Annotated in this window: 59 protein-coding genes and 2 pseudogenes (2 of these 61 only partly in view); 50 read left to right on the top strand and 11 right to left on the bottom strand. The window is 39.6% G+C overall.

The genetic code is table 11. The features are described from left to right. On the bottom strand, positions 1-129 hold the start of the coding sequence (secA2, locus tag ACTWQL_RS03670) for an accessory Sec system translocase SecA2 (RefSeq protein WP_443141058.1). Its footprint begins 2,307 nt before the window's first position; 129 of the gene's 2,436 nt are visible here — the first part of the coding sequence; its start codon is at positions 127-129; its stop codon lies off the left edge, out of view. Positions 130-298: 169 nt separating this feature from the next. Between secA2 and ACTWQL_RS03665 the strand changes: the two genes are divergently transcribed. From ACTWQL_RS03665 to ACTWQL_RS03625, 9 genes are all read left to right on the top strand, one after another. Beyond that, positions 299-1,357 (top strand): glycosyltransferase family 4 protein, encoded by a 1,059-nt coding sequence (locus tag ACTWQL_RS03665; RefSeq protein ID WP_443141057.1) that lies wholly within the window; start codon positions 299-301, stop codon positions 1,355-1,357. A 103-nt stretch (positions 1,358-1,460) separates the two neighbouring features. Then, positions 1,461-2,576 carry a DegT/DnrJ/EryC1/StrS family aminotransferase gene (locus tag ACTWQL_RS03660; RefSeq protein ID WP_443141056.1) on the top strand — a complete coding sequence of 372 codons (1,116 nt, stop codon included), beginning with the start codon at positions 1,461-1,463 and terminating at the stop codon, positions 2,574-2,576. Positions 2,577-2,645: 69 nt separating this feature from the next. Beyond that, positions 2,646-3,395 carry a hypothetical protein gene (locus ACTWQL_RS03655; protein WP_443141055.1) on the top strand — a complete coding sequence of 250 codons (750 nt, stop codon included), beginning with the start codon at positions 2,646-2,648 and terminating at the stop codon, positions 3,393-3,395. Then, complete coding sequence (locus ACTWQL_RS03650; RefSeq protein ID WP_443141054.1) at positions 3,388-4,398, top strand: Gfo/Idh/MocA family protein; 1,011 nt, start codon at positions 3,388-3,390, stop codon at positions 4,396-4,398. The genes ACTWQL_RS03655 and ACTWQL_RS03650 overlap by 8 nt, the downstream gene beginning before the upstream one ends. An 18-nt stretch (positions 4,399-4,416) precedes the next feature. Next, complete coding sequence (locus ACTWQL_RS03645; RefSeq protein ID WP_443141053.1) at positions 4,417-5,730, top strand: nucleotide sugar dehydrogenase; 1,314 nt, start codon at positions 4,417-4,419, stop codon at positions 5,728-5,730. A gap of 21 nt (positions 5,731-5,751) precedes the next feature. Further along, on the top strand, positions 5,752-6,483 hold the full coding sequence (locus tag ACTWQL_RS03640; protein ID WP_443141052.1) for an acyltransferase: 732 nt from the start codon (positions 5,752-5,754) through the stop codon (positions 6,481-6,483). Between the two features lies 1 nt (position 6,484). Then, on the top strand, positions 6,485-7,900 hold the full coding sequence (locus ACTWQL_RS03635; protein ID WP_443141051.1) for a lipopolysaccharide biosynthesis protein: 1,416 nt from the start codon (positions 6,485-6,487) through the stop codon (positions 7,898-7,900). A gap of 12 nt (positions 7,901-7,912) precedes the next feature. Then, on the top strand, positions 7,913-8,965 hold the full coding sequence (gene wecB / locus ACTWQL_RS03630; RefSeq protein ID WP_443141050.1) for a non-hydrolyzing UDP-N-acetylglucosamine 2-epimerase: 1,053 nt from the start codon (positions 7,913-7,915) through the stop codon (positions 8,963-8,965). A gap of 38 nt (positions 8,966-9,003) precedes the next feature. Further along, positions 9,004-10,383 (top strand): O-antigen polymerase, encoded by a 1,380-nt coding sequence (locus tag ACTWQL_RS03625; protein WP_443141049.1) that lies wholly within the window; start codon positions 9,004-9,006, stop codon positions 10,381-10,383. A gap of 28 nt (positions 10,384-10,411) precedes the next feature. On the opposite strand, the gene ACTWQL_RS03620 is transcribed toward ACTWQL_RS03625, so the two are convergent. The 6 genes from ACTWQL_RS03620 to tagD form a co-directional block, all read right to left on the bottom strand. Beyond that, a complete protein-coding gene (locus ACTWQL_RS03620; protein ID WP_443141048.1) occupies positions 10,412-11,914 on the bottom strand; it encodes a SpoIID/LytB domain-containing protein in 1,503 nt (500 codons plus the stop codon). 4 nt (positions 11,915-11,918) lie between these two features. Then, positions 11,919-12,593, bottom strand: a complete 675-nt coding sequence (locus ACTWQL_RS03615; protein WP_443141047.1) for an SH3 domain-containing protein — start codon at positions 12,591-12,593, stop codon at positions 11,919-11,921. A gap of 45 nt (positions 12,594-12,638) precedes the next feature. After that, entirely contained in the window at positions 12,639-15,089 is a 2,451-nt protein-coding gene (locus ACTWQL_RS03610; protein WP_443141046.1) for an N-acetylmuramoyl-L-alanine amidase, read from the bottom strand. A gap of 233 nt (positions 15,090-15,322) precedes the next feature. Further along, on the bottom strand, positions 15,323-16,345 hold the full coding sequence (locus ACTWQL_RS03605; protein ID WP_443141045.1) for an LCP family protein: 1,023 nt from the start codon (positions 16,343-16,345) through the stop codon (positions 15,323-15,325). Between the two features lie 172 nt (positions 16,346-16,517). After that, positions 16,518-17,669, bottom strand: a complete 1,152-nt coding sequence (locus ACTWQL_RS03600) for a CDP-glycerol glycerophosphotransferase family protein (RefSeq protein WP_443141044.1) — start codon at positions 17,667-17,669, stop codon at positions 16,518-16,520. Continuing rightward, positions 17,662-18,060 carry a glycerol-3-phosphate cytidylyltransferase gene (tagD, locus tag ACTWQL_RS03595; protein WP_443141043.1) on the bottom strand — a complete coding sequence of 133 codons (399 nt, stop codon included), beginning with the start codon at positions 18,058-18,060 and terminating at the stop codon, positions 17,662-17,664. Before tagD ends, ACTWQL_RS03600 begins: the two co-directional genes overlap by 8 nt. A 371-nt stretch (positions 18,061-18,431) precedes the next feature. On the opposite strand from tagD, the gene ACTWQL_RS03590 reads away from it, so the two are divergent. The 13 genes from ACTWQL_RS03590 (at position 18,432) to ACTWQL_RS03530 (ending at position 34,656) form a co-directional block, all read left to right on the top strand. After that, a complete protein-coding gene (locus ACTWQL_RS03590) occupies positions 18,432-20,555 on the top strand; it encodes a CDP-glycerol glycerophosphotransferase family protein (RefSeq protein WP_443141042.1) in 2,124 nt (707 codons plus the stop codon). Between the two features lie 390 nt (positions 20,556-20,945). Continuing rightward, complete coding sequence (locus ACTWQL_RS03585; RefSeq protein ID WP_443141041.1) at positions 20,946-21,770, top strand: ABC transporter permease; 825 nt, start codon at positions 20,946-20,948, stop codon at positions 21,768-21,770. 15 nt (positions 21,771-21,785) lie between these two features. Then, positions 21,786-22,592, top strand: a complete 807-nt coding sequence (gene tagH / locus ACTWQL_RS03580; RefSeq protein ID WP_443141464.1) for a teichoic acids export ABC transporter ATP-binding subunit TagH — start codon at positions 21,786-21,788, stop codon at positions 22,590-22,592. Between the two features lie 304 nt (positions 22,593-22,896). Next, complete coding sequence (locus ACTWQL_RS03575) at positions 22,897-23,946, top strand: acyltransferase family protein (protein ID WP_443141040.1); 1,050 nt, start codon at positions 22,897-22,899, stop codon at positions 23,944-23,946. A gap of 219 nt (positions 23,947-24,165) precedes the next feature. Continuing rightward, a complete protein-coding gene (gene wecB, locus ACTWQL_RS03570; RefSeq protein WP_443141039.1) occupies positions 24,166-25,314 on the top strand; it encodes a non-hydrolyzing UDP-N-acetylglucosamine 2-epimerase in 1,149 nt (382 codons plus the stop codon). A 158-nt stretch (positions 25,315-25,472) separates the two neighbouring features. Continuing rightward, positions 25,473-26,243, top strand: a complete 771-nt coding sequence (locus tag ACTWQL_RS03565) for a WecB/TagA/CpsF family glycosyltransferase (protein WP_443141038.1) — start codon at positions 25,473-25,475, stop codon at positions 26,241-26,243. A gap of 301 nt (positions 26,244-26,544) precedes the next feature. Then, a complete protein-coding gene (locus tag ACTWQL_RS03560) occupies positions 26,545-27,816 on the top strand; it encodes a glycosyltransferase (RefSeq protein ID WP_443141037.1) in 1,272 nt (423 codons plus the stop codon). Next, positions 27,806-29,140: a flippase gene (locus ACTWQL_RS03555; protein ID WP_443141036.1), complete on the top strand. Its 1,335-nt coding sequence runs from the start codon at positions 27,806-27,808 to the stop codon at positions 29,138-29,140. The genes ACTWQL_RS03560 and ACTWQL_RS03555 overlap by 11 nt, the downstream gene beginning before the upstream one ends. Before the next feature lie 15 nt (positions 29,141-29,155). Then, on the top strand, positions 29,156-30,064 hold the full coding sequence (locus ACTWQL_RS03550; RefSeq protein WP_443141035.1) for an NAD-dependent epimerase/dehydratase family protein: 909 nt from the start codon (positions 29,156-29,158) through the stop codon (positions 30,062-30,064). A gap of 51 nt (positions 30,065-30,115) precedes the next feature. Further along, the gene (locus ACTWQL_RS03545; protein WP_443141034.1) at positions 30,116-31,363 is read left to right on the top strand and encodes a glycosyltransferase family 4 protein; all 1,248 of its coding nucleotides are present in this window, start codon (positions 30,116-30,118) and stop codon (positions 31,361-31,363) included. Beyond that, positions 31,341-32,489, top strand: a complete 1,149-nt coding sequence (locus ACTWQL_RS03540) for a glycosyltransferase family 4 protein (RefSeq protein WP_443141033.1) — start codon at positions 31,341-31,343, stop codon at positions 32,487-32,489. The genes ACTWQL_RS03545 and ACTWQL_RS03540 overlap by 23 nt, the downstream gene beginning before the upstream one ends. 66 nt (positions 32,490-32,555) lie before the next feature. Continuing rightward, positions 32,556-34,052 carry an O-antigen ligase family protein gene (locus ACTWQL_RS03535; RefSeq protein ID WP_443141032.1) on the top strand — a complete coding sequence of 499 codons (1,497 nt, stop codon included), beginning with the start codon at positions 32,556-32,558 and terminating at the stop codon, positions 34,050-34,052. Beyond that, positions 34,036-34,656 (top strand): hypothetical protein, encoded by a 621-nt coding sequence (locus tag ACTWQL_RS03530; protein ID WP_443141031.1) that lies wholly within the window; start codon positions 34,036-34,038, stop codon positions 34,654-34,656. The genes ACTWQL_RS03535 and ACTWQL_RS03530 overlap by 17 nt, the downstream gene beginning before the upstream one ends. 43 nt (positions 34,657-34,699) lie before the next feature. On the opposite strand, the gene ACTWQL_RS03525 is transcribed toward ACTWQL_RS03530, so the two are convergent. Further along, complete coding sequence (locus tag ACTWQL_RS03525) at positions 34,700-35,335, bottom strand: YigZ family protein (protein WP_443141030.1); 636 nt, start codon at positions 35,333-35,335, stop codon at positions 34,700-34,702. A 239-nt stretch (positions 35,336-35,574) separates the two neighbouring features. Between ACTWQL_RS03525 and ACTWQL_RS03520 the strand changes: the two genes are divergently transcribed. The 18 genes and pseudogenes from ACTWQL_RS03520 (at position 35,575) to ACTWQL_RS03435 (ending at position 48,105) form a co-directional block, all read left to right on the top strand. After that, entirely contained in the window at positions 35,575-36,732 is a 1,158-nt protein-coding gene (locus tag ACTWQL_RS03520; protein WP_443141029.1) for a sensor histidine kinase, read from the top strand. Next, the gene (locus tag ACTWQL_RS03515; protein WP_443141028.1) at positions 36,729-37,436 is read left to right on the top strand and encodes a response regulator; all 708 of its coding nucleotides are present in this window, start codon (positions 36,729-36,731) and stop codon (positions 37,434-37,436) included. The genes ACTWQL_RS03520 and ACTWQL_RS03515 overlap by 4 nt, the downstream gene beginning before the upstream one ends. 378 nt (positions 37,437-37,814) lie before the next feature. Beyond that, the gene (locus tag ACTWQL_RS03510) at positions 37,815-37,961 is read left to right on the top strand and encodes a hypothetical protein (protein WP_443141027.1); all 147 of its coding nucleotides are present in this window, start codon (positions 37,815-37,817) and stop codon (positions 37,959-37,961) included. A gap of 180 nt (positions 37,962-38,141) precedes the next feature. Next, positions 38,142-38,993, top strand: a complete 852-nt coding sequence (locus tag ACTWQL_RS03505) for a DegV family protein (protein WP_443141026.1) — start codon at positions 38,142-38,144, stop codon at positions 38,991-38,993. A gap of 34 nt (positions 38,994-39,027) precedes the next feature. Further along, complete coding sequence (locus tag ACTWQL_RS03500; protein WP_443141025.1) at positions 39,028-39,405, top strand: hypothetical protein; 378 nt, start codon at positions 39,028-39,030, stop codon at positions 39,403-39,405. A 95-nt stretch (positions 39,406-39,500) separates the two neighbouring features. Beyond that, complete coding sequence (locus ACTWQL_RS03495; RefSeq protein ID WP_443141024.1) at positions 39,501-40,526, top strand: DEAD/DEAH box helicase; 1,026 nt, start codon at positions 39,501-39,503, stop codon at positions 40,524-40,526. Positions 40,527-40,714: 188 nt separating this feature from the next. After that, complete coding sequence (locus tag ACTWQL_RS03490; RefSeq protein WP_443141023.1) at positions 40,715-41,221, top strand: ComF family protein; 507 nt, start codon at positions 40,715-40,717, stop codon at positions 41,219-41,221. Between the two features lie 89 nt (positions 41,222-41,310). After that, the gene (locus tag ACTWQL_RS03485) at positions 41,311-41,706 is read left to right on the top strand and encodes a TIGR03826 family flagellar region protein (RefSeq protein ID WP_443141022.1); all 396 of its coding nucleotides are present in this window, start codon (positions 41,311-41,313) and stop codon (positions 41,704-41,706) included. Between the two features lie 30 nt (positions 41,707-41,736). Continuing rightward, positions 41,737-42,000, top strand: a complete 264-nt coding sequence (flgM, locus tag ACTWQL_RS03480) for a flagellar biosynthesis anti-sigma factor FlgM (protein ID WP_443141021.1) — start codon at positions 41,737-41,739, stop codon at positions 41,998-42,000. Positions 42,001-42,012: 12 nt separating this feature from the next. Beyond that, positions 42,013-42,516 carry a flagellar protein FlgN gene (locus ACTWQL_RS03475; protein ID WP_443141020.1) on the top strand — a complete coding sequence of 168 codons (504 nt, stop codon included), beginning with the start codon at positions 42,013-42,015 and terminating at the stop codon, positions 42,514-42,516. Between the two features lie 16 nt (positions 42,517-42,532). Further along, on the top strand, positions 42,533-44,053 hold the full coding sequence (gene flgK, locus ACTWQL_RS03470) for a flagellar hook-associated protein FlgK (RefSeq protein WP_443141019.1): 1,521 nt from the start codon (positions 42,533-42,535) through the stop codon (positions 44,051-44,053). Between the two features lie 8 nt (positions 44,054-44,061). Continuing rightward, the gene (gene flgL, locus ACTWQL_RS03465) at positions 44,062-44,940 is read left to right on the top strand and encodes a flagellar hook-associated protein FlgL (RefSeq protein WP_443141018.1); all 879 of its coding nucleotides are present in this window, start codon (positions 44,062-44,064) and stop codon (positions 44,938-44,940) included. A gap of 44 nt (positions 44,941-44,984) precedes the next feature. Then, positions 44,985-45,536, top strand: coding sequence for a DUF6470 family protein (locus tag ACTWQL_RS03460; RefSeq protein WP_443141017.1), 552 nt, complete (start codon positions 44,985-44,987; stop codon positions 45,534-45,536). 24 nt (positions 45,537-45,560) lie between these two features. Continuing rightward, the gene (gene fliW / locus ACTWQL_RS03455; RefSeq protein ID WP_443141016.1) at positions 45,561-46,016 is read left to right on the top strand and encodes a flagellar assembly protein FliW; all 456 of its coding nucleotides are present in this window, start codon (positions 45,561-45,563) and stop codon (positions 46,014-46,016) included. After that, positions 46,017-46,247 carry a carbon storage regulator CsrA gene (csrA, locus tag ACTWQL_RS03450; RefSeq protein WP_443141015.1) on the top strand — a complete coding sequence of 77 codons (231 nt, stop codon included), beginning with the start codon at positions 46,017-46,019 and terminating at the stop codon, positions 46,245-46,247. It begins immediately after the preceding gene. A gap of 208 nt (positions 46,248-46,455) precedes the next feature. After that, positions 46,456-46,662, top strand: a pseudogene (locus tag ACTWQL_RS03445) (flagellin N-terminal helical domain-containing protein); the annotation flags it as partial. Positions 46,663-46,927: 265 nt separating this feature from the next. Continuing rightward, a pseudogene (locus ACTWQL_RS03440) lies at positions 46,928-47,635 on the top strand (flagellin N-terminal helical domain-containing protein); the annotation flags it as partial. A 233-nt stretch (positions 47,636-47,868) separates the two neighbouring features. After that, positions 47,869-48,105, top strand: a complete 237-nt coding sequence (locus ACTWQL_RS03435; protein WP_443141014.1) for a flagellin — start codon at positions 47,869-47,871, stop codon at positions 48,103-48,105. A gap of 385 nt (positions 48,106-48,490) precedes the next feature. Here the strand turns inward: ACTWQL_RS03435 and ACTWQL_RS03430 are convergent, their stop codons facing one another. Both ACTWQL_RS03430 and ACTWQL_RS03425 read right to left on the bottom strand, forming a co-directional pair. Beyond that, positions 48,491-49,036, bottom strand: coding sequence for a hypothetical protein (locus ACTWQL_RS03430; RefSeq protein ID WP_443141013.1), 546 nt, complete (start codon positions 49,034-49,036; stop codon positions 48,491-48,493). Next, positions 49,027-49,542: a hypothetical protein gene (locus tag ACTWQL_RS03425; RefSeq protein ID WP_443141012.1), complete on the bottom strand. Its 516-nt coding sequence runs from the start codon at positions 49,540-49,542 to the stop codon at positions 49,027-49,029. The genes ACTWQL_RS03430 and ACTWQL_RS03425 overlap by 10 nt, the downstream gene beginning before the upstream one ends. 119 nt (positions 49,543-49,661) lie before the next feature. Between ACTWQL_RS03425 and flaG the strand changes: the two genes are divergently transcribed. The 5 genes from flaG to ACTWQL_RS03400 all read left to right on the top strand — a co-directional run bounded on the left by flaG (position 49,662) and on the right by ACTWQL_RS03400 (position 52,751). After that, positions 49,662-50,012, top strand: coding sequence for a flagellar protein FlaG (gene flaG, locus ACTWQL_RS03420; RefSeq protein WP_443141011.1), 351 nt, complete (start codon positions 49,662-49,664; stop codon positions 50,010-50,012). A gap of 18 nt (positions 50,013-50,030) precedes the next feature. After that, the gene (locus tag ACTWQL_RS03415) at positions 50,031-51,575 is read left to right on the top strand and encodes a flagellar hook-associated protein 2 (protein ID WP_443141463.1); all 1,545 of its coding nucleotides are present in this window, start codon (positions 50,031-50,033) and stop codon (positions 51,573-51,575) included. 35 nt (positions 51,576-51,610) lie between these two features. Further along, complete coding sequence (gene fliS / locus ACTWQL_RS03410) at positions 51,611-52,012, top strand: flagellar export chaperone FliS (RefSeq protein ID WP_443141010.1); 402 nt, start codon at positions 51,611-51,613, stop codon at positions 52,010-52,012. Then, on the top strand, positions 52,012-52,362 hold the full coding sequence (locus ACTWQL_RS03405; protein WP_443141009.1) for a hypothetical protein: 351 nt from the start codon (positions 52,012-52,014) through the stop codon (positions 52,360-52,362). Before fliS ends, ACTWQL_RS03405 begins: the two co-directional genes overlap by 1 nt. Positions 52,363-52,496: 134 nt before the next feature. Then, on the top strand, positions 52,497-52,751 hold the full coding sequence (locus tag ACTWQL_RS03400; protein ID WP_443141008.1) for a hypothetical protein: 255 nt from the start codon (positions 52,497-52,499) through the stop codon (positions 52,749-52,751). A 56-nt stretch (positions 52,752-52,807) separates the two neighbouring features. On the opposite strand, the gene ACTWQL_RS03395 is transcribed toward ACTWQL_RS03400, so the two are convergent. After that, positions 52,808-53,953: an amidohydrolase gene (locus ACTWQL_RS03395; RefSeq protein ID WP_443141007.1), complete on the bottom strand. Its 1,146-nt coding sequence runs from the start codon at positions 53,951-53,953 to the stop codon at positions 52,808-52,810. Between the two features lie 199 nt (positions 53,954-54,152). On the opposite strand from ACTWQL_RS03395, the gene ACTWQL_RS03390 reads away from it, so the two are divergent. The 5 genes from ACTWQL_RS03390 to ACTWQL_RS03370 form a co-directional block, all read left to right on the top strand. Beyond that, positions 54,153-54,614: an Lrp/AsnC family transcriptional regulator gene (locus ACTWQL_RS03390; RefSeq protein ID WP_443141006.1), complete on the top strand. Its 462-nt coding sequence runs from the start codon at positions 54,153-54,155 to the stop codon at positions 54,612-54,614. Between the two features lie 68 nt (positions 54,615-54,682). Further along, positions 54,683-55,744, top strand: coding sequence for a M42 family metallopeptidase (locus tag ACTWQL_RS03385; RefSeq protein WP_443141005.1), 1,062 nt, complete (start codon positions 54,683-54,685; stop codon positions 55,742-55,744). 14 nt (positions 55,745-55,758) lie between these two features. Beyond that, positions 55,759-56,607, top strand: a complete 849-nt coding sequence (locus ACTWQL_RS03380; protein ID WP_443141004.1) for a M55 family metallopeptidase — start codon at positions 55,759-55,761, stop codon at positions 56,605-56,607. A gap of 26 nt (positions 56,608-56,633) precedes the next feature. Next, positions 56,634-57,560 carry an ABC transporter permease gene (locus tag ACTWQL_RS03375; RefSeq protein WP_443141003.1) on the top strand — a complete coding sequence of 309 codons (927 nt, stop codon included), beginning with the start codon at positions 56,634-56,636 and terminating at the stop codon, positions 57,558-57,560. Positions 57,561-57,562: 2 nt separating this feature from the next. After that, positions 57,563-57,671, top strand: the 5' end (the start) of a protein-coding gene (locus tag ACTWQL_RS03370) for an ABC transporter permease (protein WP_443141002.1). Its footprint extends 833 nt past the window's final position; only the first 109 of its 942 coding nucleotides appear in the window; the start codon lies at positions 57,563-57,565; the stop codon falls past the right edge of the window.

Raw genomic sequence — 57,671 nt, 5'->3', positions numbered from 1 at the left:
TATATGATTAATTATTTTAAGATATTTTTTCAGTGAAGGATTTCCCTTGAAGATGCTTTTTACTATATGCATTAATACTCTCTCCTGTATAATAAATTCTAACCGAATTATAACATAGAAACCCAACATTGAGAGAGATTGACAAGGAAACTTTTACATATTTCGCATTGTGAAAAAAAGGGAAAAGTAACTAAATAAAAGAATTATGTAAAAGTTAGGTTTAGAAATTGTAAACAACCCATTGAATTAACCCTTTCTAACGAATAGTTATGTTACGACCAAATGAGGAGAGAATAATATGAATTTTCATTTCATCCTATCATTTCTAATACCATGTTTGACCGTTTTAATATTGACTCCCTATGTGAAAAAATTCGCAATTAGAATCCATGCTGTCGACCATCCTGATCAGAGGAAAGTCCATGGTAAAGTCATGGCTCGGTTAGGAGGGCTGGCAATATTCATTGGGGTGGTTGTTGGATATTTTACAAGCGGATTATATACAGAAGAGGTCACAGGTATCACTTTAGCTGGAATTGTAATCATTCTTACAGGGTTGTTTGATGATTTGTATACATTATCTCCAAAAATAAAGCTTGGAGGTCAAATCCTTGCTGCTTTATTAGTCATATCCAGCGGACTGACAATTGATATACTCAATTTGCCTTTTATCGGGATGTTCGAAGTTGGCATTTGGGCATATCCACTTACACTTATTTGGATTATAGGGATCACTAATTCAATCAACTTGATTGATGGATTGGATGGATTAGCTGCAGGCATCTCCTCGATTGTAATCGGGACGATTGCTGTAATGGCTTTTCTGAATGGAAATGTCCTTATATTAACGATCGCTTTAGTGATTTTAGGAAGTGTGATTGGATTCCTTGTATATAATTTTCATCCTGCAAAGATTTTCATGGGTGATACGGGATCATTATTTCTGGGTTACATGATTTCGGTGCTTTCAATACTGGGATTATACAAAAGCGTAACGTTGTTCTCTTTTGTAGTACCCATCATATTATTAGGAGTGCCAATTTTCGATACAATTTTTGCGATCATTAGACGTATTGCGAATAAAAAACCGATCACCGCACCTGATAAGGGGCATTTGCACCATCGGTTGATAACTCTTGGTATATCTCACCGGAATACTGTTTTGATCATATATGGATTCAGTATTATTTTCAGCACAGCAGCAATCCTGTTTTCTAGTGCAACTTTATGGGTAGCTATTGTCATAACAATTGTCCTTTTATTTGCAACACAGGTGTTGGCTGAAACCATTGGCCTTGTTAATGATCGATACAAACCGTTTTTGAACTTTTATCGAAAAGTAACTGGAAAAGAATAAATAAAAAAGAAGCAATAAGAACAGACAATATGTTATAATTTGTCGGTGTACCACACAATTTAAGGAAATATAATAACCGACTCTACGGAGGGAAATAAATTAAATGAAAGTACCTATGCTTGATCTTTCCAGACAGTATGAATCATTAAAAGATGAAATGTTATCTACACTTGATGAAGTGATGACATCAACAAGGTTTATATTGGGAGATAACGTTAAACAACTAGAGAAAAGTGTTGCTGATTACAGTAATGTGCAATACGGTATTGGTGTCGCTAATGGTAGTGACGCCTTACATATCGCTTTACAGGCTTGTGGCGTGACAACGGGTGATGAGGTCATTACGACTCCATTTACGTTTTTTGCGACTGCAGGTGCAATAGCAAGAACTGGGGCTACGCCCGTCTTTGTTGATATCGACCCTGTAACATTCAATATCGACCCTTCAAAGATAGAAGCTGCGATCACTGACAAGACGAAAGCGATTATGCCAGTTCATTTATATGGTCAGTGTGCAGATATGGATCCGATTATCGAAATTGCTGAAAAACACAACATCTATATCGTCGAAGATGCGGCTCAATCCATAGGTTCTTCTTATAAAGGACGTACAAGCGGCCAACTAGGAGATGCTGCTTGCTATAGTTTCTTCCCGACTAAAAACCTCGGGGCATATGGAGACGCTGGTATGATTGTTACAGATAACGAAGAATTAGCTGAACGGATGAGTGTCATTCGTGTACATGGCAGCAAACCTAAATATCATCACCATATTCTCGGATATAATAGCCGTTTGGATGAAATGCAAGCTGCTATCTTGAATGTAAAGTTCCCTCATTTAAATGAATGGAGTGAACAGAGAAGGGACAATGCTGAAAATTATACGAAGCTTCTAAAGGAGTTGTTACCTGAAGAAGTCACAGTTCCAGTTGAAGAAGAAAACCGTTATCATGTATTCCATCAATATACAATACGTGTAAGTAAACGTGATGAACTTCAAGGATTCTTGAAGGAAAATGGCGTAGCGACAATGATTTATTATCCATTGCCACTTCATGTCCAACCGGTTTTCAAGGAATTAGGTTATAAGGAGGGAGACTTCCCAGAGGCTGAAAAAGCTGCTAAGGAAGCACTTTCATTACCGATGTTTCCTGAATTGACAACTGAACAACAAACCTATGTTGTAGAAATGATGGCAAAATTTTATAAAAAAGTTTGACGTCTTCCCTCATTTCTGAGGGATTTCTTTTATGTATAAAGATAGCTTAGTAAATTGGAGGCTGTATTAGTGAGCGCAAAACGTGAATTTGTATTATATGAAAACTTGGTTTTCTTTTGGAAAAAGAAAAAATATTTTTTGATTGTACCATTGATTCTTTCGTTGATTGCAATAGGTTTATCTATGTTCCAGGATCGCCCATATGAAGCAAAAACGTTATTTTATGTTGGAGGGCTTACTGAAGACCGCTTAACTGACAATGATCTCATTTTAAAGATATATGAGGAAAAGTTACCCGAAGAGTACAGAGATGATTTCAAGGTCATCATACCAAGTGATGGTCGGGTCAAATTCCAGGTAACTTCCTCTGACAAAAACGTTGCGGAAAAACAATTGGAAAAAGTTTCAAATCAATATTGGGATGATTTGGAATCTGCGTATAATAAACGCAAGGAGCTCACTCAAGAAGGTAAAACGGTTTTTAAAACCCAGAGTGAGAAAACGGAAGAACGAATTGATTTTTATACTGAAAAACTGAAAAATGAAAACTTATCAATAGTAGAAATCGACAATTACAAAGAGATTTTATTGGAATTAGAGACGAATTTACCGTTTTTTATAGAAAATATGAGAAAACAAGAAACCAACCTTCACTTTTTTGAAGAACCGATGGAGATCGAAACAGTCATTAAACAAGAGGAATCCAATCTGATTCCTAATCTCTTAATAGCAATCTTTGGCGGTCTATTTTTGACTGTATTAGGTTTGGTTTTTTGGAAATACATTATTGATGCTCGGAGGGGAACACAGCGTGATTAATTTTGCACTTGTTGGAGTCGGACACATTGCTAAGAAACATAAAGATGCAATTGAAAAAACTGATGGAGCAGCGCTGGTTGCAGTATGTGATACAAACCCAGAACGCTTAGAAGAATATAAAGATTATCAAACATACACCGATTTGGATGAAATGTTAAAAGTAAATGATGAGATAGATGTTGTAAATATTTGTGTTCCATCAGGTTTACATTATCCGTTGACAAAAATTGTCGCAGAGCACAAACGTCATATCATTGTAGAAAAACCAATGGCGTTGACATTAGAAGAAACGGAAAAAATGCAACAAGTTGCTGAAGAAAATGGGGTGAAGTTGGCTGTTGTCCATCCTAACCGTTTCCGGCCGGCAGTTCAAAAGCTAAGAAAAGCGATTGATGATGGATTGTTCGGTAAGATCAGCCATGCCAATGCCACAGTAAGATGGAATCGTAACCAGGCTTATTATGACCAAGCCCCCTGGCGTGGTACTGAAAAATATGACGGAGGAGTACTCATGAACCAGGCGATCCATGATTTAGATCTGATGCTCTGGTTGATGGGACCTGTCGAATCCGTACAAGGGATGGCAGCTACAAGGTTGCGTAACATCGAGACAGAAGATGTCGCTACTGCAGTTGTCCGATTCAAAAGTGGTGCTCTTGGTGTGATCGAGGCTGCAACCACGATTTATCCAACCAACCTTGAAGAATCATTATCCATTTTTGGTGAGAAAGCAACTGCTAAAATTGGAGGAAAAACAGCTAACTATATCCAAACTTGGAATATTGAAGGAATTACACAGGAAGAAGTGTTGGCTTTACAGAAAGAAATTGAAAAAAATCCGTTTGGAAAACCAGGGCATCAATGGATTATTGAGGATATGGTCAAAGCTATTGAAGAAGACCGTGAACCTATCGTGTCGGCAAAAGACGGGATTGCTCCAATTCAATTGATTTTAGCGATACTTGAATCAAGCAAGACAGGTAAGGCAGTTAAAATAAATTAAGTAAAAGGAGTTTTACTCATGAGTTTAGTCGAACGTTTATTAAATAAAATTGAATCTAAAGAAGCGGTTATCGGTGTTGTAGGACTAGGTTATGTCGGTTTACCGCTTGCAGTAGAAAAAGCAAAGGCTGGTTTCAAAGTAATCGGATTCGATGTGCAAGAATCAAGAGTCCAACAGGTGAATGATGGGATCAACTATATCGGTGACGTAGTAAATGAAGATTTGAATGAAATGGTCAGTAATGGACTACTTCAAGCAACTACTGACTATTCTAAAATCAAAGAGGTTGACGCAGTAGCGATATGTGTCCCAACACCATTAGATATTTACCAACAACCAGATACTTCATATGTACAAAGTTCTGCAAATGATATCGCAAAGTATGCGCACGAAGGGATGCTGGTAGTACTTGAATCGACAACATATCCAGGAACTACTGAAGAAATTGTACGCCCAGCATTGGAGAAGAGCGGTTTAGTTTGTGGGGAATCAGTCTTTATCGGCTACTCACCAGAACGAGTCGATCCAGGGAACAAACAATTCAAAACGAAAAATACACCAAAAGTAGTCGGTGGAATCACTGAAAACTGTACGAAAGTTGCAGCTGCCTTGTATCGAAATGTCCTGGAAGGAGATGTACATGAGGTATCAAGTCCAGCAGTAGCGGAAATGGAAAAAATCTTTGAGAATACATTCCGACATATTAATATTGCGCTTGCAAATGAAATGGCCATCCTATGTGAAAGAATGGGTATTGATGTGTGGGAAGTGATTGATGCTGCCAAAACCAAACCATATGGATTCATGGCTTTTTACCCTGGTCCTGGTTTAGGAGGGCATTGTATTCCGATCGATCCATTCTATTTGACTTGGAAAGCAAGAGAATTCAACTATCATACTAAATTAATTGAATTAGCTGGTGAAATCAACAATTCAATGCCAGAGTTTGTTGTTGATCGTTCGATGAGAATTCTGAATGAAGATGGAAAATCATTAAGAGGGGCAAAAGTCGCTGTCCTTGGAGTGGCCTATAAAAAAGACATTAATGATTATCGGGAATCACCAGTCTTACCAATATTGACAGAATTATATGATGCAGGTGCAGATGTGCAAGTAATCGATCCATATGTTCCACATTTCAAATTGAATGGTGAAGTGGTGGAAACTGTAACGCTGAGCGAAGAAATTCTCGAAAATTCAGACCTTGTATTATTGACTACTGATCATTCGGACTTTGATTATAATATGATTGCCCAAAAGAGCCCGGTCATTTTCGATACGCGTAATGCAATGAAAGACGTCGAAAAACCGAACAAATATAGAAAACTTTAATGGTAAGGAGAGTTTAATCTTATGAATCATATTGATCCATCGGTCCAGCTTGATGATTCAGTTCAAATAGGTCACTTTACTGTTATCGAAGATGGTGCACAAATCGGTAAGAACGTCAAAATTGGAAACCGTGTGACCATCCATTCTGGAACCGTTATCGGTGATGAAACAACAATTGATGATGGAGCAGTATTGGGGAAGGGACCAAAACCAGGTAAGACAAGTACTGTAAAGCTTGATAAGACCATCCCTCCGCTTCTTATCGGGAGTGGGGTTACTATCGGTGCGAATTGTGTGATTTATCGAGGAGCAACAATAGGAAATGATACATTGATTGCAGACTTAGCAAGTGTACGTGAAAATGTGAAAATTGCAGACTTTGTCATTGTAGGTCGTGGAGTTACTGTAGAAAATCATGTAACAATCGGGACCCGTACTAAAATTCAATCTAATTCCTATATCACAGCCTACACTGATTTAGAAGATCATGTCTTTATTGCGCCTTGTGTCACAACTACTAATGATAATTACATGGGCAGGACTGAAGAACGGTTTGATAAAATCAAAGGTGCAACGGTCAAACGTGGTGCTCGGGTAGGCGGTGCGAGTATCATACTACCGGGAATTACAATCGAAGAGGAAACCTTTGTGGCTGCTGGTGCCCTGGTGACTAAAAATACAGAACCGAAGACTGTGGTGAAAGGTATTCCCGCGAAATTTACGAAAAAGGTAGACGAGAGAGAGCTGTTATAAGTTGTTGAACCAACTCAAACGATTAGGAGGGGATTCCCTCCTTTATGCATTGATGAACGTGGGAACAAAGCTGATCGCTTTCTTGATGCTCCCCATTTACACAGCCTATTTAGGGCAAACAGAAATGGGGGTTTTTGATGCAGTCGATGCAATGACTGCCATGTTGACCTTTTTCATCATTTTCGGAACGGATAATGCATTGGCCTTTTATTACTATGACACAGAGGATGAAGAGAAAAGAGATACTTATGTCGAAACAGTTTTGACTTTCCGCTTAGGGATTTCTTTAATTCTACTTGCGATTGCCCTACTCTTCGGTCCTTGGATATCACAACTTGTTACAGATAGTAAAGATTATGCACATGTCGTCTATATAGCCATGATTGTACTTGTATTCGAAGCGATCATAACGTTGATTTTGACGTTGTACCGTTTCCAGTTCAAAAGCCTTAAGGTAATGATTTATACTGTCCTAAAGCTAGGTCTTGTAGCATTATTATCATTTATTATTTTAAAATTCTTCTTACCAGGTGTAGAAGCGATCTACATCGGACGAGTGATCAGTATGGTCGTGGTCGTAGCCTTTTTAGTACGACCAGTCATCAAGTACCTGAGATTTAAAATCGATTATGAAGTTTTAAAGAAAATAGTTGTGTATGCAGCCCCCCTAGTACCAGCGTCCTTAGCTTTCTGGGTCATTACCTTCGCAAACCGTTTTTTCATTGTACATTTTGATGGGGTAGCTACGAATGGTATTTACGGGGTGGCTGTCAAGTTCGCAACTGTAATTACGTTACTTACTTCCAGTGTTCAGATGGCATGGCGTCCCTATTCAATGTCTATTAAAGAAAAGCCGGATGCTAAAAAGATCTTTGCGAAGTTTTATTATATTTTACTTATTCTAGGAATTATAGGCTTACTGGGTATTGCAACCGTAATTCCATTTGTATTGAAATTCATGATTCCGAATCCTGAATTTGCGGATGCGACCAAATATGTTGCATTATTAAGTGCGGGGACATTTTTGAACTTTTATTATTTGATCATTTCAGTTGGTTTGTTCATTGAGAAAGAAACCAAACCGATTTCTTATTACTTCGGAATAACTGCCGTTGTAAGTCTGATATTGAACGTGGTTTTGATTCCGTTGTTTTCCCTATGGGGAGCAGCTGCTTCAGTTGTCCTTTCATACTTGCTTGCTAACATAATGATTTTCAGGCGGAGTCAACAAGTATACAAAGTTCCAGTCTCAGTTTGGAAAATAGCTTTTCTATTTATAAATGGAATGTTAGCTATGCTGGCAATTGTATATATTCAGGAATTTACAGAGTTACGTTTTATCTGGGTTTTCGTACCCTGGGTGTATTTCCTATTGATGGGCATAATCTCAAATATATGGAAAGATATTAAAGTGTAAGGAAGTGTCATAATGAAGGTAATCACGATCTTAGGGGCTCGTCCTCAATTCATTAAAGCAGCACCAGTATCAAGGGTATTACGTAAAAATCATATAGAAAAAATTGTCCATACCGGTCAGCATTACGATAAAAACATGTCTGATATCTTCTTTGAAGAGCTCCATATCCCTAAACCAGACTATCATCTAGGAATAGGATCCGCGTCACATGGAAAACAGACGGGTGAAATGCTGATTGAAATCGAAAAAATTCTATTAGAAGAAAAGCCTGATTATGTACTTGTATATGGTGATACGAATTCGACTTTGGCAGGATCATTAGCAGCCTCCAAACTACATATACCTGTGGTTCACGTAGAGGCTGGGTTAAGAAGTTTCAATAAGAAAATGCCAGAAGAAATCAATCGAATTATGACCGATCATGTATCTGAATTTTTATTTTGTCCTACTGAAACAGCTGTTAGAAATCTTAATGATGAAAACATCCATCACAATGTTCTCAACGTTGGGGATGTTATGTATGATGCTGTCTTATATAATCAACAGCTTGCAGAAAAATCAAACATTCTTACTGATAAAGGACTAGAAGAGGACAACTATCATCTCATTACTGTTCATCGAGCAGAAAACACTGATAGTATAGAAAATATTACAAATATCCTTGAGTCATTTTCTAAAATTGATGCTGTAAAGGTTTGGCCGATTCATCCTAGAACAAAGAATAAACTGAATGATCTAGGTATGGACCTTCACCGTATTCCAAACTTGAAAATTATTGAACCAGTCGGGTATCTTGATATGATCAAGTTGGTCAAAAGTGCGTCTAAAGTTTTGACTGATTCAGGCGGTGTACAAAAGGAAGCTTATTTTATGGAAACCCCATGTGTCACGTTAAGAGAGCAGACTGAATGGGTTGAAACCCTTGAGGATGGGGCAAACGTAATTGTTGGTACAGATGTTGATAAAATTGTAAGCTATGCAACTAGTGACACTAAACCTAACTATAAGAATGTTTTTGGTGATGGAAAAGCATCAGAGAAGATTGTAGAATCAATTACGAAATGATTTGATATTACAGCACATGGATTAGGAGGATCACCACGTTGCTTTATATTGTTCTATGGTTGATCGTTTTAACAGCTTCTATGCTCTTATTTAAACGAGTTGCGGGGACACTGTCTTTGTTAAAGCCGAATATGATTTCAATAATATTTTATTATTCTTTGTTAGTCTCGAGTTTTATTGGCCCTTTATTGATAGTTCTTGATATAGATCATTATTATATGATCAATAAATTGAATCATAAAGAGGTAGAAGTTAACGGCTTTTTCTTTATCTGTTTCATCATGATTTTCATCCCTTTATCCATGTTGTTCATTTCAAAGGTATTCGGGTTTCGGCCGAAAAAAGAATTGCTGGATTACATTAATAAGCCTGCTGCCGAATTATTTGAAAATAAGAATGAATTCTATGTGGTTTTTCTAGGGCTATCCTTTCTAGGGATAGGTGCTGTTGTTTATACATTGTTAATGGTCGATCGTGTTCCTTTATTTGCGATGTTCCAAGGGGCCGATAACTTAGCAGCCCTTCGAATCAGTGCTTCACATGATTTTCAAGGTAACACTTTAATCCGCAATATTTTTGGAATGGCACTTACTCCTTTATTGTCTTTCGCAGCTTATATTTATTGGGCGGAAACGAATAAGCGTAAATGGATGTTGTTGTTTTTTGCATTGTTCATAGCTTCTATTCTCATCAACACATACTATTTGGCGAAAGCTCCAATTTTTTTCTATATCCTGATGTTCATTCTTGTAAGGATATATGTTAGGAAAACGATTCTGACTGTTCCAAAGGTAGCTGCAATCGGAGTTACAGGTGTTATTGGGATTGTTTTAATGTACGTTTTTGTAATGAACGAAACGAATATCAGTTCTTTTTTATCTTATTCGTCTGGCCCGGTAGGAAGGTTGATTCTTGCTCAGATTTCTCCTTTTTATCTCCATCTTGATTTGTTTGGAAGGGAGGCTCCCTTTTTATGGGGCCAAAGTCTTCCTTCGACTTTAACGAATCTGTTTGGCTATGAACAGATTCGATCTGCAGCACTGGCAATGGAAGTTTATTTTCCAGAGCGTGTCAAAGAGGGGACTGCGGGTGTATTAAATACGCTTTATGCGGCAGAAGCTTATGCAAACTTTGGTTATACAGGTATCATATTGGGTACTTTATATGTCGGAATGATTATTCAGATCATTTATATAACCTTCCTGAGATTACCTAAGCATCCGATATTTTTAAGTTTGTTCATCTACTTTACGGTAAATATTCCGCGGGTTGTTGTAGGTGGGTTCATGGATTTTCTTTTCAATCCGCTTTGGCTAGCGGTAACGATCATTTTACTTTCGATATTAGCCTTTTTAAAGTTTAAAGTAGATTTCTTAAGTTACTGGAATAGGGCAAAGGAACATTATAAAAGAACATAAAAAGCACGCCACGGGCGTGCTTTTGTTATTATCTAGATACAGTTGTATTGGGGAAGTAGTGTTTAACGATATCAACAGCTTCCCAACCATTTTCTGCGTAACCCTTTGCACCATATTGGCTCATACCGATTCGGTGCCCCCAGCCTTTCCCATTCAGGGTGATCGAGGCGGGATCTGTATCTTTTTTGATGATACCATTTGCCGTTTGGATTTGAACTTCAGCTGTAGATATGGATGTGGTCCCATTACCTAGCTGTACAGATTGTCCAAAAATACCAAATTGATTTAATTGAGAGTTCTGTAATTGTACACCATATTGTTTATCCAAGTTCATGTTAAACCAATTAGACTTTAGAAAGCCATAGCTCCCGGATATCGGGAAAAGGCGTCTTATCTGAAGTTCATTTCCGGTGATGGTTTTTTCACCGTTAGATGTTAGCAATGTAACACCACGGACCTCGCCATTTGCACCTGGTGTTTGGAGCTTGACATCATGTAAAACTGTTCCAGAACTGAAATCAAATTGTTCCAATAATGTTCTTGAACGGAAGGACTCTGACCAATTGCTATGTGGAGAGGATTCATACTTATCTACCACACTTATCAAGTAGGGAAAGGAAGCTTGGTTCGAATTCCATACATCTCCGACATTTGCTGTTCGTCCACCACTGGTTGAATGGAAAAAGGTTTGAACGGGCTTTCCATTATATTTTACAATCAATCCATTCGTTGCTTGAATGGCAGCATTACTTCTGGAATCTTCTCCATCATATCCATAGTACACTTGACTAGAAGTATTATCTTTCAAATACATGCTATTCGCAGCATAACTCCTAGCGACGATTGCCTGGGCTTTCAATGCTTCAGAATGCCAACTGGCAGGCATTTCTCTTGGTACAACACCTTTTAGGTAATCTTCCATGTCTAGTTTATTTACAGCAGTCATTTTACTACCTTCAGGTTTTAACTCTAAGCTACCTCTGTAATTTTTGTTATTGATATATATAAGAGGTAGTGTTGGGGCATTCCGGATAAAGGTTGTAGCAGAAGATACCCATCCAGTTTCATTATTACCAGTGGTTACGTTATACCACGTTTCTCCTTTACCATTAACGAATGAACTGTTATAAGTAGCACTTTCGACTTTCGATAAGGTCTCTTTGACAGGATAATGATCCATAGCACCACTTCTGACATCAGTGGTACTTGTGAATTCAGCATATTTGGGTTGTGTGGACAGCTCATTCAGATGAAAACCATTCGAGGAGGAGAAGCTTGTCCCTCCAGAAGTGATTTTCCCAGGTTGAACCGATAAATAAATTCCCGGCCGAATATATGACTTTTGCCCATTTTGCTTATTCGTCAGTAGGTATACTCCGTTTACTTTAAACGAATAATTGGAGCTAGAGTATATTTGTACATTGACTGGATTCGGATAAGATTTACTTGAAATTTGTGCAAAACCCTTAGAATAAGGGACTAACGAAAAAATCAATGTAAGTAAAAGGATACCTGTGAATATTTTTTTCATGCTCCTATTGCACCTCGCAATAAGCAGCCTTTACCCATCCTCTTGTACCGTTGGAGAGCTCAATGTTATACCATTCTTCACCTAAATCATTTACAAAAGTAGAAATGAAATCATGTGTACTACCTGCTTTTAAATCAGCAACAACCGCATAGCTTGAAAGTGCGCCTCTATGTAGAGTAGTATCTGATTTGATTTTTACACTTGTAGGTTTCGGGACTTCTGAAGTCGAAACGTCACCACTGTTGATCCATCCATACAAAGAACTTGTCACTTGTACTCGATACCATAATCCACTTGTCGATTCATGAGAGTCTACTACTGACAATTCAGTACCTTTGATTTTCGTTGCGACAACTTTATAGCTATCTAAGGCTCCTGAATGAATCGTTGCAGATGACACAGAAACATAGACAGTTGATGGTAGTTCATCTTCAGATCCGCCATCATATTCACCGTTTTCAATTGCTTCTTTCAAACTATTGATTTCTGCTTGTTGGCTTGAAATGGTGGATTCCAATTGTGAAATCTTACTATTTACACCTGATAATTGGGAGTTAACCCAATCCACACTTGCAAGCAATACGTTGCTATTCGCTTTTCCTTGATATGGTGCAAGTGTCCCTAAAAAAATCCCTAAACATAATGTGACAGCAATAATGATAAACTTTTTCCCTTTCAACCCTGTTTCCCCCTTAAACGTTTTCCTTTCTTATATCGACAACTATTAAAATTGATTGAAGTATTTATCTAATCCGATCCGGATTCCTTGTGCCGCTTTCTTCAAATAAGAATCCTGTTTCAATAGAGCTTCTTCTTGTGGATTTGAAAGAAAACCTAATTCGACAAGGATACTTGGGAGTTCATTGTTACGGTTTACATATAAATTACCTTCTTTTACACCACGGTTATAAGAGCCTAAGGCAGAAACTAAGTCACGGTGCACATAATTTGCCAACTCTCTACTCTTGTAACCATTAAAGTTATAATCTGTATCGATATAGGTTTCTGTTCCACGAGCATTACTGTCAAAGTAATTATTTGAATGAATGCTTATGAAGGCATCATAATCAGATTCATTTGCAATTTGAGTCCGTTCACTTAATTCCAAGAAGGTATCCTCAGAGCGTGTTAACACAACTTCAGCACCTCTTGCTTCTAGTTCCTTCTTAAGGAACTCAGCAGTTTTTAGATTGACAGATTTCTCAGTCATATTACTCGGGCTAATTGCCCCTGGATCATGATCTCCGTGACCCGCATCGACAATCACTTTTTTTCCGGCAAGACCAAATGGAACAACTTTAACGGTCAAAGAATCTTTGTAATCACGAATTGTATACGTATAGTTTAAATTGAAAGTAATATTTAGCGTGTTTTTAGTAGACTCTATTTTACTGATCCCTTTTACTGAAAAAGAAGGGAGCTGTACGCGTGTAAAGTCTCCAGTTATTTTCAAAACATTACTCGATGAATTAGAGTAACTTACATTGAAATTGACATCCTTTTCCCAAACGAGAGTAGGATTTCCATCTGATTTCGTATGGACGGTTGGAGTGAGAAGTGCTTTAGGAGATACTGCGGCTGTATTCCTTTCTAAAACCCATCCTCTGATACCAGAGGCCGTTTCTACATTTATCCAATCACCGAAATTCCATAATTTCAGTAATGGTGTACCGTTTGTAACCGTGGTGTTTGCTGAATATCCTTCAGAAGCTCCTCTAAGGAGATCGACATTTGTTGTAGGATATACGAAAGTACGATCATTTAGATTAGCGTAGACTTCCCAAGAAGGTAACCAGCCTGCCGTTCCATTTTCTGTACGCACGTTCACCCATTTCTGGCCGTAGTCATTAATGAATTCTCTTAAAACGGTTACCTTTTCCCGATATGAGAGTACCGTAGTCGTTTTGTAGCCAAACATTGCCCCACGTTTTAATTCACTTGTAGTTGTTCCTACATAACGGCTTTCCTCAATATGAACAACTTCATTAGAAAGTAGGGGAGCATAAATCCAGCCAAATTCCTCGGAAGCAAACTCTACCCTGAGCCAATTTTCCTTCTCACTATTTGTAAAGGTATCCACGACTTTTACAGCAGATCCTTTAGGTAAGGTTGCTACCACGTCGTAAGAAGTCGTTGCCCCTTTTCGAACATTTGCATTTTCCACATTGACGTACATCTGTTCATTCAGGACAGGTTTTTCTGCCAAATGAATTGCTTGGATCCAACCTGCTAATCCTGATGATAGTTGAACACGGTACCAAAGCTGATTTTCAGAATTGGTAAATTGATCAATTACGTCAAGCTGTTGATTTCTAACAACTGTTGCTACCGTTTTGTAATCCGTCATCGCACCTCTATGTACAAATGCTTGTTCCGATGAAACAAACAGCGTATCTATGGTTGGTTCCTCAGGTTCATCTTGTTCTACTGCTTTTTGAATAGAGGAATCAATAACCCAGCCTTTTATATCTCCTACAGCTACGTTATACCAAATTTCTTCGTTATGATTGACAAAGTAATCCAGAACTTTCGCTTGTTCATCTCCAGATAGTGTATAAGTTACTCTATATGTAGATAGTGCTCCTCTATGAACGGTAGCCTGATCATTTATAGCTTGTATGTATTCTCCTACCAATGCGTCTGCTTCAGGATAGGACTTGGTATCTGTCAAATACTCTGAAAAGACCCAGCCCTGTATTTCACCTAAATCAACGTGATACCATTTTTCATCAAGCTCATTGATAAAATAACCAATTACTTTCACATCTTCATTCGTTTCAATAGAAGCAACTTCACGATAAGATGCCAATGCCCCTCTATGCACTTGTACAACATTATTCCCTGTATGCATGGTAACATCATCAATATCATGGTATTTGGCTTCTTTTTTTATTAGAAGATCTGAATATACCCATCCTTTAACACTGCCTAAATCGATTCTGTACCACAGTTGACCATTATTATTCGTAAATTGATCAATTGCAGTCACTTCTTGACCGGAAAACAACTGAGTGACAACTTCATAGTCTGTTGAAGCTCCCTTTCGGACATTGACATAATCCCCATCAACGACCATTTCAGTAGCTGAAAAGCTAGAATCATAATTTGCGAAACTAACTGATGGAGCCACAAGAGCTGTCGAAATTGCAAGACTTGAAGCGACAAATTTCTTCACCTAATTCACACCTTTTCCCAAAATTTATACATTTTACTACATAATAAGATAGATCTCGCTTTTTTACTATAGATTTACAAAAGATTAGGATAAGATTACAAAACTTGGTTCTAAAGAACTGCATCTGTAATAAATATATAAGAATAATTCCTTATGATGGTAATAATGGAAAAAAGAAAAAGCTATGATTTAGATATCATAGCTTAAGAATTATAAGTGAATAATATATTATTCTATTGTTGATTCATGTCCTCAGAGGTGGAATGATCTCCAATTTCTTCGTTGTTCAGCTCTAAAACTTCTTGTAATCTCGTGGATACTTTTTCAATAGATTCATCATATGCAGCGTAATAATACACATTATTAATATAAGTGTTTTCGCCTTTGATATTCAATGTTTCAAACTCTTTATTTTTTAAATTCTCATAAAAGCTTTTTAGACCGAACATCTCATTTAATGTTATATTCGTATTTACATCGTCTCCTAACTGAGTGACGACATTATCAATTCTGGTTACGGATTTAAAGGAAATTGCATTATCCATTATAGAAGAGAGTACTTCTTGTTGTCTTTCGTTTCTTCCAAAATCACCGCGTGGATCCTGCTTCCTCATACGGACATATGCTAGAGCTTCCCGGCCATCCAAATGCATGTTTCCTTTTTGGAAGTTTATATATTTTCCATCCATGTCTTTTTCCTTGAAGTCAAATGGAACATTGACATCCACACCACCCAATTCATCTACTACATCAACAAAACCATTAAAATTAGTAGATACATAGTAATCGATAGGAATATCCAATAATCCTTCTACAGATTCAATAACTGCTTTTTCTTGCTGCCCTTTTTTTCCATAGGCATAAGCATGTGTAATCTTATCTTTGTATCCTATCTCAGGAATATATGTCCTTGTATCCCTGGGTATACTTACCATGACCATTTCTTTTGTTTTGGGATTTATAGTCACGACCAGCATGACGTCAGATCTGCCAGAATCCCCCTGGTAATCTTCAATTCCCATCAATAGTATGGAAACGGGATCATCTCCCATAGATACTTCCTCTTTGCGTAAATCTGACTTAGGACGATCTAACTCATTATAAGATTCATTTGCAGCGCTTTTGATATTGTATGCAAGATAACCTCCGTAACTCACAAGCCCAATTACTAAGAATATGCTTGTCAACAAGAAGAGTTTTAAGACTCTCCTTAATGATTTGCGTTTCCTTTTTTTACGTTTCATCCTTGAATTCATCTAAAAAACTCCAATTCATATTTAAAAGTGTCCATTTAGATATTTTACCATAATTCCGGACGTGATTGATTGATTTTAGTAGACTTCAAAATAATTTCAAAAAACTCCTTATATCAACATTAAACCCGAATGACAAGCTTTGTTTGAAAAGCCATATCATCCGGGTTCTTTTTCATTTATATAATTCTTCAATTAAAGCTTCACTGGAGTTTCCGTTAGAATATTGATTCCATATGAATGCGAAATCATTTATTTTTTTCAAGTCAAAATTATTATTCAGTATGAATGTAATAATATCATTTGTATTTGTAGCAATTGGACCGGGAATATTGTTATTATACTCTTCCCAAAATCCTCGTTCTTTTTGGTATTCCTTTAGATCATAAGCATAAAAAATCATAGGTTTTCCAAGTAAAGAATACTCAAACGGAATGGAAGAGTAGTCTGTTATCAGATAATCAGTTATCAATAACAAGTGATTCATTGAATGATGATCTGTAACGTCATAAACAAACCCTGGAAAGCGTCTGCTTAAATTAAAATTCACTGCCGGATGCAAACGCAAAAAAACCACATAGTCATCTGACAATTCTTCACGCATCTTTTTCAGATCCAATGGAATATCTGAGAGGTCAAATTCACCTTCTCTAAATGTCGGTGCGTATAAAATTACTTTTTTAGTTTTTATTATTGGAAATTCGTTCGTTAAAATATTTACAGCAGTTTCATGTTTTGCTTTATCAAAAAAGAAATCAGTTCTAGGAATTCCTGTGCGTAAAATTTTTTGTTCTACTGCTCCAAAGCTTTCCTTGAATATATCAACCATTTTTTCGGATCCGACTACGATATGAGTAAAACGGCCATAAACATTCTTAAATCTTCTTTTGGCTGAAGAACTTCTTTTGTGGATGGAAGGGTCCATCAAGCCAAATTTCTTGATTGCTCCTGCTGCATGCCAAAGTTGCACACATTTAACATCAGGGTGGAAATCAGTAACATCTAGAAAACCAAAATAATTATCTACAAGAACCATTCTAGAAGTGCTCAAATGATAAATAGATTTCAGAAAGTGAATCAGATGCGGTGATTCAAAGTCATAGACCTTTGAATTATTTATCGTGTTGAATGGTACCTTGCAGCTCGGTTCTCTTAATATGATAATTTCACTATCATATATATTCGATAAAGCATTAGCCGCATAATATATATTATCCCCAAAAGAAGCAACAAAGGTTACTTTGTCCTTTTGGGGAAATTGTTTGAATATAGTAAAGAGCATTTTGAAAACAAACAAATATGCTCCAATCAGAAGTTCTCTAACCATTATTAACCAATAATAAATCTTTCTTGATCTTACTTGTAGAAATACCAACAGTACGAGGAAGATACACCACTTCAGTATATTCCTTTAAAAAGTCGAACTTTCCTTCCCAATCATCCCCCATTACAAATACATCGATTTCATTATCAATCACATCTTGAATCTTTTGATCCCAATGGTTTTCTGGAATGACTTTATCTACATAGCGGATCGACTCAAGAATCGTTTTACGGTTTTCATAACTATGATATGCTTTTTTATTTTTGAGAGCATTGAATTCATCAGTAGATACTGCCACTGTCAAATGATCTCCTAATTCTTTCGCGCGACGAAGTAAGTTTATATGGCCGTTATGGAGTAGATCAAATGTACCGTATGTCAATACTTTTTTCATTGTTGTTTCCTCCTATTAAAACTATATATTCGCTCATTCTACTGTTACGTCTATGATGAGTATGGTAATATATTAAATTTGCAGAACTGTAACACAGTCTTTACAATCCATTAACAATCCAGCTGCTTATTAATACCACGTTAGTAGACAATTTAAACTTTTAACACAAGCTTTACAAGGGGAAAATGACTTTTGGTAAATAATTCTAACGAACCATTATAATCTTACCAATTATAAACAGTCATTTTTGCCAACTCAATTTAAAAGTTTCATTCGAATGATTTGAATGGAATAATGAATACTAAACTTGCCTAGTTAAATATATTCGACTATGGATAACGTTTTGAGGGATGAGAGGAGCAGAAATGACAATGCATAATCAAGAATTGGACCATTTGAAAATTCTTAATATCCAATTATCAAATCAAATATATAAACTAGAGATTGCTGTTAAACAATCTTTCCTCAGCGAAGATAATCCGTTAAATTTCTGTCTAGCGAAAAGAAACAAAGAGGATCAAGAAGTTTATCTAGTGTCATCTGTGAAAGATACAATAAATGATTTCTCCATATTTGAAGTGGAAATTTCTTTTGAAACTTTCCAGAAAGACACAGATATAGAAAATATCTGGGATATGTACGTCTGTAAAAAAACAGAGGATGATATACTGAAAAAGAGAATTAGAAGTAATCATCAGCATTTCAGTTTCCTTTCCATTTTGGTTGAGGAAGATAAAAAAATGTTTTATCCCTTTACAACAAATAAAGGAAACCTATCCTTCAGGTTTAATGAAATCACTTTATTTACAGTAGTAGAAGATATTCAAATGTCTAAAGACGGGGAACTTTATCTCAATGGCTTTTTCAATTACCCTCTATTTCATAATAAAATAGAAGCAAATATCAAAGCAATATCGTTAATAGCTGTTAATAAGGATGGGGAAGAAAGGTCATTTGACATAAAGCAAGTGGAACGGCAAGACTTCCCCACCACGTATCCAAATAATGTAGTCTTTACAGGTAATGGTATAGAGGGATCAGTTGATGTAGGTTCAATATTAAATAAAAACTCAAATGAAACGTATAAGTTTTTCTTGGAAATTGAATATGAGTTTGCGGGAAGTATGGAAAGAATAAAAAGTAACTGTATCACACTATCTCATGAACTTACCAACCCGTCACATATTATTTTGAAAGCTAATGGTAAACAAAAAAAAGTAAGTTACAAGGGTACGAAGAAAGCAAATTCACTTATATTAACACTCAAAGATTATAACGTTGTTAAGGAAACAGTTAGCCTGATAAGATCCAAATGGGTAAAAATTAGAAGAAGCGACTACTTGAAAGAAATGTACAAGGTTGTCTTCTATCTTTTAGGAAGAATCATGCCGGCTGATCAGAAGTTGGTCATGTTCGAAAGCTTTCTAGGAAAACAGTATAGTGACAGCCCAAGGGCTATTTACGAATATATGTTGGAAAACAACCCTGAGTATAAAATGTATTGGAGTGTCGATCGAAGACATTTAAAATTCTTTGCAGACAAAGATGTGAAATATGTAAGAAGGTTTTCCATCAGTTGGTTATTATTGATGACTAGAGCTAAATATTGGGTTTCTAATAGTAGATTACCGCTCTGGATTCCTAAACCAAAGCATACAGTCTATCTGCAAACATGGCATGGTACACCATTAAAAAGGCTTGCTGCTGATATGGATGAGGTCCATATGCCAGGAACCAATACGACAAAATATAAAGAAAATTTCTTAAGAGAAGCAAGTAAGTGGAATTATCTGGTCTCACCGAATGGTTATTCGACTGAAATATTCAGAAGAGCATTCGCCTTTGATAAAACGATGATTGAATCGGGTTATCCACGGAATGACTTTCTAATTAACTGTAATGATATGGAAAATATGAATCAGTTGAAAGAAAGAATGAATCTTCCTAAGGATAAAAAAATTATTTTGTATGCTCCTACATGGCGTGATAATCAGTTTTATGCCAAAGGGAAGTACAAGTTCGATCTCCAGCTTGATTTGGATAAAATCAGAGAGGAACTTGGGGAAGAATACATTGTGTTGTTAAGGATGCATTATCTTGTAGCTGAAAACCTGGATTTGTCTGGTTATGAAGATTTTGTTTATGATTTCTCATTTCATGAAGACATTAGAGAATTGTACTTGATATCGGACATTCTGATAACTGACTATTCATCCGTCTTTTTCGATTATGCGAATCTAAAAAGACCGATGTTATTCTTTGTATATGATATTGATGATTATAGAGATAATCTGAGAGGATTCTATTTCGAGTTCGAAGAAAAAGCACCCGGACCTTTGACAAGAACCACTGAAGAGATCATTAAAGAGATAAAACTTATCAAGGAGAATGGATTCTTACCATCTGAAACAACGGAAGAGTTTTACAAGAAGTTTTGTTATTTAGAATCTGGGGAATCTTCGAAGAGAGTTGTAGATGAAGTGTTTGGGAAATAAATCATAACATCTTACGTTCTTCGTCTGGCTGTCGAATTTGATCGACGGCCTGTTTTATTAATTTAGGCTGTTTGCGCAAACTTTGTTGCTCTTGAAAGTCGTTGATTTCCGCTCCAGGATGCTCACTTTCCGCGGGTGAACCGCAAGAGTGTCCTATTGAAATATTATATCTTTACTGTTTAGTAGTTGTACGTCTCTAATTTTACAGACTTTATATTTTTTCTGTAAAGGGGCGGTTAAATTTCTATAAATATGTACGAACTACTAATTGGCACGCGGAGCAATGTGCTCAAGTTTACAATTATGTATCATTTGTTGTGTTTTAATAAGCATGAAAGTATAATTTGAGAAGAATTTATCATTCAAAAGTTACACAGGAAGGACTATAGTATGAAATCCGTAATCACTGTGATTAAAGAACAGATTGAACACTTCTACTTAGTTAGAAGGTTATCTTTATATGAATTGAAAAGTTCGAACAGCAATAATTACTTAGGTATGGCGTGGGAGCTCATCAATCCACTGATCCAGGTAGCGATATATTGGTTTGTATTTGGATATGGTATTAGGAAGGAAGCGGATATCCCATTGGACAACGGATTGGAAGTTCCATTTCTTCAATGGATGCTTGCTGGAATTATCATTTGGTTCTTTTTCTATCAATCGACAATAAAAGGTTCTAAATCGATTTATACAAGGCTGAGAATGCTCTCAAAGATGAACTTTCCAATGAGTGTCATTCCTAACTATATTATTTTTTCACAATTTTATATCCATGCGGCGATGTTTGTCATCACGGTCTTAGTTATGCAATTTTCAGGATTTCCGATAAATATCTACTATTTGCAGTTCATCTACTTTACTTTTGCGACATTCATGTTTATCTTTGCACTAGCGTTAGTCACATCAACACTTGCAACCATCATTCGAGATGTGCAAATGTTTTTACAAGCGACACTACGTATGCTGCTCTACCTATCACCGATTTTGTGGCAGGTTTCAAATATCGACAATGCGTTTATACAGTTGGTTATGAAGGTCAATCCGCTGTATTATTTAATTGAAGGGTATCGCGCCGGATTCTTCGGATTGGGCTGGTACTTTATTGAAAACTGGGAATACACGTTGTATTTCTGGGCTGTAACTGGTCTGCTCCTTTTCATTGGCGCGACAATACATGTGAAATTCAGAAGGCATTTCATCGACTTTCTATAGATGAGAGGAATCAATATGGAAAAAGCGATTATCGTCAAAGACGTTTCGAAAAAATACAAATTATATAAGAAATCTTCAGAGAAAATATTGGATTTACTTACACCTAAAAGCTATGGTGAAGATTTTTATGCTCTAAATCATGTGGATTTTGAAGCTGATAAAGGTGATGTTGTAGGGTTTGTCGGGATCAACGGTTCTGGAAAATCAACATTGTCGAACATCATTGCGGGGATCGTCCCTGAAACAACCGGTTCTGTGACGTTGAATGGACAAGCAGCATTGATTGCGGTTGCTTCAGGTTTGAAAGGTGATCTGACTGGTAGAGAAAATATCGAACTCAAATGTCTCATGCTTGGATTTTCAAAAAAAGAAATTCAAGAAATGGAAGAGGATATCATTGATTTTGCAGAATTAGAGAAATTTATTGATCAACCAGTAAAATCCTATTCAAGCGGAATGAAATCACGTTTAGGTTTTGCAATCTCTGTAAATATCGACCCCGACATCCTGATCATTGATGAAGCATTATCTGTAGGAGATAAAGCGTTTGCTGAAAAATCTCTGGAAAAGATGAAAGAATTCAAAGCTAAAGGGAAGACGATGATTTTCGTTAGCCACTCAATTGGCCAGATGAAAAAGTTCTGTGAAAAGATCCTCTGGCTTGAATTTGGAACCGTCAAAGATTTCGGTCCTGTGGATGAAGTGTTGCCTAAATATGAAGAATTTCTAAAGAAATATAAAAAAATGTCTAAAAAAGAGAAGAAAAAGTATAGAGAAGAAGCCTCCAAAAAGAATGCTGAGCTGAAAACAGCTACAATTTGAACAAAGAAGGGGCTGTCCAAAAAGAAAAGTGTCAGACACCTCCAACACAACATTTTGTATCAAAACCACGATTTTTCTCAAAATGTTGTTAAGTTCGGAGAGACTCAGACACTTATTGGACAGCTCCTTCTTTTTTGTTTGCATAAGCGCTTTATGCAACCTTTTGGAGGTTTGAACCTTATTAAGATTTTGTAATGATTTGGAATATTGCGTTGCGACACTAAAATCGTTTTGTTAATGTATCTTAGTATGATGGGTATTCGACAGAATTCGACAAACACACTTTAGTTCGTAGGTGATAAGTATGATAAAGGAATGGAACCTATTACGCTTTATTGCTTGCTTGAGTATTGTCTTTCTTCATAGTACTACTCAAACAGGGATTTCTGCAGGTTATCCGCAATCTGAATTTTATAACCTGGCTCGACTGTTATTTTGTTACGCAACTCCAACGTTCATTGTCTTATCAGAAATTATTTTGGCAAATCGTTATCCCGATCGTTTAGGAGAGGGGTTTTTCCGCAAACGAATAAAGTGGATCTACTTTCCCTTTGTTTCGTTCGCCATTATAGATGCACTGGTCACATTTAATTTGAGCGGTTCGATCCAGTTGAAGGATAAAGTTCTTGATAACGTTTTGTTCGGTATGTTTGAAGGGTATTTTGTGTTGATCATTTTGCAATTTTACATCTTGCATTATTTAGTCATTAAGTTCAATATTCCGATGAAAATTTTGCTGCCGCTCAGTTATGTCGTTATGTTTGCTCACCTTCACTTTTTGAATTACTCAGATTTAGCATTCATAAAGGATAACCGGCATTATTTGAAACTGCCATTCACAGCCTGGTTTGGTTATTTCACTACAGGTTATTTGATTGGACGCCATTATAAAAAGGTCATTGAATTCTCAAGAAAATATAAATGGTACATTCTGACCGGTGTATTGATCGCTGTGTATTTCATTGCAATGAATTATAAATTCGGTTTTACAAGTGTTAATTCTAAACGGTTCGATTTATTCCCATTTGTCATTTTAGGGAGTCTGGCGATTCTTACGTTTGGAAAATTCGTTCCTAACTCGAAAATTATAAATACGATCAGTAATTATTCATTCGGAATTTATTTATTGCACTGGCAAGTCCAGCGATATGTTGGCCCTTATACAGCAAACTTTTTTGAACATACAAGTACACGTGTGATCGGGTTGTTCTTTGTAAGTCTCCTATTATCTATGGGGATAATTAAAATGATTTCAATGCTGCCTTTCGGCTCGTATATAGTTGGAAAAACACAGAAGAAACAAAAGAATCATATCGTTCGATCAAGTGCGATGGATTCTCCTGTAACACGGTGAATTTAGTACATTCGTAACTCTACTAACAATAATCCTTTAATAATTTTAATCAGTTGTTAAGGGACTGTCCTAAAAAAAGTGTGAACTTCCCCAAATATTGTTAAATTCGCAGTGACTCAGACTCTTTTGGGACAGCACCTTTCTTATAGAAAAAATTAACAAATTGTAGATTCTGATATAAAATGTATACAAATGTTATAAATTGATAGGGGAATGATAATGAACACAAAATTAAAGGTAATGACCGTCTTTGGAACACGTCCTGAGGCTATTAAAATGGCTCCTCTCGTATTGGAGTTGGAAAAATATACAGAACAAATAGAGCCTATTGTGACTGTAACTGCCCAACATCGCGAAATGTTGGATCAGGTTCTGGCTACTTTCGGAGTTACCCCCGATTATGACTTGAATATCATGAAAGAAAGGCAAACTTTAGGGGGAGTAACTACACGTGCCCTTGAAGGGCTTGAAGATGTCATGAGGAAAGCTCAACCTGACATCGTTCTCGTACATGGTGATACGACGACCACTTTTGTTGCCAGTTTGGCTGCTTTTTATAATCAAATTACAGTGGGACATGTAGAAGCAGGTTTAAGGACTTGGCACAAGTACTCCCCATATCCAGAGGAGATGAACCGTCAGCTTACAGGGGTATTATCAGATTTGCATTTTACACCAACTGAAAAATCCTATCAAAATTTAATTCAAGAAAATAAAAATGAAACGTCTATCTACTTAACTGGGAATACAGCAATAGATGCTTTGAAAACAACTGTTAAGACTGATTATACCAATGAAGTTTTGCAACATATCGGGGAAGACAGGATGATTCTTTTGACAGCACACAGAAGAGAGAATGTAGGGGAACCAATGAAGAACATCTTCGGTGCTGTTAAACGACTAGTAGAAGAGCATAATCATCTTCAGGTTGTCTATCCAGTACATCTGAACCCAGCTGTTAGAGAGATTTCAAAGGACATTTTAGGTGGGAATGACCGGATTCACTTGATTGATCCTCTTGAAGTTATTGATTTTCACAACTTCGCATCAAGAGCAGAGCTTATTATGACGGATTCTGGCGGTGTTCAGGAAGAAGCTCCGTCTTTAGGTGTTCCAGTCCTTGTTTTACGTAACACAACCGAGCGTCCTGAAGGGATTCAAGCAGGTACATTGAAATTGGCTGGAACCAATGAAGAGGATATTTTTAATATGGCGAATGAACTTTTGATTGATAGAGTGGCATACAATAAGATGGCTAAAGCTTCTAACCCTTATGGCGATGGAAATGCGTCAAAGCGTATTGTAGAAGCAATTCTTTTTCATTTTGGAATGAGAGAGTCCCGTCCAGATGTCTTTAAAGAAAAATAGTGTAAAATCTTCCTTCAAAAGTAAAAGGCACCAATTACGCTTATATTACATTTTTGCTGAAGACCTTTACATTTATCCTTCTAATGATGATAATACATAGGAGTATTGACCTTGTGTTAATACAGTGTTAAAAGTCAGTAAATTTAGGTGATGCTCTTATGGAAAATATTTTGGATAAGACCATAATTGGTAAAAAGGATCAAGTTGAAATTCTAGAGGTTCCTTTCATAAATACAACAAGAGATCAATTTTTAGACATAATTACAACTCATATTGAGCGGAAAGAAAAGAAGTTTATTATTACGGCTAATCCTGAGATAGTGATGCAGACCTTTAAGGACTCATACTTTAAACGAATTATTCAGGAAGCTTCCTATGTAACACCTGATGGCGTGGGAATTAAAATTGCGTCAAAAATATTGGATAAGCCAATACTTGAACGAATTACTGGATTTGAAACAATGATTGACCTTCTTCAGACCGCTGCTAAGAATAAACATAACGTTTACTTTTTAGGAGCTAAAAATACAACAATCAAAAAGGCTGTCGAAAACGTACAGCTGAAATTTCCAGGTTTACAAGTACAGGGATACCGTGATGGTTACTTCACTAATAAAGAAAGTGTAGAAATTCGTAATGAAATTAAGAAACTTCAGCCTGATCTAGTTTTTGTGGGACTTGGCTGTCCTCGACAAGAAAAATGGATTTACGAAAACATTGATCATTTCAATAAAGGTATTTTTATGGGAGTTGGAGGGAGCTTTGATGTCCTGTCAGGTGAAGTGAAAAGGGCCCCTCTTATGTGGAGGAAACTTAACCTGGAATGGTTTTATAGACTTGTCACCCAACCGTGGCGAATTAAAAGGATGTTAGAATTACCCAAGTTTTTATTAAAGGTTTTTAAAGAAAAAGTTGAAAATGGTAAATAAGCGAATAATATGTACGAATCAAAAAGCAGAAAAACATCTTGTTTTTCTGCTTTTTTTTAATTTGATAAGCTTTTTTTTTTGAGAATAAATATGTATCTTTTTATCATACTTCTATAATCATCACTAGAAATGTCGTCAATATTTATTCCACACACACGAAGAATTAATTAGTGATAGGGTAACTTCTTATCTGAGGAAGTCAATGTTTCGGAAAAGCTATCTCAAAACCCTTTTAACATTTGGTATAAAAAGTGAACCAATCTGCTAAAAATTAAACTAACGAAAAAATGAGGGATTTTCTATGAATTCGACCTTGATCGTATTAACACAAAACTTTCCATACATGCCTGGAGAACATTTTTTTGAGACTGAACTACAATATCTACACAAGGACTTCCATAAAATCATAATATCTCCTGTAGCATATACGTCTGAGAACGAACAAAGAGAAGTGCCTGAGAACGCCCAAGTAAAACCATTTAAACAAAGCAATAAAAACTTCAAAACACTTGCCTATTTTCACAGGCTTACTTTATTGTCTGATGCTCAGGCTATGAAATGGTTCATTAATGAATATGGTTCAGCACGACAATATGGACTGCCTGGAATTTTGAACTTGATCAGTTGGTTAGGTATGGCGGTTAAAATCCGGAATCAAATTGAACGTCATTATGTGAAAAACAACACAAACCTTTCAGAGTGTGTTTTCTATTCCTATTGGCTAAGTCCAGCTGCGGTTGCTATAGGAATGCTTAAGGAAAAATATGGGGAAGCTATTAAGGGTGTTTCAAGAGCACATGGAGGAGACTTATACGCTTATAGACATACACCGCCGTACCTTCCATTACAAGGAAAGACTATTACGAACCTTTACAAGATTTACACCATTTCGGCTGATGGGAAAAATTATTTACAAAATCAACATCCTCACTTAATTCCGGCTAAACTTTCGGTTAGTAGACTGGGAACAGTCGGGGGAGAACAAACCAATCCCCAGAATAAGGAGGAGCAACTCCACATCGTCACGTGCTCTTATATGGTCGATGTGAAACGATTGGATCTGCTCATTGAAGCATTGAATCGAACAAAGCTGAACGTGAAGTGGACGCATATAGGAAATGGTCCGTTATGGGATCAGCTTAATGAACTCGCAACAGAAAAACTTCCAACTAATGTGGAGTGGGAGTTTCTCGGGTTTATGAATAATGCTCAAATTCGAACGTACTATCAACAGACCCCGGTTGATCTATTCATGAATGTGAGTGCGAGCGAGGGAGTCCCGGTTTCGATCATGGAAGCGTTCAGTTGCGGGATCCCTGTAGTGGCAACAGATGTTGGAGGTACGTCCGAACTGGTCAATGATCAGAACGGAAAGCTGCTGGAGAAGGAGGCCTCACCAGAGCAAATTGCGGAGGCAATCGAGGCGTTTGCTGCTATGTCGGACCTTGAATATGATTCAGCAAGTAAACATGCCTATGAAATGTGGGATGAAAATTATAATGCAGAGAAAAATTACGCTGAATTTTCCAAGCAACTAGTCCTATTAGGAGGAAACCAACAACATGAAGGCTAGGAATAGCTTTGCGAAAAACAGTTTTATCACGATTACACGACAATTCACCAGTATCCTTCTTGGGATGTTGCTATTGATCGTACTCGCAAGATTTCTTGGCCCATCCGGACAAGGTCAATATACACTCGTTATCTTATTGCCCCAGTTGTTAATGACGTTTTTGAATCTAGGGGTCAATACATCGACGATCTATTATGTAAGTCGTGAAGAGATCGACGTTGATTCAGCAGTAAAAAACAATTTATATATTGGTATTTTCTTAAGTTTTGTTTCGATTCTGATCGGAATGGTGATTGCGCTCTTTTTTTCAGATCAATTTTTTGAAGAAGCATCAACAACATTTTTGTTATTGAGCTTGATCGCATTGCCGTTCATGTTTTTGAATATCTATTTTCAGACCGTATTCCAGGGATTACAGCAATTCGGTGTGTTTAACACGATATTGATCATTACGCAATTAGGTACTTTGTTTTTTGTTAGCTTATTCATCATTGTGTTGGATTATGGACTCACTGGAGCTGTCGTAGCCTTTATTTTAGGGCATTTGATCACGACAGTTTCAATTGTTTATATCCTGTATGCCAAATTCGGCTTCAGGTATGAAAAAGGGGTTTTCAATCTTGCATACTTCAAAAAGTCAGTCATGTTTGGATTGAAAGCACATATAAGTAACGTGATGTCTTTTTTAAACTATCGAATTGACCTTCTTTTGTTAGGTTACTTTCTGAACCCTGCAGCAGTAGGAGTTTATGTGACAGCCGTCAATATCGGGGAGCGAATATCGATACTATCGCAATCCCTATCGACGGTCCTGCTTCCCAGGATCGCATCGGTTGATGATGAAAGGGACCGCAATCGCGTTACATCGATATTGACGAGAAACTTTTTAGTCTTTGTACTGTTGTTGACGATTGGTGTTTTTTTCTTTGCCGATTGGGTGATCGATTTGTTATTCGGGGCTCAGTATGAAAAGAGTTCAAGCCTGTTGAAATGGCTCATCCCCGGAGTAGCGGCATTATCGATCGACAGGCTCCTATCAAATGATATCGCCGGACGTGGGAAACCTGAGGTGAACATGTATGTTTCACTCTTCAACGTTTTATTCAACGTCGGTTTGAACATCTATTTGATACCTCTTTACGGTGTGGTAGGGGCAGCCGTAGCGACTACGGCAACTTATATTTTAAGCCTTATTATCAAGATCTATTTATATAAGAAAGTGACAAGTTCAAATTATCGCAGTTTCCTTTTGATACAAAGAGAGGATCTTTATCTCTATTCAAATTTATTCAAGCAATTGAAAACGAAAATGGCTGACAGATAATCGGAGGTTTTCTGAATGAAGGTCTTACTAACAGGCGGGGCAGGCTTCATTGGAACATACACGAAAGATCTTTTGAAGGAAAAAGGGCATCAGGTATTGATTGTGGACAATTTGTCTACAGGCAATCCCGACAATATCGGACAAGATGACACCTTCTATAAGGGTGACATCCAGAACCTTTCAGATTTGAAAGGGGTAGACGATATTGATGTCATTATCCACCTCGCAGCTCAGATCCAGGTCCCTGTCTCTGTTCAAGACCCGATGTTTGATATGGAGCAGAACATTGCTGGAACCATTAAAGTAGTAGAATTCGCGAAAAAAGCAAATGTTAAGAAGGTCATCTTCGCATCATCGGCAGCAGTTTACGGTGACAATGACCAATTACCGATCAAGGAAGAGAGTATTTTAGAACCGATGTCGCCTTATGGCATATCAAAAATGACAGCTGAAAAGTATGTAGAGATTTTATCCGGCATGTACGGCATCGAATTTGTCATTCTGCGCTATGCCAATGTGTTCGGAGCAAAGCAGACCGCGAAAGGTGAAGGTGGCGTAATCAAGATTTTCTACGATCTTCTTGCTGAAGGGAAGACCCCGAAAATCGAAGGGGATGGGAATCAGACAAGGGACTTCATCTATGTAGAAGATATTGCGCGGGCTCATTTATATGCACTAGACACGCCAAACGGGACGTATAACCTGAGCACGAACACTGAAATCACGATTAACGAACTATGCAAGCATATGATTGAAGCGATGGGGAGAGATGTCACACCTGAGCATATCGAAGCTCGTAAAGGCGACATCTACCGGAGCTGTCTCGATAACTCTAAATTCAAAAAAGCTTCAGGATGGGTGCCAGTCTATTCCGTTGAAGCTGGAATCAACAGCATGATAAACGAACTTGATCATAAATTCTAAGATTGTTGGTCCAATCAGTACAAAAGTCACTCGACAAGTGAGGGAGAAGAAATGCGAATCATCCTATTAAGTGAAAACTTTCCACCAGAAGTTGGTGCACCCCAGATCAGACTATATGAGATAGGAAAAGAATTGATCGCACGCGGACATCAAGTAGAGGTACTGACAGCATTCCCTCATCACCCGCATGGTGAAATTCCTGAAGAATACAAGGGCAAGTTTTATCAGTTTGAGAACTATGACGGAATCCCTGTTCATCGGACGTGGATCTATCCTTCTCCGAAAGGGAGTTTCTTACGCAGGCTTGGATCTTATTTTTCTTTTACATTCAGTGCATTTTATTCTGTGTTTAAGGCAAAGCCCGCAGACGTCATCATCTGCACGTCACCGCCATTGTTTTTAGGAATCACCGGGTATATCGCTTCGAAATTGAAGCGGGCGAAGTTCATCTTCAATGTGGCGGATATTTGGCCTGAATCAGCTGTGGAGCTTGGCATCTTGAAAAATGAAACCTGTATTCGATTGGCTGAAAAGCTTGAACGATTTTTATATAAAAAGGCCTGGAAAATTGCAACTGCAACAGAAGGGATCAAGGAGTACATGCTTAAGCAAGGCAAAGGCGAAGAGGATGTCTTCTTGCTGCCTAATGGTGTGAACACGGACCAATTCACGCCTGGTATTGAGAATGCTGAAAAGCTTGAGGCGTTGAATATGACTGGGAAAAAGGTCTTCACCTTCGCAGGAAGGATGGGGTATGCTCAGGCGTTGGATTCGGTGTTGAAGGCTGCAAAATTGATCCAGGATCGACAATTGGATCATATCGCGTTTCTATTCATTGGCGATGGCCCTGAAAAACAAAAAATCGTTAAAATGGCGAAGGAGATGGATTTGCGGAATGTCACGTTCCATGATCCTGTACCGGTCAGTGAGATGCCAAATGTCTATGCAATAACGGATTTCAGCCTTGTCACATTGAAAAACATCGATTTGTTCAAGGGTGCTCGACCTTCTAAAATATTCCCTGCGTTGTCTGCCGGCGTTCCGGTTATTTTTTCAGGTGTAGGAGAAAGTGAAGAACTGATCACACAAAACAAATGCGGAATCATCTCTGAGCCTGAGAACCCTGAGGATCTTGCCGAAAAAGTGATTGAATGTGCAGAGATGAGTGAGGAAGACTATGAAGAACTAGCCTGGAACGGACGGCGATTCGTAGAAAGGGAATATTCCTGGAGAAGTATTGTCGATGATTTAGAAGAAAATATTAAAGAAGAACCAGTTGAACTATTTGAAAGTTGTTGATCCAATGAAGATTTGTCACATAACATCCGTACATTCGGGACTGGACACCCGGATCGTCATCAAGGAGTGCCAATCACTTGCAAAAGATGGGCATGACGTAAGCTACATCGTCCCGAAAGAAGAAAACCGAACAGAATATGGGGTCAAGATTGTGGGCGTATCATCTAGTCCGAGACATCCAGTTGAGCGGATTTTAAAGACGACGCGATCTGTATTCGAAGCAGCAAAAGCCGAGAATGCAGATGTGTACCATTTTCATGATCCAGAGCTGATTCCAATCGGGGTGAAGTTGAAAAGGCTAGGGAAAAAAGTGATCTATGACGTGCATGAGGATGTGCCGGAACAGATTTTATCAAAGCAGTGGATTCCGAAACGTGTTCGGAAGCTGATGTCGAAAGCTTTTGCGCGGTATGAAAAGAAAGCTTCAAGTAATTTCGATGCTGTCGTAACCGCAACGCCTTATATCATGGATAAATTCCGTCCCTTTAACCCAAATACAGTGACGATCCATAACTATCCGATTCTTCGAGAACTTATTGATGAAGAAGGATCTGAACGAGAAATGTCGAGTTTGGAAAGTGGTAAGGTCGTCTACCTTGGAGGCATTTATCGCTTGAGAGGAATTGTCGAGATGATCAACGCTATGGAGTGGGTTAATCAGGTCCGTCCCGCTGAACTAGTCCTTGGTGGTACTTTTGCCCCGCCTGCACTTGAAGAAGAGGTAAAACAGTTATCTGGATGGAAACATGTCGATTATAGAGGATTTTTATCACGTGTGGAAGTGAAACAGACGCTTGCTGAATCGCAAGTTGGATTAGTCCTGCTGCACCCGGAACCGCGCTTTGTCGTTTCCTTGCCGATCAAAATGTTTGAATATATGTCAGCAGGGTTACCGGTCATCGCCTCGAACTTCCCGCTTTGGAAAGAAATCGTCGAAGACAATGATTGCGGGATATGCGTCGATCCACTGGATGAAGCGGAAGTCTCAAGAGCGATCCTCGAATTACTGGGAGACCCTGAACGCTGCAGGCGATTGGGAGAGAACGGAAGAAAAGCAGTTGCAGAGAAATACAATTGGGAAAAAGAGAGTGAACGACTCATTGAGCTCTACAACAAGTTAAATTGAGGGAAGGGTGGCCTGAGCCGCCTTTTTCGAACTTTTTCAACGCATTTAAATCAGAAGGAGTTTACCATGAGGAATATAGATGCAGCGTACACCAGAGTAAACCAAATCTTATTAGCGATCTTATTTTCCTTCATACTTGGCTGGTCCTTTCAACACGTGTATACGTTGAACTCATGGAATGACCTGGTTTTGCCGGGAATATTGGTTGTTTCTTCTCTCGCGTTGCTTTATGTTGTGAAGAAAATCTTCCTATACCAGGTGCCTCTCACTTCTCTGGTGCTTTACCTTTTAATTGCAAGTTTTTTCATCGGACCCGGAATCATCAATGTAACAGCAGGTCCGATCAGTATCTTTCCTTATCGCATCTTTCTGATGGTAATGGGGATTTTATTTTTATCCGAATTTGCCAAACCAAAGCATAAATTAACAACCGACTCCATATACGTTAAACCTGCCCTCTATTTCTTCGTGTATTGGGTAGGTTATGGTCTTTTGTCGTTAAGCTGGGTAAAATCATTATCTTACGGAGCCAGAGACTTCATCTTCTTGACTTCAGGGATTTTGACGATTTTGTTTGTCGTCTATTTCTTTTATAAAGAACGGGATTACGTCGTGTTTTTTTCGATTTGGATTGGTGCGGTCCTGCTTTTCATCTTCCTCGGCTTTTGGAATCATCTGACTCATCAGCATTTGCCGATATCGAGGCTTGCAACTGCTCCGGATTATATCAGAGGAAGACCGTCAGCGGTTTTTACGAATGAGAATGACTTTGCCAGCTTCATGGTCATCGGGATCTTTTTCGGGTTTGCCCTTTTTAACCACGCGAAAAAACTTTGGTTAAAAGGCTTAGGGCTGTTCATCACCTTATCCGGGTTGTATCTGATATTGGTCAGTACTTCACGGGCAAGTATCATTGCGATCCTTCTCGGTTTCAGCGTTTGGTTTATATTTTTAGCGAATCTTAAACAGAAGGTAAGGATGGTATTTCTAGGATTAGGTGCGGTGTTTCTTGGAACGGTCTTGTTTTTTGAGCGTGTGATGTCGGCCGTTGGAAGTGTTGTTGCTGAGGTTTCAAGTGTTATAGGTGACCCTGGGGTTGAAGAGGGTTCGGTTGATATCCGGAAAAACCTGTTGAGAAACGGGATGGCTTTTCTGCGGGATACGTATGGGCTCGGTATAGGAGCAGGGAATGCGGAGTACTATATAAAAAATGAAAGCATTTATCCAACGTTCGGCCAAACGAATTTACATAATTGGTGGGCGGAGATCATGGTGAACTATGGCGTCTTCATCTTTACGTGTTATTTGCTGCTGTATATCGGAATGGTCATTAAACTTTTTAGAATCAATCGAACGTATGCCTCCTGGAAGGTGAAGATGATCAGTGAGAGTCTGATCTTGGGTCTCGTTGTGTTTTCGATCGCAAGTGTCAGCCCAAGCTCGATCATGACGTTAAGTTATACCTGGTTATTGTTCGCTTTTGGATTAGGTTTTTTGAATTACATGCATCTGAACATAAAATTACGTGAGGGAGCCTTTGAAGACTATGCGTCATATCATTGATCGGACAAGAGTAAGGATAAAAAAACTATTGTGGCTGCTGCTTCTTTTACCGCTCTTGACTGGAGCGATTTCATACTACATGGCAGCGCAAGCCCCTGTTGTCAGTACTGCAACTGTCGAAATCATGCTCGGGAACTTTCAGGATAGCATATTAACAAATGATACGCTGATGATGGAAAAACTGAAGACGAAGAGATACTTGCAACAGTTGACATCCTCCAACGAAGATTTTTCGGATATGTCCGTTGAGTTGAAAGAAGGGAAGATCCTTACGCTTTCATTAACGGATGAGGATGAAATGAAAGCGGGCGAACGCTTGCATATGGTTGTTGCGTCTCTTTTAGATAAAAGTGAAGAGGTTTATGCACAAAAGGAAGAGATGCTGAAAAAACAAGTTGAAGACATGGAACAACACAATCCTGGTGCAGAATCCTTACCAAAAGTTACGGATGAATTACTGAACTTGAGAGAAACGGAAATCCATAAAGAAATGTCAGTAACAACGACGGATGGTGGAGTGGTAAAGAGAGGGATATTCGGGATTATTGTCGGTCTGATGCTAAATGCATTCATACTTGCTGTACCTGAAATTTTCAGAGATTGAGGCTGGAGCGATATCCCGCCGCTCCATTACCAAGGGTAGTACCCTATACTTCTTGTTCCAGATATTCCGTTTCAGAGGTATCGGATATATGAGCGTTTCCACTTGAAAGATCCGTGATCCAGTCAATGAGTGTGTCCCTTTCATTAACCGGTACATTGACTTGAAATTCAACATCATCCAAGTAATTGATTGTTTTAAGCGGATACTCTGAGTTTCTGATTTCATTTTCAAATTTACCTAATAAGGAATAATTCACTCGAAAAGCCACGATATTCATCAATTTCCGTTCCACGATTCCTGTCGCATCAAGTCCTTCTGATGTAGAAGTCCCGTATGCGCGGATCAGACCCCCTGCACCAAGTTTAATTCCCCCAAAGTAACGGGTAATTACTACCACTGTATTTTTCAATTTTCTCTTTTTTAAAACTTCAAGAATCGGGACTCCAGCCGTACCGCTTGGCTCACCATCGTCATTCGCTTTTTGAATTTGGTCATTTTCGCCTATAAGATACGCTGAGCAATTGTGATTCGCATCATGATGCTTCTTTTTGATCGATTGGATGAAGTCTTGAGCTGCTTGTTCTGTTTCAGCCCTTTCGACATATGCGATAAATCTTGATTTTTGTACGTTTATTTCGTGTTCTCCGTAACCTTTTACGGTATAATATGATGAGAGCATATAAACCTCCAGATTGGTTGATTCCTTTTTCAATTATATATCTGGACTTATCTCCCATCAAATTTTAGAAATAATAGAAAAAAATTGAGTAAGAAAGTCATAAATTCCAAAACTATTTCGAACTGTGTAATAATTAATAAGGGAAAATTTTGGATATAGGACTTTTCGGTTAAATGGGTAAGAAGGACCTAGTGCCTAGAGGGGATTGTTCGTTACAGTAGTATTGGAGGCAGATGATCATGAACCCTACAAAAACGTTTGATCCAAGCAGTATCGATTCAATCCTGGATAAAACGATCGCCACCGTTACTGAAAGTAAAGAACAAATCTTTGATATTGGCGAACAATCAAGAGAAGAATTTGAACGTTTATCGAGAGAATTGAAAGAAATCAGAGAATTGGTGTTAGAAACGATTCAACGCGGGGATGTACTGGAAACCAAAGCTCGCCTTGCTCGGACGAAGCTGGCTGAGGTCAGTAAACATTTTGAGCGGTATGGTGAAGAAGAAATCAAACAAGCTTATGAATCTGCCAGCCAGTTTCAAGTGGAATTGATTTCGACACGCCAGAAGGAGACATCTTTACGGGAACGTAGAGATGATATCGAGCGGAGACTCCTCTCGTTGGAAGAAACGGTTGAGCGGGCAGAACGATTGGTCAGTCAGATCAGTGTCGTTTTGAGCTATCTGGACAGCGACCTTCGTAAAGTCGGTGAAATCGTTAAAGGTGCCAAAGAAAAGCAGGATTTCGGTTTACAAATCATCGAAGCGCAAGAGGAAGAGCGAGGGCGTGTGTCACGGGAAATCCATGATGGTCCAGCTCAGATGCTCGCGAACGTTCTATTACGCTCAGAATTGATTGAAAAAATATACTTGCAAAAAGGTGTCGATGAGGCGCATAGAGAATTAAAGGATTTGAGACAGATGGTCAAGAATGCTTTGATCGAAGTCCGGCGGATTATCTATGATCTACGGCCGATGGCACTTGATGACCTGGGGCTGATCCCGACACTCGAAAAATATCTTCGTACAGTCTCGGAATCAACAGGAATTCAAATCGATCTGAAAAGTCTCGGTAACGAACGGCGCCTTCCATCTAAAATGGAAGTAGCCACCTACAGGCTTATTCAGGAATCAGTGCAAAATGCATGTAAACACGCACGGGCGGTTGAGATTAAGGTGAAGGTCGAGTTTCAAGATGAATTGTTGTCGATCCTGGTCCGAGATGATGGCATTGGATTCGATCAGACACAGAAAAAGGATCGATCTTTTGGCATCATCGGAATGAAGGAACGAGTCGATTTATTAGAAGGCACCATCAAAATTGAAAGTAACCCTGGAAAGGGAACTATGATATTCATTCAAATACCATTAAGTAAGCAGGAGGCATGGAAATGACACAAGTAAACGCCGTGAAAACAAGTATTGTATTGATTGACGACCATAAACTGTTCCGTGAAGGCGTAAAACGTATTTTGGACATGGAAGAGAATTTTGAAGTAGTAGCAGAAGGTGACGATGGACAGGATGCTGTCGATTTGATCGAATCCTTTTCGCCTGATGTCGTGTTGATGGACATCAACATGCCTAATATCAACGGTGTTGAAGCGACACGCCGTTTGGTTGAACGTTTTCCTGAAATCAAAGTCGTCATCCTTTCCATTCATGATGACGAGGCTTATGTGACGCATGCTGTACAAACGGGTGCATCCGGGTATTTGTTGAAAGAAATGGATGCAGATGCATTGATCGAAGCGGTTAAGGTTGTTGCGGACGGTGGCGCATACCTGCACCCGAAGGTAACCGTGAACTTGTTAAGTGAATTCCGTCGCATCAAGACACACGGCGGAAATTCTGGCGGAGAAGTTGGCTTTAAAGAGGTGGAGTACCGTAAACCGCTTCACATTTTGACACGGCGTGAGTGTGAGGTCTTGCAAATGCTAGCTGATGGGAAAAGCAACCGCTCGATTGGCGAAGCGCTTTACATCAGTGAAAAGACCGTCAAAAACCATGTGAGTAACATCCTGCAGAAAATGAACGTGAACGACCGTACCCAGGCCGTCGTCGAAGCGATCAAAAACGGCTGGGTGAAAGTGAATTAAATTGATTGAGATGGACCTTCTGGCGCGCCAGAAGGTTCTTTTTTTATAAAGAAGCCAAATGATGGGTCACTGAGTTAGACATCTTGCATGCTCTGAGTTCGCAGGGTGGAGAACCTGTTTAAATTAGAGGACAACTGTTCCGCTAATTGCCGAAATTGATCATGATTTTATCAAGTTTAAGATCAATAAGGTCCCTGTTGTCCTCTAATTTTTAAAAGATAGGGGTTTTGGGTCCAATAAGGTCTCTGTTGTCCACTAATTTTTCGGAAAGGCTGTATTCGCAAACTTTGTTGCTCTTGAAAGTCGTTGATTTCCGCTCCAGGATGCTCGCTTTCCGCGGGGCGTGCGGTGAGCCCACTCGTCGCCCTGCGACATTGAATGGTCTCACCTGTCCCGCTGATCCCGCAGGACAAGAAAAGCTTCGGCAGCGTTACATCGCACGAAGAAAATGCGATTTTCATTTTCGAGGAGTCTCGCACCTTGCTCTCCAATCAACTTGCACAAGGTGATTCTTTACAAAAATGACCCAAAAGCAACAATCTTTAAGAAAAGAGCCTTCGAAAATTACTGAACAATCAGCAGGTACTAGTGATACCACTAAAATTTTCATGTTCAATTCGACATTATTCCAGTAAAATAGGGAAGGTAATTTAGAGTTTTAGTCAAATACATAGGGTAGGGAAATAACTAGAAAGGATTAATCGTATGCATAAAGTTGCAATTATTACGGATAGTACGTCTTATCTGCCGAAAGACCTGCGGAATCAATACAACATCAAGATGGTCCCGCTGAACGTGATTTTTGAAAATGAATCCTATCAGGAAGAAACAGAGCTGACTGTGGATGATTTTTACCAGCAGGTACGGGAAGGCGGCAAGTTGCCGAAAACGTCACAACCAGCGGTCGGGTTGTTCGCAGACCTCTATGAAAAGCTGGCTGAAGAAGGGTATACGGATACTATCGTCATTACGCTTTCAAGCGAGATCAGCGGCACGTACCAGAGTGCTGAAACGGCCAAGTCGATGGTCGACTCGATCAATGTCGACGTGTTCGACTCTGAAATCAGCTGTATGCCGCAAGGATTTTTTGTTCTTGAAGCGGCAAAAATGGCTGAACAAGGACAGGCTGCGAAAGTTATCCTGTCACGCTTGAAGGTCATCCGTGCAAAAGGAATCCCGGCTTACTTCATGGTCGACGATCTAAGCCATTTGCATCGGGGCGGTCGTTTGAACAGCGCGCAATTTTTCGTCGGTAACTTGCTTCAGGTCAAGCCGGTCCTACAATTCGTCGATAAAAAGATCGTTCCATTTGAAAAGATCCGCACACGTAAAAAAGCAATTAAACGTTTGTTTGAATTGATTCATGATGATGTTGGGAAAGACGAAACGGCACAGATTTCGGTCATCCACGCCAACCGTGAGGAAGAGGCAAAGGGGTATGCGGAAGAGTTACGTCGTGATTTTCCAGATGCAGAAGTCATCATCACTTATTTTGGTCCGGTAATCGGTACACACCTTGGTGAAGGCAGTATCGGGCTGACATGGATCAAAGAATAATGCACTTATCCAATTTATACAGGTGGCAAGACTGATGCGTTTTGCCACCATTCCTTCCAAAAATGGACCCACCCTTTGTCCCGAGCCTCTGCTTGATCACGACACCTCACTACTTCCAATCAGCAAAATCGATGAACTACCACATCCACCACTACAACCTGATTATCATTTCCATCGCGAGCTGCAAGATTTTTTGAACGGCCGCCATCTCCTTTTAGATGAAATCCCGTTTCCTCTTGAAAAAATTCAGCACCATTATTTACATGGTTTCATTCGTTATGAAAAAGGAATAACAAATGATAAACATGGATTCTCTGTCAAAGGTGCGGCAACCAGGATAAAGCGTTGTTCGCTGCTTTTACCTGTTACTGCTGTAAAGCGAATTGCATTTATTGTCGAAACTGCATCATGATGGGGCGGGTTAGCCAATGTACGCCGTTGTTGAGATGGAATGGACCTAGTCCGTGCTTTAACGTGGAGGGACCGATTTTACGATGGGACGGGCAGTTGTCTGAACTGCAATCGATGGCTGCTGAAAAAATCAGTGACTTGGTTGGGCGGGCAGGTGAGCTATTAGTCTGGGCAGTTTGTGGCGCAGGAAAGACTGAGATTCTATTTCCGGGTATTGAAAAAGCACTGCGTGCAGGTTTGCGAGTTTGCCTGGCCACCCCAAGGACCGATGTCGTCACTGAACTTTTACCGAGATTTGAAAGCGCTTTTCCAAATGTTGCAGTCCAGGCACTTTATGGCGGTCACTCCATTATCGAAAGCCCATCCCAACTAATTTTGTCCACTACCCACCAACTATTCCGCATTAAAGAAGCTTTCGATGTCATGATCGTCGATGAAGTAGATGCTTTCCCGTATTCATACGATGAATCTTTACAGTTTGCGGTCAAAAAAGCTTGTAAAGAGGAAGCAACGCGGATCTATTTGTCGGCAACCCCTTCCGAAAACCTGTTGTCTCGAGTTAAAAAGAAAGATTTGGATGTCATCCATATCTCGAAACGGTTTCACGGACATTCATTACCAGTCCCAAGGTTCGAATGGTGTGGGAATTGGAAGAAAGGGTTGAAGAATAAGCGACTGCCGAAAGTCTTATTTGATTGGGTGAAAGAAAGACTCTTTAGCAACCGGCAATGTTTTCTGTTTGTCCCTACTGTAAAGCATTTGGATGATGTGTTTGATTGTTTGAAAGATCATGGTTCTGTGGATTTCGTTCATGCGGAGGACCCAGATCGGAATGAGAAAGTAAATCGATTTCGAAAAGGAGAGATTACGATGTTGATAACGACGACCATTCTCGAACGAGGCGTTACGGTACCGAAAATCGATGCTGCCGTATTCGGTGCTGATCACGATGTGTTCACCTCCAATGCTCTCGTGCAGATTGCCGGGAGAATGGGCCGTAGTATAGAAGACCCATATGGTGAGGTGGTCTATTACCATTATGGAAAAACGAGAGCGATGGTGTCGGCAAAACAGTCAATCGAACAGCATAACAAGCGTACATCTGATCAAGTGGACGCATGAAATGCCTTTATTGTAAAAGTTACTTCATTTCCTCAGTAGGTTGGAGAGATTTGTTGGGGTTAGAGGGTGAGCCTTTGTTGTGCGGGGAATGCCGAGAAAAGCTTGTTTGGATAGATGGAGAGATTTGTCGACAGTGCGGACGTGTTTTTTCGCTATTTCCCGAGAAATATCGCCAAAACGACATTTGTTTGGATTGTGTCGAATGGAGTAAGAAAGGGCGTTCCATCAGCAAAAATCGCTCTTTATTTCAATATAATCCTTTTTTACAGGAATGGATGGCACAGTTCAAATATCGAGGAGACGCGGAATTGATCAAGGCGTTCAGCGACGAGTTGCGGACGCTTTTCAAAAAGGAGTTTCGGGGTACGATAGTGGTCCCGATTCCGCTTAGTGAGAAAAGGCACTACGAAAGAGGATTCAACCAGAGTGAATTGATTGCTATATCGCTTGGCGCTACGGTCGTAGATGCTTTGGAAAGGCCTTTGCACGAAGAAAAACAGAGCAAGAAGTCCCGGGCAGATCGCCTTGAGAATCAAACGGTCTTTACTTTTAAAAGTAGCTCGAATATTCATGGGAAATCTATTACTTTAGTCGATGACATATACACAACAGGAGCGACAGTCGAGGCTGCGGGTAAGATTTTACTAGAAGCAGGTGCGCGGAAAGTCATGTCTTTTACAGTGGCAAGAGGGTAAATCCTACTAAACAAATGAAAAGGCTAAACTTTCAATTTAGATGACCGATATATGTACTAGATATAGTAGAATTGAAGGAGAGAGCATCCATGGCGGAGTTAGCCAATTGCCCGCAGTGCGGACGCATATTCGCGAAGTCGTTTCGACAAGTGTGCGATGCATGTAATAAAGAAGAAGAAAAGATGTATGAACTCGTGTATAAATTCATCCGCAAAAAAGCGAATCGAGAAGCATCTTTATGGGAGGTACACGAAGCAACAGGTGTGCCAGAGAAAACAATCATCCGATTTGTAAAAGAGGGCAGGATCCGCGCTCATCAATTACCGAATATTGCTTACCCATGTGAACGTTGTGGGAAGAACATTCAAGACGGTCGGATTTGTGGGGATTGTAACGATCGCATGAAAAAAGACTTGCACTCACATGAAGAACTAACCCAAAAACATATACAAGAGGAACGAATAACTTATCATACAGAAAAATAATCCAAAGGTGGAAATGAGGAGGAAATTCCATTGAAAATCAATCGATATGGAAACATCTCAAACAACCCATACAAACACCAGCTTAATAAACCGGCAGAATCGCAACAGCAGCAAGTGAAGCAAGATAAGATCCAGATTTCAAAAGAAGCGCTTGAGATGCAGAAAAATCAGGGTACTTCAACAGAACGCGCAGAAAAGATCGAGCGCTTGAAAAATGAAATCCAATCTGGAAACTATCAGGTGGATTCAGGGAAAGTCGCGAAGAAATTCCTCGATTTTTGGACCAAAAGCTAAGGGTGTGAGCATATGAGGGTGGATCGTATGGTCGGGCTGTTGTCCGATTTACATAGTCAGCACAAATTACTTTTAGAAATTTCCGTAGAGAAGACGGAAGCATTAAAGAAAAACGATATAACTGTGTTGGATAAACTGTTGAATGAAGAGAACAAGTGCATCCAAACCATTGAACGAATCGAAAATGAGCGGATTCGAGAAGTTGAAACGCTATTGAATGCGCAAGGCATTGTCGTCGATGAAAACCCTTCGCTTGCACAGTTGTTACGGTTTTATGATCACGAGGGTCAAGCGAAGCTCATTCATGCACAAAATCAATTGAGACAAACGATTCAAGAACTTCAAGACCAGAATGAGTTGAACCATGAATTGACGAGGCAATCACTGCAATTCGTCAATGCTTCCTTATCGTTGATGGAGCCGAAGAAAACAACAGCAAATTACGGACGTCCTGGCCAAACGAACCAACAGAACGGTTATCAAAAATCACGATCGATATTTGATTCTAAAGCATAGGAAAGGCGGAAACACCATGTCTTCAACGTTTCACGGACTTGAAACATCACTCAGAGGGTTGCGGACCCACCAAAGCGCACTCCAAACAACTGGACACAATATCGCGAATGCGAGCACGCCAGGCTACTCGAGACAGCGTGTCAATTTTACGCAGACAGAAGCATTCCCAGCTCCTGGACGTAACCGGCCGCAGATTCCTGGACAGCTCGGAACGGGCGTAGAGGCAGGATCTGTTCAACGTGTTCGTGAGAGCTTTTTGGATTTGCAATTCCGCGGTGAAAGTACGAAATCGGGGTATTGGTCTGCACGTAGTGATGCCCTTCAAAAGATGGAAGAGATCATGAACGAACCGTCTGACCATGGATTAGGAAAAACGATGGACCGATTCTGGCAGTCGTTGCAGGACTTAGCGGTAAACCCAGAGGATTCCGGTGCACGTTCGGTTGTACGTGAACGCGGAAAAGCACTCGCGGAAACGTTCAACTATTTGTCGGGTTCACTCAATTCGATTAAAGACGATATCAAGCTGCAAATCAATAACTCTGCCGATACGATCAGCTCGAATGCAGAACAGATCAATGATTTGAACAGGCAAATTGGAGAGTTAGAGCCTCACGGATACTTGCCAAACGACTTGTATGATAAACGGGATTTGTTGGTCGATCAGTTGTCGGAATTGGCGAATGTGAAGGTTTCGAAGGTTGACAGTGGCGGCGATGACCTGGAAATTGCTGAAGGGAAGTACACGATTCAATTGATCGATGACAGCGGAACAGCGATTGGAACGCTGGTTGACGGGGAGAAGCTTAATTGGAATGAGTTGAAGGTCGGTTATCAAGATGGAAAGGCAAACAGCTTTACGTTGACGGAGTATGATAAGGACGGAACTGCGACAGGTGGATCTGATGCAATTGATTTTACAGCAAAAGGGAAGTTGTTAGGGCAGATTGAGGCTTACAACGAAGTTTATCCCAAAATGTTATCGAAACTTGATGAGATGGCGTTTCAGTTTGCCAATGAATTTAATGCTGTCCATAGTGGTGGTTATGGATTAGATCAAAACGATCCAAACACGAACACTGGAAAGTTCTTTTTTAATGAATTGACGGAATCAAAAGACGTAGCTTCATTAATAAAATTACATAGTGATATTACAGGAACTGATGGTCTAAACAATATTGCTGCCTCAAATGATGGGAATGCTGGGGACGGAAGTAATGCGTTAGATTTATCAGATGTGAAAGATAAAGAGCTGTCATTTGATTCAAGTGATACTACGATTCAGAGTTTTTATGAAGGTGTCATTGGTGAAATGGCAATGGATACACAGCAAGCGAATCGGTTGATGAATAACTCTGAAACGTTAAAACAATCGGTTGAAGAACGCCGTCAATCTGTAAGCGGTGTGTCTCTAGATGAGGAAATGACTAGAATGATGCAGTTCCAGCATGCGTATAATGCAGCTGCGCGGAATATTACGAGTATCGATGAAATGCTGGATCGGATCATAAACGGTATGGGTCGAGTAGGAAGGTAGGGTAAAAGATGCGTGTTACACAAAGTATGTTGACAGGAAATATGCTTCGTAATTTAAGCCAGAGTTATGAACGGATGGGCAAGTATCAGGATCAGCTTGCGACAGGAAAACGTATCAACAGACCTTCTGATGATCCGGTTGTAGCGATGAAAGGCATGGAATACAGAACGAATTTGACAGAAGTCGAGCAGTTTAAACGTAATTTATCCGAGGTTTATAACTGGATGGATAACTCGGATGCAGCTATGGATGAAGCAGGACAAGCCTTGCACAGAATCCGTGAGTTGACGGTTCAAGCAAGCAACGGTACGTATGAGGATGGACAACGGGAAGCAATCGCGAAAGAAGTAAGCCAGATTCGCGACCATCTGATAGATATCGCAAATACAAAGGTTGCCGGGAAGTATATTTTTAACGGGAATAACACGACGGAACCTCCTATAAAAGATGGCGTGGTTCAAAGGCCAGCAATAAGTGAAGTTGTGCAGATTGAAGTGTCAAAAGGAATAAAGGTTAGGGTCAATATCAACGAAGATGAAGTTTTTTCAGAGACCCTATTTCAAGATTTACAAGACTTGATTGGCGAACTTAAAGACCCAAGTTTTACTGATGAAGAAATTGGTTCATATTTGTCTAAACTAGACACACATATGGATAGTGTTGTAGCTGAGAGAGCAGAGCTCGGGGCTCGCTATAATCGTGTTGAGATGATCAGCGATCGTGTTGCAGGACAAGAAGTTATCGCCAGTAGAATCCTATCCGATAATGAAGATGCGGACATGGAGCGTGTCATCATAGACTTGAAGACTCAAGAAAGTATCCATCGGGCAGCTCTAGCAGCAGGTGCTCGTATTATTCAGCCTACTTTAATGGATTTCTTAAGATAAAGCTATCTGGCCAGATAGCTTTTTTCGCTAAATGAGGTGATGTCATGCAGATTCCACAAATCCGAATCCAATCGCAGCCTGCTTTGATAGGGTTGGAAACTACTAAAGGAGTACAGCAGATCAGCCAGCCGAGAGCAGAACAGTCTATCCAACAATCAAAAGCAGACCTGAAAATCAAGACCACTAAAGGAGTACTGACCATTGATCAGACTCAAGCGTGGAACGATATGGATTTGAAAAATGTTTTTGTGCGGACAGAAGAAGCGTCTAAGTTAGGTCGTGAAGATTTACTTGCAGGGATTGCACGCCGGGCTCAAGAAGGCGATCAGTTAATGAGGATTGAAAATGGTGGAAATCCAATTGCTGAACAAGCAAGGGTAAACAGTGTCAGTGAAATGAAAGAGTGGAACATCGGTTGGATCCCTTCAGCTGGAAGTGTGAAGTTAGATTACCAACCTGCTAAAGTTGATTTCGATGTTCAAGTCAATAAACCGATCATTGAGACGACTTCTAAAAAACCGGCACATACCTATCAACCTGGTGATATTGAGGTCTTTTTAAGACAGGGAAATTCTCTATCAATTGATTTTGTCTAATATGAAAAGTGTGGTGGATAAATGATGAAAATTGAAACGAAATACTTCGGGGATATGGAAATAGAAGAGAAAGAACTATTGGATTTTGCACAAGGTTTGCCAGGTTTCAATGATGAAAAGCAGTTTGTCGTTCTTCCTTTTGCAGATGAAGATACACCATTAAGTATCTTGCAATCCGTAAAGACTCCTAACCTAGCATTTGTAATTACAAATCCATTTCTGTTTTTCCAGGATTACGAGTTTAACATACCGGATGCCGTTACAGACCAGTTGGCAATAAAAGATGAAAAAGAGGTAGCGGTTTTTGTTATTTTGACTGTGCAGGAACCTTTTGAGAAAACGACAGCTAACTTGAAAGCACCGATAGTCTTGAATATCGAAAACGGTTCAGGTAAACAGATCGTTTTGAATGATGATCAATATCAAACGAAGCATCGATTGTTCCCGCAACCCCTTACCACAGTAAAGGGGGAGAAATAAATGCTCGTACTCACTCGGAAACCGAACCAATCCATACAGATCGGAGACGATATTGAAATTAAGGTTCTTGGAATTGACGGGGATCAAATTAAGATTGGTATTAACGCCCCCAAAAACATCGACATACATAGGAAAGAGATTTTTCTTTCGATTCAAGAAGAAAACAGCAATGCAGCTTCTGTGGATACTGACTTAATCAAGAAGCTGTCTGGAGTAGTAAAAAATAAATGATAGTAAAGAGTCGGGTTGTTCTCTACTAATTGAAGGGTGGAGAATAGCCTTTTATTTTTTTTTGCAATTTTATATTAAAGATCTCTATTAAAAAGACGATATAAAGTGTGTAAACGAGCAATGATGAAGGCGGCCGACTTTATCGTGTGTTTCGAAATTAGAGAACCACAAGGATGTGGTTCCACAAAATTCAAGGAGGAATTTTATAATGAGAATTAATCACAACATTGCAGCTCTTAACACGTATCGTCAGTTAGGTGCAGCAAACAACGGACAAATGAAATCAATGGAAAAATTGTCTTCAGGACTACGTATTAACCGGGCAGGTGACGATGCAGCAGGACTAGCAATCTCTGAAAAAATGCGTGGACAAATCCGTGGATTGGATATGGCGTCTAAGAACGCTCAAGACGGTAAAGTAGAAATGCCGCACTAAGCAGTAATGTTTAGTTGAAAACTCCGTGAATTCGGTGGAACCCCAAACCAGCAAATGTGGATGGTGGGCAATACCGAGCCAAGCCTAATGAATCGGTGATTAGTAGTTAGGAAGGTGTGACGGTCAGGTAGTGAGGAACCGTACCGATAACCTACCCACGAGCGCGGGGCACCCCCTAGATGGGTGAAGATATGACCTGAGCTTTATGGAAACATAAAGAAGCAGAGGATAAAAAACCACTGCGATAACAATTTTGATTTCTCTAATCCAAACGGCTGAAGGTGCACTGAATGAAACACATTCAATTCTTCAACGTATGCGTGAATTAGCAGTTCAATCATCAAACGATACGAATACCGATTCTGACCGTGCAGAACTACAAAAGGAAGTAAACGAACTTGCTTCTGAAATCACTCGAATTGGTGATAACACAGAATTTAACACTAAGAACTTATTAGATGGTTCTTTCGCTGGAACATTCCATATTGGAGCAAACGAAGGACAAAACTTATCGATAGCAGTCAATGACATGCGTTCAGATGCACTTCAAGTTGGAACAGTATATACAGCCAATGCTTCTGATGAACTCATTGGAGAAGATGGTAATACAGTAGTTGGAACATGGCAAGATGCAGTTGCTGACCCTGACAGTGATCCTCTTACTGATGACGGAACAGTTGCAGGTTACTATGATTCTTCCAGTAATCTTGTTCTTGAAGCAGATGCAGCATTTGCTGACGGGACAAAAGGTGCAATTGGGATTGACATTTCTTCTCAAGGGTCTGCAGATACTGCAATCACTACAATTAACAATGCAATTGAAACTGTTTCAGCAGAAAGATCTAAACTTGGAGCTACACAAAACCGTTTAGATCATACAATCAATAACTTAGGAACCTCTTCTGAAAACCTAACAGCTGCGGAATCTCGAATCCGTGACGTAGATTATGCTTTAGCTGTTTAAGCAGTGACAAGCACAGTCGTCCTAGCTGGTAACGGCTAGCGATCATTATCGGGTGAATTGCTGGAAACCCCTTAGAGCTTTTCTTGCCACAACGTAGTTGGAAACGATAAGCGTGATGGTTTGAAAAAAGAAAAGATTGGGCAATCAGCATCCAAGCTCCTGTCTTGAAAGAGTGGAGAAGGTTCAACGACTAGGATAAACCATCTAAGGCTTACGCTATGATGATGAAATCCGTAGGTGAAACATTGCGGTTCAACAATGTGGATCCGAAGTGCCCGACCCCTACTAGAATACTAGAGGGTGAAGATATAGTCTGGTCATTTATGAAAGTAAATGTTCGCACGATGGCGAAAGAAATGATGAACCAAACTAAGAATTCAATTCTTTCTCAAGCAGCACAAGCAATGTTAGCTCAATCAATGCAGTCTCCGAACGGAGTTTTACAACTTCTTAGGTAACTGATTGAAGGGCGTCTTATTTGGTAACGGATGAGAGTATAACTGGGTGAATTGCTGGAACTTCCTTAAGCTCTCTCAACCACAACGCAGCTGGAAACGGCAGGCGTGAAGGTTTAAAAATGAGTGAGATTGGATAATCAGCAGCCAAGCTCCTGTCTCGAAAGAGTGGAGAAGGTTCAACGACTAGAGAACACGGTCTAAAGCATAAAAGCTATGACTATGAATCTCGTAGGGCAGAAATAACTGTTCGAAGTGCCCAGCCCCTGACAAAGGGTGAAGATATAGTCTATTCTATGATTGAAAGACATAGCGGCGAAGCAAGCCAACCAACAACCACAAGGAGTTCTTCAACTTCTTCGTTAATCAATTTCAAATTATGGTCGTCTCAATCGAGGCGGCCATTTTTACGTAACTCTGAAACTTTATATACAATAGACCAATAACTTCTGTTTAAACTTTTGGCTATATCTTTATCCTGCATTCCTGATTGTTTCAATGTAATAATTCTTTTAATTTCTCCATAACTGTAATTCTTATGGTTATCTGAAGAGCTTATTTGAATAGTTATATTGTTTCCGTATTTTTTGTATATACGATTAGATATGGATTCAATTTTCTTCTCGATATTTGTTTTATAATTCATTGAAGGTATGCCATTTGTATAAGGTTCTATTATTTGTAGAAATTTGTGAACTTCCTTTACTTTATTAATCTTTAATAGTGATTCATGGCCATGAGGGTGGCTAGAAACTACAAAATTCGTATTAAATAAGTTATTAATATGATTTGCTAGTTTATGATTCTCCTTTCTCTTAAAATTCAATGTGGATATAGTTATACCAGGAGTACAATAAACGATTTTTTTGTTTTTATTCAATCGAGTTGTTATTGAAAGACTCCCATCATCTAGGTAAAGCGTAGTTAAAAACATAGGATGCTTACATTTACTGAGGAAGTTATCAGTGAGGACTTTTTTGAACTACCGTTATAGAGGTCATTTCTTAAACGGGTGAAGTAGGAGTGACTGCCTGAGCGAAGAAAATTTCCGTTTATTCTAAAACCTAAATTTTCTAGTTGGGATAATTTCCATTCTCTATAATCTCTTTGGGACTCACCAAAATGTTCTTGATAAGCAAAACTAATACTCCGTTGAGCTCCTCTACTAATGTATCCATCTCCTAGTAAACTCCCATAGAGTAATTGCTCTTGTACAAAAGTTGGAGAAAAACTAGGGATGTTTTTCTCATACCACTTTCTTCTGTTCGTGACTAACTGATTTTTAAGTTCATTTAAGTAATTTTCATTTTTGTAAACATGATTTTTCTTTGCAATGGTCCTTACTTTAAATTCAGAGAGGTTTAAATACTTAGCCACCTTCTCTGTACTTTCAAAAGGAAAATACTTTTTAATATATGCAATCATTTCATTATCATCCATAACAAAATCCTCCTTCAAAGTAAGAACATATGTTCCGTTTAATTATATCATATTTCCCTTAAGTTTATGATTTTTTAACCGATAAAAAAGATAGAGATAAGTTAATAGGGGGAGCGGTTATGAGTGTAGGGAATGTCAGTTCATCTTCTTCGGTTTTTCCGAAGCAGGATGGTAGATTAGAAGCTCAACATGCTGAGAAACGATCTGAGCAGAAAGAAAATCACAAAGAACAGGATGTAATTTTAACAAAACAAGATCTACAAGAAAAAGTGGAGAGCATGAACGACTTCTTAGTACCTACACATACGTCATTGAAATTCGAACTCCATGAAAAGTTAGATCGATATTATGTTCAGGTGATCGATGACAAGACAAAAGAGGTTATTAGAGAGATACCGAATAAAAAGTTTTTGGATATGTATGCGGCGATGGCGGAGCTTGTGGGGATTGTCGTAGACGAAAAAATTTAGAGGTGAAATGGAATGGACATGCGAATTGGTGGTCTAGCCAGTGGAATGGACATTGATCAGCTCGTCAAGGATCTGATGAAGGCAGAACGGATTCCTCTTGATAAAATGAATCAGGACAAACAGCTGCTTGAGTGGAAGCGTGACGACTATCGTGAAATGAATAAATTGTTAAAAGATCTCGATCAGTTTATTTTCGATGGAGTGTTTCGTCAATCGACTTTTTTGTCGAAATCTACAGTAAGTTCGAATGAATCAGCAGTAACAGCGACGGCTGGAAATGATGCTTCAGCGACGAGTACGAATATTGATGTTTTGAGTTTAGCAAAAGCAGCCACGTTCAGTTCAACAAATGGAGTCATTGATACAACTAGCGGGACAAATGCTGATACACTTTTGAAAGATGTTGTTTTTAGCGATCCTATGGATGCTACAACGATTAGTGCACCTTTCACTCTAAGCTTAAGTGTAATGAAACCAGGTGAGTCTGCAGCAAGCCCGATTACATTGGACATTGACCCTTCAACAGATTCGATTAATGATGTTATGGCTAAAATCAACTCCCATACTTCATTAGGTGTTTCAGCATTCTATGATCAAGCGACCAATAAAGTCGTTCTCACCATGAAGAACACTGGTAAGGATGCTTCGATTGAGATTGGGGATGATACAACTTTAGATTTCTTTAATGCTCTAGGTTTCAGTAATGCTACTTCAGGCACAGAGCTTTCTGGGAAAACATCCGGAGAAGACGCCTCATTCAAAATCAATGGTTTCCAGACGTCTCGTTCATCCAACACTTTTTCGATCAACGACGTCACTTACAACTTGAAACAGGTGGGTTCGGCGAACATCTCTGTCACGCAGGATACGGATTCCATTTTCGACTCGATCGTCAAGTTCGTTGATAAGTACAATGAGACGATTGAGAAGATCAATGGCGAGATTGGTGAACAGCGGTATCGTGATTTCCAGCCTTTGACCAAAGAACAGCGAGAAGGTATGGAGGATCGTGAAGTCGAGCTTTGGGAAGAGAAGGCGAAGAGCGGGATGCTCCGTGGTGATACGATTTTATCAGGCGGATTGAATGCGATGCGCTCAGGTCTTTACTCTCAGGTTACTGGAGCGAACGTGTCTTCTGACTATAATCAGCTTGCGCAAATCGGAATTACGACTTCAAGCAATTATCGCGATGGTGGGAAACTAATTATCGACCCGGATAAGCTCAAAAAAGCGATCCAGGATGATCCAAATGCCGTTTATGAGTTGTTCATGAGTAAAGGAACAACAACCAGTGAGCAGGGAATTGCGCGCCGTCTTCGTGACTCGATTGCAGATACGATGGACAGGATTGAATCAAAAGCAGGGAACGCGTTAAAAACGAACCAGCAGTTCACGATGGGGCGTAACTTGAACGATCTCGACTCACGGATCGACGATTTTGAACGGAAATTGGTCGGTATCGAGGATCGTTACTGGCGTCAGTTTACGGCAATGGAAAAAGCGATCAGCCGGATGAACCAACAGTCTATGTTTTTGATGAATCAATTTGGCGGCGGCATGTAAGCCGTGAAAACTTCTAAGGAGTTGTTTGATTGACCATGTCTTTGAACAATGCATACCAAACATATCAACAGAACTCAGTCGGAACAGCGTCTCCAGGTGAATTGACGTTAATGCTTTATAACGGATGCTTGAAATTTTTAAAACAGGCAAAGGTTGCGATTGAAGCTGGAAAAGTCGAAGAGAAAAACACGAACCTTTTAAAAGCCCAAAAGATCATCCAGGAGTTGATGGTGACGTTAAACACGGACGTTCCTGTCGGAAAGCAGATGATGCAGCTTTATGACTATATGAACCGCCGTTTGATCGATGCAAACGTTAAAAGTGACATTGCGATCATTGAAGAAGTCGAAGGTTTGACAGTGGAGTTCCGGGATACCTGGAAACAAGTCATCCAGCAAAATCGAAAAGCGAGTTATGGGGCAGGGGGCCAAGCGTAATGAGTGCGGTGCAGGAGTTGTTGGAGCACACGGAAAAGCTTTATGATCATGTAAAAAGGGGACTTCCTGAAGAAGAGCCGGATCATTACTTCGAAGAGCTGAATGAGTACATCGATTATCGGCAAAAATTGATTGAGCGGCTGACGGGGAATTACTCTTCTGAGGAAAAAGAGCTGGGAAAGCAGCTTGTTGAAATTAACAAGCTGATCCAGCCTTATCTGGACAATCAGATGCAGGAAATCAAAGGCAAGCTTATGAAAATCAGGACGAAACGGACGAACAATACGAAATATGCAAATCCTTATCAAGGAAACAGCGCAGACGGGATGTTCTTTGATAAGAGGAAGTAGGTCGGAATGTTAGCAATTGATCAGAAACATTTTGAAGTCATCAGGCAGTATGTGGATTTACTTGCAATTGTTGAAGAGGGTTTGAACATATTCAGGCAAAATATAAGTCAGGTCATTTTGAAGCCGGAGATCGTGTGCTTGGAGATGTGTTTCTCGCATTTTCACAATTCGAAATGGCGAACCAGACATTAGTCAAAGCTTTTGGGAAAGACGTGATTTTACAAGAAGTTCAGATGTTCAGCTCAATCATTGAAATCGTCGAAGAGCTCGAAGTGAACTTTCATAATGAGGATTGTAAAAAGGGCATCGTTTTATCGAAGTTGATCCCTGCATTCTCCTCATGGAGTATCCTCATGCAAGCGAAATTTCAACCTTATTTACAGCACTAATATCATTTATACATACTAAATTAGGAGTCTGGAGGAATATCCAGACTCCTTTTCTATTATTCATTGTTATACACAATTTCCCCATTGATGATCGTGGTTTCCACACTGTTTCTTAAATCAAACGGATCTCCACTCCAGATAACTAAATCTGCGTCTTTTCCTTCCTCCAACGAACCGACTTGATCTTCTACCCCCAGGTGTTTTGCTGCTGTAAGGGTGATTGACTTCCATGCTTCGGTTTCGCTAAGTCCAAATTTTATAGCGTTTGCCACACTGGAAAGGAGGTATTCGATGCCAACAACGGGGTGATCGGTCGTAATCGAAACAGGAACACCGGTTTCAGCTAGGACTTTCGGAGTGTGCCACCCTTTTTCGGAAAGTTCGATTTTGGACCGCGTTGACATTGTCGGCCCAACTGATACATGGAATCCGTGCGAAGCGACATATTCTGCAATATGGTGACCTTCTGTGCAATGTTCGATTGTGATCTCGATATCGAATTCTTTAGCGAGCCTGAGCAAGGTGACGATATCATCTGCACGATGGGCATGAGCGCGCAACGGAATTTCTTTTTGAAGCACTTTGCATAGATTTTCGAGTCCAAGATCAAAGTCGGGGTCTTTTCCGTTCTCCTTTTTCTCCAAGTATTGCTGGGCTTTCCGCATCTCTTTGCGGAATAAGGCGGCGATGCCCATTCGTGTGACAGGACCTTTTCCTTTGGTTCCATGCAAGCGCTTGGGATTTTCTCCGAATGCGGCTTTCATACCGGAAGGATTACGAATCACCATTTCATCGACAATCGTACCCATGGTTTTCATAGTGACCATTTCTCCACCTATGACGTTGGCGCTTCCTGGTAGTACCTGGACAGTGGTGACACCTGCTTTTCTTGCATCTTCAAACCCTTTTTCCCTCGGATTGATTCCATCGATCGCCCGCACCTCTGGAGTAATCGGGTCACTCGTTTCATTGAAATCATGCCCGATGTTTCCAATACCTTCTTCATGGACGCCTAAGTGCGTATGTACATCTATCAGCCCAGGACTTATCACCTTATCTTTCGCATCAATGATTTTTACATCGTCGTTTTCATATGTGAAATGCCCGACCTTTTCAATTTTCTTTCCTTTTATCAAGATTTTCCCGTCTTCGATGACTTCGCCTGTTCCAATAATGATGGTTGCGTTTTCAATAAGTAACATCTTTCTACACCTTCCATTCTTTTTTGATAAATATTTGAAAAACACTTGCGAAAAGAAAACTGAAAATTTATACTGTTTAAAAATTACTTTTTTTAATAGTAATTCATAAAATTTGTATTGTAAACAGTAATGTATATTGATCTTTAGTCCTATTTAAGCAACTAATCTATGAATATTGTACTGAAAGGAGTAATGGTTAATGGTTTCGATTCCTGAGAAAGAATTGATCGATGATCTCGATAAAAAGATCATCAAATCTCTCTCAAAGAACGGACGCATGTCATTCGCCGAGATTGCAAACAACCTTGATGTGACAGAAAAGACAGTCCGTACACGATATAACAATATGGTTGATAACGAGATCATCGAGGTTGTCGGAGTCGTCAATCCGATCTCACTAGGTATCAAAATGGCAGCTATCGTACAAATAAAAGTAGTCCCGCAATCTATTGATGAGGTCATCAAAGAACTTCAAGACATCCGGGTGATGCGCTATATCACGACCACTTCAGGAGATTATCAGTTACTCGCTCAAATGAATGTGCGGGATTATGAGGAATTGACAGAGACGATCAAGAAAGTCCATCGGATTCCGAGCATTACATCTACGAATGTCCTGATCCAAATGGATGTCCATAAAAACACATTCGAGTACATTTAGTAGCCTATAGGTGGCTACTTTTATCGATAAAATTCAGAAGAATCTGAATATAACAGAAGGGGTGGATCATGTTAGAAACTTTGAAAACATTGACAGAACTTTCGGGTCCTTGTGGCTATGAACAACCTTTGACAGCATTCATCAACGAAAAAGTTGCTGAATATTGTAATCAAGTCCATGTAGACCCAATAGGAAATGTGACTGCGAGACTCAATGGTAAGAAGCCTGGACCGAGGGTGTTGGTGACTGCTCATATGGATGAAGTTGGATTCATCGTAAAAAAGATTGAGCAGAGTGGGCTGATCCGTTTCGAGAAACTTGGCGGACATGATGATCGGATCCTATTGGCGCAAAAAGTCACAGTGAGGACAAAAAGCGGTCCACGTCTAGGAGTGATTGGGACGATTTCCGCCCATTATAAAAAGTTTGATAACCCTGATAGAGTAAGAGACTTCCGTCAGCTTTACATAGATGTCGGAGCTAGATCACTGGAGGAAGTTTCTGAACTTGGGATAGAGGTAGGAGACCCGGTTACATGGGCATCCACACTCGAGCACCTTGGTTCTGAACAGACTGGGAAAATTGTAGGAAAGGGTTTCGATGACAGGGCTGGGTGTGCAGTGATGATTGAATTGCTAGAAGACTTGCAAACTCGTGATTTTGCTGGTGAATTGATTGCACTCTTTACAGTTCAAGAGGAAGTTGGTTTGAGAGGAGCAAAAGTTGCATTATCCGATTTGGAATTCGATATCGCGATTGCACTAGATACGACTGCAGTGAGTGATACGCCTGAAGATGTGATGGATGATAGTCTCAAGCTTGGTGAAGGAGCAGGCATAAAGATCATGGATGCCAGCTTGCTCGCCCACCCAGCAGTCAAAGACAAGCTTGTCGAATTGGCAAAAGAGCATTCGATACCTCATCAGCTTGAGATTTTCACTGGAATTGGAACAGATGGTGGGGCTGTCACCTTAGCTAATAAGGGTGTGCCGACTGGCGTATTGTCTATTCCTTCAAGAAATGCCCATTCACCAGTGGAAGTGATCGATTTGAATGACCTTGAAGCAGTCAAACGTATTCTATTTGAATTTATCCAGGATTGTTCTGAGGAAACAACATTCCAATTTTAAAAGGGGAGAAAGCTATGAAAATTTTCATTTCAGCCGATATTGAAGGGATTTCTGGAGTCGCCACAAATGTTCAGCTCAAGAAAAACGATGAGTATCAGCGATTCAGAAAGCTGATGACGCAAGAAGTCAACGCTGCGATTGAAGGGGCATTCAAAGGCGGGGCGACAGAAGTTGTGGTTGCTGACGGGCACGGAAACATGTCCAACATCTTTATCGAGGATCTGGATGAAAGGGCTCGTCTTGTTTCGGGTAACAATCGGGTGATGTGTCAGCTGCAAGGATTGGATGAGTCATTCGATGGTATCATGTTCATCGGTCATCACGGCCGAGAAGCGGGTTCCGAGAGGACGACGATCAGTCACACACTCGCCGGGATTTGTGTCGGGGAGATGAAGATCAATGGAAAAGTCGTCGGTGAAACAGAGATGAATGCAGGAGTTGCAGGTGATTTCGATGTTCCGACGATTTTGATTTCAGGCGATGATGCTTATGTGGCTGAGGTGAAAGAGACGTTGCCTGACGTCGAGGCAGCAGTTGTCAAATTCGGGATTGATCGCTTTGCAGCAGAGTTGATTCCACCGAAACGGGCACGCAAGATCATTGAAGAGAAAGCTGAAGCTTCTGTAAGACGGATCAACGAATTCAAGGCTTATAAAGTTGAAGGTCCGATTACTTTTGACATTGAATTCAAAGGTTCCCAACAGGCGTTGATGACAACGACGATTCCATCAGTTGAACTTACCGGGCCAAAATCGATCCGCTTCACATGTGACGATTTTGTGACCGCCTATAAACATATGTGGGGTGTTGTCATCATTGGGATGGCTGCAACGAATGGAGTCCTCGGTCACGCAAATGCCTAACTTTTCACCAGGGAGGGAGTAGGGACTTGTATATTATCAAACGGATTTTCACCATGCTCGTCACCATCTGGGTTATCACGACGATCACATTCATTATCATGCATTCGATCCCAGGTGATCCATTCGCTTCTGATGCAGATGTACTTCCTGCAGATGTTTTGGAGAACATGAGGGCTAAGTTCAATCTGGACGAGCCATTGCCTGTACAGTATCTCTTATATTTGAAAAATTTAGCGATGTTTGATCTGGGGCCGTCTATCCAATCCGAAACAAGAGATGTCAACACATTGATTGCTGATGGTTTTCCTGCTTCTGCTGTACTTGGGATCCAATCTCTTGTGATTGCACTTATTTTCGGATTGATCTTAGGGATCATCGCAGCGTTGAATCATAACGGCATCATCGATTATTTGACGATGACATTTGCGATCATCGGCATCTCGATCCCGAGTTTCATCCTTGCTCCACTTCTGATCAAATATTTCGCTGTCGATTGGGGTTTGTTACCGGTAGCGTCATGGGGGACTTGGTTCCATACGATTTTGCCTTCGCTTGCACTAGCTACCGCCCCTTTAGCGATCATTGCAAGGTTCATGCGATCGAGCATGCTGGAGGTCATGAATCAGAACTATATCAAAACGGCTGACGCAAAAGGGTTGAGTACCACTGGAATCGTCATCAAGCACGGCGTACGTAATGCATTGATTCCAGTCATTTCGTTTATCGGACCGCTTGCCGCTTTCTTATTGACTGGTACCTTTGTCATCGAAAAGATCTTCGCAATTCCTGGGATCGGTAAATATTTTGTCGACAGTATTTTCAATCGCGATTTTCCAGTGATACTGGGGACTACGATCTTTTTCAGTACGATCCTGATTATTACTTTATTTCTAGTTGATATCTCATATCGTATTGTCGACCCGAGAATCAAGTTAACGAGCAAGGGGGATTGAACATGATTGAACAGAAAAATGAAGATGTTTTCCGCCCCATTGATCGGAGTAAGTTCAAACCTGATGAAATCGTCCGTCCTAGTATAAGTCAGTGGAAAGATACCGCCCTCA

Origin of the sequence: Pseudalkalibacillus sp. R45 (genome assembly GCF_052246725.1) — a bacterium.
Taxonomy (GTDB): Bacteria; Bacillota; Bacilli; order Bacillales; family Fictibacillaceae; genus Pseudalkalibacillus.
The sequence above is the reverse complement of the archived record's forward strand: the minus strand, read 5'-3'. Positions and strand labels throughout refer to the sequence as shown.

Coding starts and splice junctions, on each gene's coding strand:
- ACTWQL_RS03665 (WP_443141057.1), top strand. CDS start 299: ATGAATTTTCATTTCATCCTATCATTTCTAATACCATGTTTGACCGTT.
- ACTWQL_RS03660 (WP_443141056.1), top strand. CDS start 1,461: ATGAAAGTACCTATGCTTGATCTTTCCAGACAGTATGAATCATTAAAA.
- ACTWQL_RS03645 (WP_443141053.1), top strand. CDS start 4,417: ATGAGTTTAGTCGAACGTTTATTAAATAAAATTGAATCTAAAGAAGCG.
- ACTWQL_RS03640 (WP_443141052.1), top strand. CDS start 5,752: ATGAATCATATTGATCCATCGGTCCAGCTTGATGATTCAGTTCAAATA.
- wecB (WP_443141050.1), top strand. CDS start 7,913: ATGAAGGTAATCACGATCTTAGGGGCTCGTCCTCAATTCATTAAAGCA.
- ACTWQL_RS03620 (WP_443141048.1), bottom strand. CDS start 11,914: ATGAAAAAAATATTCACAGGTATCCTTTTACTTACATTGATTTTTTCG.
- ACTWQL_RS03605 (WP_443141045.1), bottom strand. CDS start 16,345: ATGAATTCAAGGATGAAACGTAAAAAAAGGAAACGCAAATCATTAAGG.
- ACTWQL_RS03600 (WP_443141044.1), bottom strand. CDS start 17,669: ATGGTTAGAGAACTTCTGATTGGAGCATATTTGTTTGTTTTCAAAATG.
- tagD (WP_443141043.1), bottom strand. CDS start 18,060: ATGAAAAAAGTATTGACATACGGTACATTTGATCTACTCCATAACGGC.
- ACTWQL_RS03590 (WP_443141042.1), top strand. CDS start 18,432: ATGCATAATCAAGAATTGGACCATTTGAAAATTCTTAATATCCAATTA.
- ACTWQL_RS03585 (WP_443141041.1), top strand. CDS start 20,946: ATGAAATCCGTAATCACTGTGATTAAAGAACAGATTGAACACTTCTAC.
- tagH (WP_443141464.1), top strand. CDS start 21,786: ATGGAAAAAGCGATTATCGTCAAAGACGTTTCGAAAAAATACAAATTA.
- ACTWQL_RS03575 (WP_443141040.1), top strand. CDS start 22,897: ATGATAAAGGAATGGAACCTATTACGCTTTATTGCTTGCTTGAGTATT.
- wecB (WP_443141039.1), top strand. CDS start 24,166: ATGAACACAAAATTAAAGGTAATGACCGTCTTTGGAACACGTCCTGAG.
- ACTWQL_RS03565 (WP_443141038.1), top strand. CDS start 25,473: ATGGAAAATATTTTGGATAAGACCATAATTGGTAAAAAGGATCAAGTT.
- ACTWQL_RS03560 (WP_443141037.1), top strand. CDS start 26,545: ATGAATTCGACCTTGATCGTATTAACACAAAACTTTCCATACATGCCT.
- ACTWQL_RS03555 (WP_443141036.1), top strand. CDS start 27,806: ATGAAGGCTAGGAATAGCTTTGCGAAAAACAGTTTTATCACGATTACA.
- ACTWQL_RS03550 (WP_443141035.1), top strand. CDS start 29,156: ATGAAGGTCTTACTAACAGGCGGGGCAGGCTTCATTGGAACATACACG.
- ACTWQL_RS03545 (WP_443141034.1), top strand. CDS start 30,116: ATGCGAATCATCCTATTAAGTGAAAACTTTCCACCAGAAGTTGGTGCA.
- ACTWQL_RS03535 (WP_443141032.1), top strand. CDS start 32,556: ATGAGGAATATAGATGCAGCGTACACCAGAGTAAACCAAATCTTATTA.
- ACTWQL_RS03530 (WP_443141031.1), top strand. CDS start 34,036: ATGCGTCATATCATTGATCGGACAAGAGTAAGGATAAAAAAACTATTG.
- ACTWQL_RS03525 (WP_443141030.1), bottom strand. CDS start 35,335: ATGCTCTCATCATATTATACCGTAAAAGGTTACGGAGAACACGAAATA.
- ACTWQL_RS03520 (WP_443141029.1), top strand. CDS start 35,575: ATGAACCCTACAAAAACGTTTGATCCAAGCAGTATCGATTCAATCCTG.
- ACTWQL_RS03515 (WP_443141028.1), top strand. CDS start 36,729: ATGACACAAGTAAACGCCGTGAAAACAAGTATTGTATTGATTGACGAC.
- ACTWQL_RS03510 (WP_443141027.1), top strand. CDS start 37,815: ATGGTCTCACCTGTCCCGCTGATCCCGCAGGACAAGAAAAGCTTCGGC.
- ACTWQL_RS03505 (WP_443141026.1), top strand. CDS start 38,142: ATGCATAAAGTTGCAATTATTACGGATAGTACGTCTTATCTGCCGAAA.
- ACTWQL_RS03500 (WP_443141025.1), top strand. CDS start 39,028: ATGCGTTTTGCCACCATTCCTTCCAAAAATGGACCCACCCTTTGTCCC.
- ACTWQL_RS03485 (WP_443141022.1), top strand. CDS start 41,311: ATGGCGGAGTTAGCCAATTGCCCGCAGTGCGGACGCATATTCGCGAAG.
- ACTWQL_RS03475 (WP_443141020.1), top strand. CDS start 42,013: ATGAGGGTGGATCGTATGGTCGGGCTGTTGTCCGATTTACATAGTCAG.
- flgK (WP_443141019.1), top strand. CDS start 42,533: ATGTCTTCAACGTTTCACGGACTTGAAACATCACTCAGAGGGTTGCGG.
- flgL (WP_443141018.1), top strand. CDS start 44,062: ATGCGTGTTACACAAAGTATGTTGACAGGAAATATGCTTCGTAATTTA.
- ACTWQL_RS03460 (WP_443141017.1), top strand. CDS start 44,985: ATGCAGATTCCACAAATCCGAATCCAATCGCAGCCTGCTTTGATAGGG.
- fliW (WP_443141016.1), top strand. CDS start 45,561: ATGAAAATTGAAACGAAATACTTCGGGGATATGGAAATAGAAGAGAAA.
- csrA (WP_443141015.1), top strand. CDS start 46,017: ATGCTCGTACTCACTCGGAAACCGAACCAATCCATACAGATCGGAGAC.
- ACTWQL_RS03435 (WP_443141014.1), top strand. CDS start 47,869: ATGATGAAATCCGTAGGTGAAACATTGCGGTTCAACAATGTGGATCCG.
- ACTWQL_RS03430 (WP_443141013.1), bottom strand. CDS start 49,036: ATGTTTTTAACTACGCTTTACCTAGATGATGGGAGTCTTTCAATAACA.
- ACTWQL_RS03425 (WP_443141012.1), bottom strand. CDS start 49,542: ATGGATGATAATGAAATGATTGCATATATTAAAAAGTATTTTCCTTTT.
- flaG (WP_443141011.1), top strand. CDS start 49,662: ATGAGTGTAGGGAATGTCAGTTCATCTTCTTCGGTTTTTCCGAAGCAG.
- ACTWQL_RS03415 (WP_443141463.1), top strand. CDS start 50,031: ATGCGAATTGGTGGTCTAGCCAGTGGAATGGACATTGATCAGCTCGTC.
- fliS (WP_443141010.1), top strand. CDS start 51,611: ATGTCTTTGAACAATGCATACCAAACATATCAACAGAACTCAGTCGGA.
- ACTWQL_RS03405 (WP_443141009.1), top strand. CDS start 52,012: ATGAGTGCGGTGCAGGAGTTGTTGGAGCACACGGAAAAGCTTTATGAT.
- ACTWQL_RS03395 (WP_443141007.1), bottom strand. CDS start 53,953: ATGTTACTTATTGAAAACGCAACCATCATTATTGGAACAGGCGAAGTC.
- ACTWQL_RS03390 (WP_443141006.1), top strand. CDS start 54,153: ATGGTTTCGATTCCTGAGAAAGAATTGATCGATGATCTCGATAAAAAG.
- ACTWQL_RS03385 (WP_443141005.1), top strand. CDS start 54,683: ATGTTAGAAACTTTGAAAACATTGACAGAACTTTCGGGTCCTTGTGGC.
- ACTWQL_RS03380 (WP_443141004.1), top strand. CDS start 55,759: ATGAAAATTTTCATTTCAGCCGATATTGAAGGGATTTCTGGAGTCGCC.